53 protein-coding genes and 2 pseudogenes (1 of these 55 cut by a window edge) are annotated in these 57,671 nt (G+C 53.9%); 30 read left to right on the forward strand and 25 right to left on the reverse strand.

The window, feature by feature from the left end:
• The first annotated feature begins 388 nt into the window (after positions 1–388).
• The 6 genes from NAL19_RS00495 (at position 389) to NAL19_RS00520 (ending at position 6,647) form a co-directional block, all read left to right on the forward strand.
• Entirely contained in the window at positions 389–1,501 is a 1,113-nt protein-coding gene (locus NAL19_RS00495) for a branched-chain amino acid ABC transporter substrate-binding protein (protein WP_263058470.1), read from the forward strand.
• Positions 1,502–1,656: 155 nt separating this feature from the next.
• Complete coding sequence (gene livH, locus NAL19_RS00500; protein WP_263058471.1) at positions 1,657–2,583, forward strand: high-affinity branched-chain amino acid ABC transporter permease LivH; 927 nt, start codon at positions 1,657–1,659, stop codon at positions 2,581–2,583.
• Entirely contained in the window at positions 2,580–3,854 is a 1,275-nt protein-coding gene (locus NAL19_RS00505) for a high-affinity branched-chain amino acid ABC transporter permease LivM (protein ID WP_263058472.1), read from the forward strand. Before livH ends, NAL19_RS00505 begins: the two co-directional genes overlap by 4 nt.
• Positions 3,851–4,621 (forward strand): high-affinity branched-chain amino acid ABC transporter ATP-binding protein LivG, encoded by a 771-nt coding sequence (gene livG / locus NAL19_RS00510; RefSeq protein WP_263058473.1) that lies wholly within the window; start codon positions 3,851–3,853, stop codon positions 4,619–4,621. Before NAL19_RS00505 ends, livG begins: the two co-directional genes overlap by 4 nt.
• Before the next feature lie 5 nt (positions 4,622–4,626).
• A complete protein-coding gene (livF, locus tag NAL19_RS00515) occupies positions 4,627–5,328 on the forward strand; it encodes a high-affinity branched-chain amino acid ABC transporter ATP-binding protein LivF (RefSeq protein ID WP_012772851.1) in 702 nt (233 codons plus the stop codon).
• 128 nt (positions 5,329–5,456) lie between these two features.
• Positions 5,457–6,647 carry a PLP-dependent aminotransferase family protein gene (locus tag NAL19_RS00520; RefSeq protein WP_263058474.1) on the forward strand — a complete coding sequence of 397 codons (1,191 nt, stop codon included), beginning with the start codon at positions 5,457–5,459 and terminating at the stop codon, positions 6,645–6,647.
• An 87-nt stretch (positions 6,648–6,734) separates the two neighbouring features.
• Here NAL19_RS00520 and NAL19_RS00525 read toward each other — a convergent pair whose 3' ends face one another.
• The 8 genes from NAL19_RS00525 to ltnD all read right to left on the reverse strand — a co-directional run bounded on the left by NAL19_RS00525 (position 6,735) and on the right by ltnD (position 18,076).
• On the reverse strand, positions 6,735–8,381 hold the full coding sequence (locus NAL19_RS00525) for a methyl-accepting chemotaxis protein (RefSeq protein WP_263058475.1): 1,647 nt from the start codon (positions 8,379–8,381) through the stop codon (positions 6,735–6,737).
• 573 nt (positions 8,382–8,954) lie between these two features.
• Complete coding sequence (locus NAL19_RS00530; protein WP_225086454.1) at positions 8,955–10,625, reverse strand: methyl-accepting chemotaxis protein; 1,671 nt, start codon at positions 10,623–10,625, stop codon at positions 8,955–8,957.
• A 274-nt stretch (positions 10,626–10,899) separates the two neighbouring features.
• Positions 10,900–12,579, reverse strand: coding sequence for a methyl-accepting chemotaxis protein (locus tag NAL19_RS00535; RefSeq protein ID WP_263058476.1), 1,680 nt, complete (start codon positions 12,577–12,579; stop codon positions 10,900–10,902).
• Between the two features lie 303 nt (positions 12,580–12,882).
• On the reverse strand, positions 12,883–14,241 hold the full coding sequence (locus tag NAL19_RS00540; RefSeq protein ID WP_225086456.1) for a GntP family transporter: 1,359 nt from the start codon (positions 14,239–14,241) through the stop codon (positions 12,883–12,885).
• A gap of 183 nt (positions 14,242–14,424) precedes the next feature.
• Complete coding sequence (otnI, locus tag NAL19_RS00545; protein WP_263058477.1) at positions 14,425–15,213, reverse strand: 2-oxo-tetronate isomerase; 789 nt, start codon at positions 15,211–15,213, stop codon at positions 14,425–14,427.
• A 33-nt stretch (positions 15,214–15,246) separates the two neighbouring features.
• Positions 15,247–15,903, reverse strand: coding sequence for a 3-oxo-tetronate 4-phosphate decarboxylase (gene otnC, locus NAL19_RS00550; RefSeq protein ID WP_263058478.1), 657 nt, complete (start codon positions 15,901–15,903; stop codon positions 15,247–15,249).
• On the reverse strand, positions 15,900–17,165 hold the full coding sequence (gene otnK / locus NAL19_RS00555) for a 3-oxo-tetronate kinase (protein WP_263058479.1): 1,266 nt from the start codon (positions 17,163–17,165) through the stop codon (positions 15,900–15,902). Before otnK ends, otnC begins: the two co-directional genes overlap by 4 nt.
• The gene (ltnD, locus tag NAL19_RS00560; RefSeq protein ID WP_263058480.1) at positions 17,162–18,076 is read right to left on the reverse strand and encodes an L-threonate dehydrogenase; all 915 of its coding nucleotides are present in this window, start codon (positions 18,074–18,076) and stop codon (positions 17,162–17,164) included. The genes otnK and ltnD overlap by 4 nt, the downstream gene beginning before the upstream one ends.
• A 387-nt stretch (positions 18,077–18,463) precedes the next feature.
• On the opposite strand from ltnD, the gene ygbI reads away from it, so the two are divergent.
• Positions 18,464–19,225, forward strand: a complete 762-nt coding sequence (gene ygbI, locus NAL19_RS00565; RefSeq protein ID WP_225086460.1) for a DNA-binding transcriptional repressor YgbI — start codon at positions 18,464–18,466, stop codon at positions 19,223–19,225.
• A 3-nt stretch (positions 19,226–19,228) separates the two neighbouring features.
• Here ygbI and NAL19_RS00570 read toward each other — a convergent pair whose 3' ends face one another.
• Together NAL19_RS00570 and NAL19_RS00575 are read right to left on the reverse strand one after the other, a co-directional pair.
• Positions 19,229–19,579 (reverse strand): helix-turn-helix domain-containing protein, encoded by a 351-nt coding sequence (locus tag NAL19_RS00570; protein WP_225086461.1) that lies wholly within the window; start codon positions 19,577–19,579, stop codon positions 19,229–19,231.
• Positions 19,530–19,955 (reverse strand): type II toxin-antitoxin system RelE/ParE family toxin, encoded by a 426-nt coding sequence (locus NAL19_RS00575; protein WP_225086462.1) that lies wholly within the window; start codon positions 19,953–19,955, stop codon positions 19,530–19,532. Before NAL19_RS00575 ends, NAL19_RS00570 begins: the two co-directional genes overlap by 50 nt.
• 167 nt (positions 19,956–20,122) lie before the next feature.
• Between NAL19_RS00575 and NAL19_RS00580 the strand changes: the two genes are divergently transcribed.
• Positions 20,123–20,374 (forward strand): DUF1778 domain-containing protein, encoded by a 252-nt coding sequence (locus NAL19_RS00580; RefSeq protein ID WP_263059769.1) that lies wholly within the window; start codon positions 20,123–20,125, stop codon positions 20,372–20,374.
• 75 nt (positions 20,375–20,449) lie between these two features.
• On the opposite strand, the gene NAL19_RS00585 is transcribed toward NAL19_RS00580, so the two are convergent.
• Positions 20,450–20,743, reverse strand: coding sequence for a type II toxin-antitoxin system RelE/ParE family toxin (locus NAL19_RS00585; protein ID WP_225086463.1), 294 nt, complete (start codon positions 20,741–20,743; stop codon positions 20,450–20,452).
• Entirely contained in the window at positions 20,736–20,978 is a 243-nt protein-coding gene (locus NAL19_RS00590; protein ID WP_012772867.1) for a type II toxin-antitoxin system ParD family antitoxin, read from the reverse strand. Before NAL19_RS00590 ends, NAL19_RS00585 begins: the two co-directional genes overlap by 8 nt.
• Positions 20,979–21,173: 195 nt before the next feature.
• Here NAL19_RS00590 and ugpB point away from each other — a divergent pair, with 195 nt between their 5' ends.
• From ugpB to NAL19_RS00620, 6 genes are all read left to right on the forward strand, one after another.
• Positions 21,174–22,508, forward strand: a complete 1,335-nt coding sequence (ugpB, locus tag NAL19_RS00595) for a sn-glycerol-3-phosphate ABC transporter substrate-binding protein UgpB (protein WP_263058481.1) — start codon at positions 21,174–21,176, stop codon at positions 22,506–22,508.
• A gap of 72 nt (positions 22,509–22,580) precedes the next feature.
• Positions 22,581–23,468: a sn-glycerol-3-phosphate ABC transporter permease UgpA gene (ugpA, locus tag NAL19_RS00600; RefSeq protein ID WP_263058482.1), complete on the forward strand. Its 888-nt coding sequence runs from the start codon at positions 22,581–22,583 to the stop codon at positions 23,466–23,468.
• 27 nt (positions 23,469–23,495) lie between these two features.
• The gene (ugpE, locus tag NAL19_RS00605) at positions 23,496–24,341 is read left to right on the forward strand and encodes a sn-glycerol-3-phosphate ABC transporter permease UgpE (protein ID WP_225086466.1); all 846 of its coding nucleotides are present in this window, start codon (positions 23,496–23,498) and stop codon (positions 24,339–24,341) included.
• Between the two features lie 25 nt (positions 24,342–24,366).
• Entirely contained in the window at positions 24,367–25,440 is a 1,074-nt protein-coding gene (locus NAL19_RS00610) for a sn-glycerol-3-phosphate import ATP-binding protein UgpC (RefSeq protein WP_263058483.1), read from the forward strand.
• Positions 25,440–26,189, forward strand: a complete 750-nt coding sequence (gene ugpQ, locus NAL19_RS00615; RefSeq protein ID WP_263058484.1) for a glycerophosphodiester phosphodiesterase — start codon at positions 25,440–25,442, stop codon at positions 26,187–26,189. Before NAL19_RS00610 ends, ugpQ begins: the two co-directional genes overlap by 1 nt.
• Before the next feature lie 208 nt (positions 26,190–26,397).
• The gene (locus NAL19_RS00620) at positions 26,398–27,354 is read left to right on the forward strand and encodes an AEC family transporter (protein WP_137741539.1); all 957 of its coding nucleotides are present in this window, start codon (positions 26,398–26,400) and stop codon (positions 27,352–27,354) included.
• A 342-nt stretch (positions 27,355–27,696) separates the two neighbouring features.
• Here NAL19_RS00620 and NAL19_RS00625 read toward each other — a convergent pair whose 3' ends face one another.
• Complete coding sequence (locus tag NAL19_RS00625; RefSeq protein WP_263058485.1) at positions 27,697–27,993, reverse strand: hypothetical protein; 297 nt, start codon at positions 27,991–27,993, stop codon at positions 27,697–27,699.
• Between the two features lie 203 nt (positions 27,994–28,196).
• Here NAL19_RS00625 and NAL19_RS00630 point away from each other — a divergent pair, with 203 nt between their 5' ends.
• Complete coding sequence (locus tag NAL19_RS00630) at positions 28,197–28,661, forward strand: tRNA (cytidine(34)-2'-O)-methyltransferase (RefSeq protein ID WP_225086471.1); 465 nt, start codon at positions 28,197–28,199, stop codon at positions 28,659–28,661.
• 10 nt (positions 28,662–28,671) lie between these two features.
• Here NAL19_RS00630 and NAL19_RS00635 read toward each other — a convergent pair whose 3' ends face one another.
• The 4 genes from NAL19_RS00635 to cpxR form a co-directional block, all read right to left on the reverse strand.
• Positions 28,672–29,472, reverse strand: coding sequence for a DUF3142 domain-containing protein (locus tag NAL19_RS00635; RefSeq protein ID WP_263058486.1), 801 nt, complete (start codon positions 29,470–29,472; stop codon positions 28,672–28,674).
• Complete coding sequence (locus NAL19_RS00640) at positions 29,442–31,616, reverse strand: hypothetical protein (protein WP_225086473.1); 2,175 nt, start codon at positions 31,614–31,616, stop codon at positions 29,442–29,444. The genes NAL19_RS00635 and NAL19_RS00640 overlap by 31 nt, the downstream gene beginning before the upstream one ends.
• Positions 31,617–31,796: 180 nt before the next feature.
• The gene (cpxA, locus tag NAL19_RS00645) at positions 31,797–33,167 is read right to left on the reverse strand and encodes an envelope stress sensor histidine kinase CpxA (RefSeq protein ID WP_263058487.1); all 1,371 of its coding nucleotides are present in this window, start codon (positions 33,165–33,167) and stop codon (positions 31,797–31,799) included.
• A complete protein-coding gene (gene cpxR / locus NAL19_RS00650) occupies positions 33,164–33,862 on the reverse strand; it encodes an envelope stress response regulator transcription factor CpxR (protein WP_225086475.1) in 699 nt (232 codons plus the stop codon). Before cpxR ends, cpxA begins: the two co-directional genes overlap by 4 nt.
• A gap of 153 nt (positions 33,863–34,015) precedes the next feature.
• Here cpxR and cpxP point away from each other — a divergent pair, with 153 nt between their 5' ends.
• From cpxP to NAL19_RS00685, 7 genes and pseudogenes are all read left to right on the forward strand, one after another.
• The gene (cpxP, locus tag NAL19_RS00655; RefSeq protein WP_263058488.1) at positions 34,016–34,540 is read left to right on the forward strand and encodes a cell-envelope stress modulator CpxP; all 525 of its coding nucleotides are present in this window, start codon (positions 34,016–34,018) and stop codon (positions 34,538–34,540) included.
• Positions 34,541–34,767: 227 nt separating this feature from the next.
• Positions 34,768–35,043, forward strand: a pseudogene (locus NAL19_RS00660) (type II toxin-antitoxin system HicA family toxin).
• On the forward strand, positions 35,040–35,402 hold the full coding sequence (locus NAL19_RS00665; RefSeq protein ID WP_180743071.1) for a type II toxin-antitoxin system HicB family antitoxin: 363 nt from the start codon (positions 35,040–35,042) through the stop codon (positions 35,400–35,402). The pseudogene NAL19_RS00660 and the gene NAL19_RS00665 overlap by 4 nt, the downstream one beginning before the upstream one ends.
• Before the next feature lie 374 nt (positions 35,403–35,776).
• Complete coding sequence (locus tag NAL19_RS00670) at positions 35,777–36,964, forward strand: sugar transporter (RefSeq protein WP_225088252.1); 1,188 nt, start codon at positions 35,777–35,779, stop codon at positions 36,962–36,964.
• 156 nt (positions 36,965–37,120) lie between these two features.
• On the forward strand, positions 37,121–38,023 hold the full coding sequence (fieF, locus tag NAL19_RS00675; RefSeq protein WP_225088253.1) for a CDF family cation-efflux transporter FieF: 903 nt from the start codon (positions 37,121–37,123) through the stop codon (positions 38,021–38,023).
• 205 nt (positions 38,024–38,228) lie between these two features.
• Positions 38,229–39,191: a 6-phosphofructokinase gene (pfkA, locus tag NAL19_RS00680; protein ID WP_225086477.1), complete on the forward strand. Its 963-nt coding sequence runs from the start codon at positions 38,229–38,231 to the stop codon at positions 39,189–39,191.
• Positions 39,192–39,693: 502 nt separating this feature from the next.
• Positions 39,694–40,623 carry a LysR family transcriptional regulator gene (locus NAL19_RS00685; RefSeq protein ID WP_225086478.1) on the forward strand — a complete coding sequence of 310 codons (930 nt, stop codon included), beginning with the start codon at positions 39,694–39,696 and terminating at the stop codon, positions 40,621–40,623.
• Here the strand turns inward: NAL19_RS00685 and NAL19_RS00690 are convergent.
• The 4 genes and pseudogenes from NAL19_RS00690 to NAL19_RS00705 form a co-directional block, all read right to left on the reverse strand.
• Positions 40,610–41,338 (reverse strand): DUF6250 domain-containing protein, encoded by a 729-nt coding sequence (locus NAL19_RS00690; protein WP_263058489.1) that lies wholly within the window; start codon positions 41,336–41,338, stop codon positions 40,610–40,612. The two genes, NAL19_RS00685 and NAL19_RS00690, sit on opposite strands and share 14 nt — an antisense overlap.
• Positions 41,338–44,115 carry a Tat pathway signal sequence domain protein gene (locus tag NAL19_RS00695; protein WP_263058490.1) on the reverse strand — a complete coding sequence of 926 codons (2,778 nt, stop codon included), beginning with the start codon at positions 44,113–44,115 and terminating at the stop codon, positions 41,338–41,340. Before NAL19_RS00695 ends, NAL19_RS00690 begins: the two co-directional genes overlap by 1 nt.
• A 4-nt stretch (positions 44,116–44,119) precedes the next feature.
• Positions 44,120–46,390 (reverse strand): TonB-dependent receptor, encoded by a 2,271-nt coding sequence (locus NAL19_RS00700; protein WP_263058491.1) that lies wholly within the window; start codon positions 46,388–46,390, stop codon positions 44,120–44,122.
• A gap of 85 nt (positions 46,391–46,475) precedes the next feature.
• Positions 46,476–47,482 (reverse strand): annotated as a pseudogene (locus NAL19_RS00705) (ABC transporter substrate-binding protein).
• A 445-nt stretch (positions 47,483–47,927) separates the two neighbouring features.
• On the opposite strand from NAL19_RS00705, the gene NAL19_RS00710 reads away from it, so the two are divergent.
• The 7 genes from NAL19_RS00710 to aguA all read left to right on the forward strand — a co-directional run bounded on the left by NAL19_RS00710 (position 47,928) and on the right by aguA (position 54,752).
• Positions 47,928–48,785 carry an energy transducer TonB gene (locus tag NAL19_RS00710; RefSeq protein WP_263058492.1) on the forward strand — a complete coding sequence of 286 codons (858 nt, stop codon included), beginning with the start codon at positions 47,928–47,930 and terminating at the stop codon, positions 48,783–48,785.
• 10 nt (positions 48,786–48,795) lie between these two features.
• Positions 48,796–49,512, forward strand: a complete 717-nt coding sequence (locus NAL19_RS00715; protein ID WP_263058493.1) for a MotA/TolQ/ExbB proton channel family protein — start codon at positions 48,796–48,798, stop codon at positions 49,510–49,512.
• Between the two features lies 1 nt (position 49,513).
• Positions 49,514–49,915, forward strand: coding sequence for an ExbD/TolR family protein (locus tag NAL19_RS00720; protein WP_225086485.1), 402 nt, complete (start codon positions 49,514–49,516; stop codon positions 49,913–49,915).
• Between the two features lie 21 nt (positions 49,916–49,936).
• Positions 49,937–51,535: an ABC transporter permease gene (locus NAL19_RS00725; RefSeq protein WP_263058494.1), complete on the forward strand. Its 1,599-nt coding sequence runs from the start codon at positions 49,937–49,939 to the stop codon at positions 51,533–51,535.
• Positions 51,536–51,552: 17 nt separating this feature from the next.
• A complete protein-coding gene (locus tag NAL19_RS00730) occupies positions 51,553–52,311 on the forward strand; it encodes an ABC transporter ATP-binding protein (protein WP_225086487.1) in 759 nt (252 codons plus the stop codon).
• 449 nt (positions 52,312–52,760) lie between these two features.
• Complete coding sequence (gene aguB, locus NAL19_RS00735; protein ID WP_225086488.1) at positions 52,761–53,645, forward strand: N-carbamoylputrescine amidase; 885 nt, start codon at positions 52,761–52,763, stop codon at positions 53,643–53,645.
• Positions 53,646–53,648: 3 nt separating this feature from the next.
• Complete coding sequence (gene aguA / locus NAL19_RS00740; RefSeq protein WP_263058495.1) at positions 53,649–54,752, forward strand: agmatine deiminase; 1,104 nt, start codon at positions 53,649–53,651, stop codon at positions 54,750–54,752.
• A 119-nt stretch (positions 54,753–54,871) separates the two neighbouring features.
• Here the strand turns inward: aguA and NAL19_RS00745 are convergent, their stop codons facing one another.
• From NAL19_RS00745 to NAL19_RS00760, 4 genes are all read right to left on the reverse strand, one after another.
• Entirely contained in the window at positions 54,872–55,186 is a 315-nt protein-coding gene (locus tag NAL19_RS00745) for a BrnA antitoxin family protein (protein WP_102118154.1), read from the reverse strand.
• Positions 55,187–55,420: 234 nt separating this feature from the next.
• Positions 55,421–55,627, reverse strand: a complete 207-nt coding sequence (locus tag NAL19_RS00750; RefSeq protein WP_263058496.1) for a BrnT family toxin — start codon at positions 55,625–55,627, stop codon at positions 55,421–55,423.
• Positions 55,628–55,803: 176 nt separating this feature from the next.
• Positions 55,804–56,571: a triose-phosphate isomerase gene (gene tpiA / locus NAL19_RS00755; RefSeq protein WP_225086490.1), complete on the reverse strand. Its 768-nt coding sequence runs from the start codon at positions 56,569–56,571 to the stop codon at positions 55,804–55,806.
• 180 nt (positions 56,572–56,751) lie between these two features.
• On the reverse strand, positions 56,752–57,351 hold the full coding sequence (locus NAL19_RS00760) for a YiiQ family protein (RefSeq protein ID WP_225086491.1): 600 nt from the start codon (positions 57,349–57,351) through the stop codon (positions 56,752–56,754).
• Between the two features lie 257 nt (positions 57,352–57,608).
• On the opposite strand from NAL19_RS00760, the gene NAL19_RS00765 reads away from it, so the two are divergent.
• Positions 57,609–57,671, forward strand: the 5' portion of a protein-coding gene (locus tag NAL19_RS00765) for a DUF805 domain-containing protein (RefSeq protein ID WP_263058497.1). 360 nt of this gene lie beyond the right edge of the window; only the first 63 of its 423 coding nucleotides appear in the window; the start codon lies at positions 57,609–57,611; the stop codon falls past the right edge of the window.

Below are 57,671 nucleotides of genomic sequence, written 5' to 3' on the forward strand. Positions count from 1 at the left end.
TCATATGAGTGAAGAATAATGTAGTTGTTTTGTAGTAGATCAGTTGTGTAATTTGATCGTTATGGTTAATAGGGCAAATGTTTTTCTTGTTCTTTGTTTTTCGAGTAATCCATCAACAATTAATGCATAAAGTAGAATATCTGACTATATATAAATTAAATGCTGGATTTTGCATCTGGTGTTTTGTGCTGTTTGCTCCGCTTGTTTCTGACAATGTGAGTTGATTTGCAGCATAATATTCCTGTTTAATAATATGAAAAATAAAGCCTTATTAGAAATCATTACTAATAATAACCTAAGCCTTTCTTACTTATAAGAAAATAGCGGGTTATGGCAGAAGGCGGTCAGGTTTTCGGCAATATCCATAATGACAGATGGGGTAAAAAGAATGAAATTCAGTAAAGGTAAAGTATTGCTGATGGGTTGTATGGCTGCGGCGTTTAGCCATGCGGTCAATGCTGCCGATATTAAGGTTGCGGTTGTTGGCGCGATGTCTGGCCCGGTTGCTCAGTATGGCGACATGGAATTTATTGGCGCGCGTCAGGCGATTGCTGATATCAACGCAAAAGGCGGCATAAACGGTAACAAACTGGTTGGCGTTGAATATGATGACGCGTGCGACCCTAAGCAGGCGGTTGCCGTAGCGAACAAGGTCATCAATGACGGTATCCGTTATGTGATTGGCCATCTGTGTTCCTCCTCTACGCAGCCCGCGTCTGATATTTATGAAGAAGAAGGCGTGATCATGATTACGCCTGCGGCAACCAACGCCGACCTGACCACGCGTGGTTACAAAATGGTGCTGCGTACGACGGGGCTGGATTCCGATCAGGGGCCAACCGCGGCCAAGTACATCGTCGAAACCATCAAACCTCAGCGCATCGCTGTCGTGCATGACAAGCAGCAATATGGCGAAGGTTTGGCTCGCTCTGTTCAGGATAGCCTGAAAAAAGCCGGTGCGAATGTCGTACTGTTTGAAGGTGTGACGGCGGGTGACAAAGATTTCTCTACGCTGGTTGCTCGTCTGAAGAAAGAGAACGTCGATTTCGTCTATTTCGGCGGCTATTACCCGGAAATGGGGCAGATTCTGCGCCAATCGCGTCAGGCTGGCATGACAACCAAGTTCATGGGGCCGGAAGGCGTGGGTAACTCTTCGCTGTCCAACATCGCGGGCGATGCGTCTGAAGGCATGTTGGTCACGCTGCCGAAGCGTTACGATCAGGTGCCTGCTAACCAACCGATTGTGGATGCGCTGAAAGCCAAGAAACTGGACCCGACTGGCCCGTTCGTCTGGACGACCTATGCCGCGCTGCAATCGCTGACCACCGCGATGACGCGTACGGGTAGCGATGAGCCGGAAAAACTGGTTGCGGATCTGAAAGCGAAATCCGTGGATACCGTAATGGGACCATTAAGCTGGGATGCAAAAGGCGACCTGAAAGGGTTTGAATTTGGCGTATTTGAGTGGCACAAAGACGGTACGTCCAGCGCAGTGAAATAATCACCATGCCGTAGGCGGATAGCGGATGAATTTACCGTTGTCTGCCTCTGCGGTGTGAGGAGCATTCTCCGCCCTCTGCGTGTGTACCACTACTAATCCCTCAATACCGAGCCCCCGTTGCCGCAAGGCGCGGGGGCAGCATTTAAGGTTAAGGTATGTCCGAGCAGTTCCTTTACTTTTTTCAGCAGATGTTCAACGGCCTGACGTTGGGCAGCACCTATGCGCTGATCGCCATTGGCTACACCATGGTTTACGGCATTATCGGCATGATTAACTTCGCACACGGCGAAGTGTACATGATCGGTAGCTATGTCTCCTTTATTGTGATTGCGGCCCTGATGATGATGGGCATTGATGCTGGCTGGCTGCTGATTGGCGCCGCTTTCATTGCCGCCGTGGTCATTTCCAGCGCTTACGGCTGGAGTATCGAACGGGTGGCCTACCGGCCGGTTCGAACGTCAAAGCGCCTGATCGCGCTGATTTCCGCCATCGGGATGTCCATCTTCCTGCAAAACTACGTCAGCCTGAATCAGGGCTCACGTGATGTGGCGCTGCCGAGTCTGGTGACCGGCCAGTGGGTGTTGGGCGAAAGCAATGGCTTTGCCGCAACCATTAGCGCCATGCAGCTGATCATCTGGATTGTTACGTTCCTCGCCATGTTGGCGCTGACGTTGTTCATTCGCTATTCTCGTATGGGACGCGCCTGCCGCGCTTGCGCGGAAGACCTGAAAATGGCGAGCCTGCTGGGTATTAGCACCGATCGCGTCATTTCCCTGACCTTCGTCATCGGCGCGCTCATGGCTGCCGTTGCTGGCGTGCTGTTGGGGCAGTTTTACGGCGTCATCAATCCCTATATTGGCTTTATGGCTGGGATGAAAGCCTTTACCGCTGCGGTACTGGGCGGAATCGGCAGTATTCCTGGCGCGATGATTGGTGGGCTGATTCTGGGCGTAGCCGAAGCGCTGACGTCCGCGTACTTGAGCACGGAATACAAAGATGCGGTGTCATTTGCGCTGCTGATTGTGGTGCTGCTGGTGATGCCGACCGGCATTCTGGGTCGCCCGGAGGTTGAGAAAGTATGAAACAGCTCAACCTATTTAACGCACTGGTTTCCGCGTTCATGTTGCTGGTGCTGGCCTCGTTCTTAATGGGCATGCAGTTGGCGCTGGATGGCACCAAACTGGTGGTGCGCGGTGCCGATGAAGTGCGCTGGTACTGGATTGGCGCAGGCTGCATCGTGGTGTTCTTCTTCCAACTGATTCGCCCGTTCTTCCAGCAAAGCATCAAGAAATTTTCTGTGCCGTCGCTGGTGCTACCGAGCTTTGATGGCAGTACGCCGCGGCAGAAAGTATTGGCTGCGGCCTTGATTATTGCGGCGATCGCCTGGCCGTTTCTGGTGTCGCGCGGTACGGTGGATATCGCCACCCTCACGCTGATTTACGTGATGCTGGGCCTGGGTTTGAACGTGGTGGTTGGCTTGTCCGGCCTGCTGGTATTGGGCTACGGCGGGTTTTACGCCATTGGCGCGTATACCTATGCGCTGCTGAACCACTATTACGGATTGGGCTTCTGGGAAAGTCTGCCGCTGGCGGGCATGGCGGCGGCGCTGTCTGGCTTCCTGCTCGGTTTCCCGGTGCTGCGTTTGCGCGGCGACTATCTGGCGATTGTGACGCTTGGGTTCGGCGAGATTGTCCGTATCCTGTTGCTGAATAATACCGAAATTACCGGTGGCCCGAACGGCATCAGCCAGATCCCTAAACCGACGTTCTTTGGTCTGGAATTCAGCCGCAGCGCGCGCGATGGCGGTTGGGATACGTTCCACAATTTCTTCGGTCTGCAATACGACCCCAGCGACCGTATTATCTTCCTGTATCTGGTTGCGCTGCTGCTGGTCGTACTGACCCTGTTTGTGATTAACCGCCTGCTGCGGATGCCATTGGGGCGTGCGTGGGAAGCGCTGCGTGACGATGAGATCGCCTGTCGTTCTCTGGGGCTGAGCCCAACGCGCATCAAGCTGACGGCCTTTACTATCAGCGCCGCGTTCGCAGGGTTTGCCGGTACGCTGTTTGCCGCACGTCAGGGCTTCGTCAGCCCGGAATCGTTCACGTTCGCCGAGTCTGCCTTTGTGCTGGCCATCGTCGTGCTGGGCGGAATGGGATCGCAGTTTGCGGTCATTCTCGCGGCAATCCTGCTGGTGGTATCTCGCGAGCTGATGCGCGATCTGAATGAATACAGCATGCTGTTGCTGGGTGCACTGATGGTTCTGATGATGATTTGGCGTCCGCAAGGTCTGCTGCCGATGAAGCGTCCTGAGATGAAGTTGAAAGTCGCGAAGAAGGAAGAGCAAGCATGAGCACGCAGCCACTATTATCAGTCAGAGGTCTGATGATGCGTTTTGGCGGCCTGCTGGCGGTCAACAACGTTGAAATGGATATTCATGCTGGCGAAATCGTCTCGCTGATCGGCCCGAATGGGGCGGGAAAAACCACAGTCTTCAACTGCCTGACTGGTTTTTATCGCCCGAGCGGCGGCACCATCATGCTGCGCGATCGTCATTTGGAAGGGTTACCCGGGCAGGCGATTGCCCGTATGGGTGTGGTGCGCACGTTCCAGCACGTTCGCCTGTTCCGTGAAATGACGGTGGTGGAGAACCTGCTGGTGGCGCAGCATCAACACCTGAAAAGCGGCGTGTTTGCCGGGCTGTTGAAAACGCCGGGCTTTCGTCGTGCGGAAGCCGATGCGCAGGCGCGCGCCGCGGTGTGGCTGGAGCGCATCGGTCTGCTGGATTTAGCGAACCGTCAGGCGGGGAATCTGGCTTATGGCCAGCAGCGCCGTCTGGAAATTGCCCGCTGTATGGTGACGCGGCCTGAATTGCTGATGCTGGACGAGCCTGCGGCCGGTCTGAACCCGAAAGAAACTGACGAGTTAAATCAGCTGATTGCGGAACTGCGCGATAGCCATGAGGTATCGGTGCTGTTGATTGAACACGATATGAAGCTGGTCATGGGGATTTCCGACCGGATTTATGTTGTCAATCAGGGCACGCCGCTGGCACAGGGTACTCCAGCTGAAATTCGTAACAACCCGGATGTCATTCGTGCCTATCTGGGTGAAGGATAACGTTTATGCTGTCATTACATCAGGTTTCCGCCCATTACGGAAAAATTCAGGCGCTGCACCAGGTTAGCCTGCATATTAATCAGGGCGAGATTGTTACGCTTATCGGCGCGAACGGCGCCGGTAAAACCACGCTGCTGGGCACGCTGTGTGGCGACCCGCGCGCGACGGAAGGCACCATCACGTTTGACGGTAAGGACATCACGAACTGGCAGACCGCGCAGATTATGCGTGAAGCGATCGCGATTGTACCGGAAGGCCGCCGCGTCTTTTCCCGCATGACGGTAGAAGAAAATCTGGCGATGGGAGGGTTCTTTGCCGATCGCGAGCAGTATCAGGAACGCATTGCGCGCGTCTACGATCTGTTCCCGCGCCTGTATGAGCGCCGCGCTCAGCGTTCCGGCACCATGTCTGGCGGTGAGCAGCAGATGCTGGCGATTGGCCGTGCGCTGATGAGTCAGCCGCGTCTACTGCTGCTGGACGAGCCGTCGCTGGGGCTGGCACCGATTATCATCCTGCAAATTTTCGATACCATCCAGCAACTGCGTGAAGAGGGTATGACCATCTTCCTGGTGGAGCAGAATGCCAATCAGGCGCTGAAACTGGCTGACCGAGGTTATGTGCTTGAAAACGGCCATGTCGTGTTGGAAGATACCGGTGCGGCATTGTTAGCTAATGAAGCGGTACGTTCGGCCTATCTGGGCGGATAATTTTTAGAGCAGATCTACCCTAAATCATTCAGGTTGCGGAAAGCCAACGGGCATGCAGCCTGAAGAGTGACAGGGGAATCGCTACCGGGCCGGTTTACCGGCCTGTTTCGTAGAAGGGTTAAGAAGAAATGGCCATTGAAGGGTTGTTAGCGCACCGCATCGCTCAGTTAAAAAGTTCCGCCATCCGTGAACTGCTGAAACACAGCAAGATGGAAAACATTATTTCGCTGGCTGGCGGGATTCCGTCAGATGCCTTGTTTGATTTTGAAGGGTTAAACCAGGCTACACAGTTAGCAATTACCGAACAGCCGAAAACGGCATTCCAGTATGGCTTAACCGAAGGCAGTAGCGTGCTGCGTGAACGTATTGCCGATCTGTGTGCTGTGCGCGGTGTAAAAACACGCGGCGACGATATTGTGGTGACGGCAGGTTCGCAGCAGGCGCTGGATCTGATTATGCGCTCGATGGTCGATCCGGGCGATGTGTTCGTCGTTGAACGCCCGACTTATCTGGCAGCGCTGCAAACGCTGGAGCTGGCGCAGGCGCAGGTGATGTCTGTGTCATCTGATGCTAACGGCATGGTCGTCGACGAGCTGGAAGAACTGCTGACGAAACAGCGCATTAAAGGCGTTTATATCGTTCCGAACTTCGGTAACCCGAGCGGCGTGACGCTGAGCTATGAACGTCGTCTGCAATTGATTCAACTGGCAGAACGCTACGGTTTTGTCATTATTGAAGACGATCCCTATGGCGAGTTGCGCTTCACCGAAGAGCGTAACCCTACGCTGTTCCAACTGGCGCAGGAGAAGCTGGGTAGCACGGAATACGTGCTGTATACCTCGACGTTCTCGAAAGTGCTGGCACCGGGGCTGCGTCTTGGCTGGGCGATTCTGCCGGACTGGCTGTTGCACAAAGTGGCGATTATCAAACAGGCCGCCGACCTGCACGCCAGCGCGCTGTCGCAGACCGTCGCGGAATGCTATTTGGGGCTAGGTCGTCTGGATTCGCAGATCGAAAAAATTCGTCACGCTTATAAGCACAAAGGCGAGCTGCTGGCGCAACTGGTCGAGAAGGAACTGGGGGATGTGATCACCTTCAACCAGCCGAAAGGCGGGATGTTCCTGTGGGCGAAATTCCGTCAGGACGATTTCAACACGACGGAATGGCTGAAGAAGACGCTGGAGCAGGGCGTTGTCTTCGTACCGGGCGAGTTCTTCTTCCCAGATAGTCTTGATTACTCAACGCTGCGTCTGTCCTTCGCGACGGCAACGGATGAGCAAATGCATGAAGCAGTAGCACGCCTGCGTCGCGCGCTGTAAGCGCCAATAACTGCCTGCCTGTTAATGTGAAAACCGCTGATATTTCAGCGGTTTTTCTTTATGAGGCCGTATTACCAGACTGAGAAGTTAAAAGGTTTCCCAGTTTTGCTTCGTTGAATTGCCCGCTAACGCCAATTGTGGCTTTTGCTGTGTAGCGACAGGGGTGTTGACTTGCTGTGGCTGGATACCGTCGATTTTGAACACACCCATTAATTCAACCAAATTTCTGGCCTGCTGGCTTAAACTCTCTGCGGCAGATGCTGACTCTTCAACCAGCGCCGCATTTTGCTGAGTGACCTGATCGAGCTGATTGACCGCATCATTCACCTGAGAAACGCCCTGCTCCTGCTCGTGGGTGGTCAAGCCTATCTCATTGATAAGATCAGCAACACGCTGAGACTGCTCCACAATTTCTCCTATAGTTATCCCAGCTTCGTTGACGAGCAGCCCACCGGCTTGCACTTTCTCTACGCTGATGCCAATCAGATCTTTGATCTCGCGTGCCGCCGAGGCAGAACGCTGAGCGAGCGAGCGCACTTCTCCGGCAACCACGGCGAACCCACGCCCCTGCTCTCCTGCGCGGGCTGCTTCGACGGCGGCGTTGAGTGCCAGAATGTTGGTCTGGAAGGCAATGCCGTCAATCACACCAATAATATCGCCAATTTTACGCGAACTCGTCGTGATCTCTTCCATTGTCCGCACAACATTACTAACGACATCACCGCCTTTGCGCGCAGAGGTGCTGGCGGCGTTAGCGAGTTGAGTCGCTGTTCTTACGGTGTCAGCATTCTGCTTCACGGTGATGTTCATTTCTTCCATAGAGGCAGCAGTTTCCTGTAGGTTCGCGGCCTGTTCTTCCGTGCGCTGGCTTAGGTCGGTATTGCCGATGGCAATCTGGCTGGCGCCGGTGGCGATAGACTCGCTGCTTTGATGGACTTGCCCGACAATGTTGCTCAGGCTTTGGCGCATTTCTTCCATTGCAGCCAGGATGCTAGTGGTGTCTCCGGTACGCCGTTCAATGGAAATGGCAAGATTCCCCTGCGCGACCTGACGGGTAATCTCCAGCGTATAAGCCGGTTCACCGCCCAACTGACGTTTGATTTTCCGGGTGATCCACCAGGCTATCACGCCCCCAAGCAAGGAAGAACAGAGTGCTAAAATTAGCATCAAGGAACCCGCATTTATCGCTTCTTGCTCGGACTTTTCGGCCATGGTGACTGTGAGTTGCTTCTGTCTCTCAATCATTTTGTCCAGTATATCGAATATGCTGGTTTGTGTGGTACGCACTTCTGTCAGCAGTAAATTACGAAAGGCGTCGTCTTGGTTGGACATGACCAGTTCGACGGATTTTTTCACGCTATTCGTATACGCAGGCTGCGCTTGTTCAAGCATAGCGAGATACGTTTTCGCCTCGTTATCCACGGTACTCTTACCTAATTGTATGAGTAAGTCACTATTATGTGAGAAGGCTTTCTGAATGCGATCATTCTCGGCTTTCATTTGTTGTGGATCGCTGAGAAACGCAATATTTCTCATAGAGCGGGCGATAATGTTAACGCTATCTTTTATTTCCTGCATTAACAAAAGATTGGTTATTCGCACTTGCGATAAAACCTGAATATTTCCTCCAAGTCGGTCTAACTGAATACGACCTAGTGTGGCGACTAAAAAACCAATGATGATAATGAGTGTAAAGCCTGTACCTAACATTTTTCCCAAACTTACATTTTTCATTATGTGCTCTTTTATTGAGGTTATACACGACAGGTGTAGTTATTTTTTGTTAAGGGAGATAATGCTACAAATGCGATTGGTCAACTAACGCTACCTTTGATCATCCCACGCTCTCTTGACATTTGTCTGATACAAAAAGCCCAACGGTGTTGATAACCCCCGTAACGGTATTGGTAAAGGGGGGCCACTTTCATGTGCGTAGGAATTCCAATTGTGGGTGTGTACAAGTTAAGGGAATGACAAATGGAGTGTATACACTATTGTAGTATGTTGATGGAAGGATAATGTAATAAAACTGCCATTTTTTATGAATTAATAAAACTTTAATATTATTTAATTATAGTTTTTAGGGTAAGTTATAAATATTAATATATGACTTTGAGCTCAATCTGGTTGATGTTTTTTATTATCTTTCATTGGGTTGCGTTTTTTACTCCTGATTCTGATTTTTATTAATTTATGTGTTCATTAATCTTATTATTTACTCCATTGATCTGAAAGTAAAAAGCCGCTGAAAACTCAGCGGCTTTATTTGGTTTGCTACAAGGCGAGATTTTACAAACGACGCATTCGTTAAAAGGTTTCCCAGTTTTGCTTATCGCTTCCCGCGTTACTTTTGGGATTGGCAAGTGAGAGTTTTGCACTGTCAGGTCTTTTCAGCTGCGGAGCAAGGCGTTGCGCCGATCCGCCTTCAACGATGAAGACTTTCATCAACTCGACCAGATGGGCGGCCTGTTCGCTCAGGCTATCGGCGGCGGACGCAGACTGCTCAACGAGCGCGGCGTTCTGCTGGGTCACCTGATCGAGTTGGTTCACTGCCTCATGAATCTGCGACACGCCGGATTCCTGTTCCTGCGTGGTAATACCAATTTCGTTAATCAGATCGGCAACGTGGCGCGCCTGACGAACCAGCTCTTCGATTGTCGTTCCTGCATCGCTGACCAGCGCGGAGCCTGTCTCCACCTTCTCGACGCTGTGGCCGATCAGCTCTTTAATCTCTTTGGCTGCGGTGGCGGAGCGCTGCGCCAGTGAGCGAACTTCACCGGCTACGACGGCAAAGCCACGGCCTTGCTCACCGGCTCGGGCGGCTTCTACCGCCGCATTGAGCGCCAGAATGTTGGTCTGGAAAGCGATGCCGTCAATCACGCTGATGATGTCGTTAATCTTGTGCGAGCTGTCGGTAATTTCTTTCATGGTGACCACGATATTGCCGACGGCTTCACCACCTTTAGCCGCAGTGTTACTGGCGGCCTGTGCCAGTTGTGCGGCATTACGCACCGTATCGGTATTTTGACGCACCGTTTGGCTCATTTCTTCCGTAGAGGCGGCGGTTTGTTGCAGATTGGCCGCCTGTTCTTCCGTACGTTGGCTAAGGTCCGCGCTGCCAGCCGCAATCTGTTTGGCTCCGGTGGCGATAGATTCACTGCTCTCACGCACTTGTTCAACAATGCTGCTTAGGCTTTTGCGCATGTGATTCATCGCGAACAGCAAACTGGTATTGTCACCTGATGCCAGAGCGACCGGTATTGCCAGATTACCTTGTGCGATTTCCTGTGTGACCTGTGTGGCATAAGCCGGTTCACCACCCAGTTGCTTCTTGATATGGCGGGTAATCAGCCAGGCGATGCCTGCGCCGAAGAATGAGGCGATGAGTGCCAGAATCAACAATGAATTACCATCGTAGTAGGACTCTTCAATCGCGTTGGTTGCCGTTTGTGTGGTGTAGTCTCTCTGCAACTGAATCATGGTGTTCAGATTGTTAAAAAGCTTGGTTTGGATAGGTTCAAGCTGGGTTTTAACTAACTCGATAGCTTCAGCCTGTCTATTGCTGAGTGACAGTGCGACGGCCTGGCGGCCTACTCTGGCAAATTCAGTGCGATTTTGCTGAAGTTCACCCAAAATATTGCGGACCTCGGTTGCCCGTAAATTGGCTTCCAACTGAGCGACGAGCGTCGTGTTTTTGGCACTCGTGGTTTCAATCAGCTTTTGATTGTCTTCCAGAACCTTTTGTTCGGTAGCGATGAGCATACGCAACGTGGTTTTGATCGTGACGTTAAGGTTATCTTTCAGTTCTTGTAGCACGATGAGGTTGGCAAGGTGGTGTTTAGCCAGTCTGTCCGTAGTATTACCGAGGCCAACCAGATGCATTCTGCCGAAGATGGCCACTAACAGGCCAATAATAATCACAAAGGCAAAGCCTGAACCGACCTGAGTACCCAGTTTCATTTTTTTTGTACGCTGCATGTTATCCTCATGACTTATTTACAGTATTTATTGTTATTAAGCAGATTTTCCTTTGCACGTGGGAAGCAATGCTCTCCTAAGGCTTCGCGTCCTTTTAATGAATAAGCACTTCACCCTAGAATATCGGCATGAGCAGAGAAAACATTGATTTTAATTGTCGCCGATGTTGCCTGCTGATGAGGACAAACCAGAAAATGTAGAGGATGGCGGGTACGGGTGGTGCAATGGTGAGAAAGTGAAGAGGGGGATGCGCGATCCATCCCCCTGTGTAGCATCAGAACTGTTCCCAGTTTTGATTATCGCTTCCCGTGCTGCTTCTGGGATGGGCAAGGGAGAGCGTTGCGCTGTCAGGTCTTTTCAACTGCGGGGCAGAGCGCTGTGACGTTCCACCTTCCACAACGAAGACTTTCATCAGCTCGACCAGACGGGCTGCCTGATCGCTCAGGCTATCGGCGGCGGACGCGGATTGCTCAACGAGCGCGGCGTTCTGCTGCGTAACCTGATCGAGTTGGTTCACGGCATCATGAATCTGTGACACGCCGGATTCCTGTTCCTGCGTGGTGACGCCAATTTCGTTAATCAGATCGGCAACGTGGCGCGCCTGACGAACCAGCTCTTCAATTGTCGTTCCTGCATCGCTAACCAACGCGGATCCCGTCTCCACTTTCTCGACGCTGTGGCCGATCAGCTCTTTAATCTCTTTGGCTGCGGTGGCGGAGCGCTGCGCCAGCGAGCGCACTTCACCTGCCACGACGGCAAAGCCACGGCCTTGTTCACCGGCTCGGGCGGCTTCTACCGCCGCGTTGAGCGCCAGAATGTTGGTCTGGAAAGCGATGCCGTCAATGACGCTGATGATGTCGCCAATTTTATGCGAGCTGTCGGTAATTTCTTTCATGGTAACCACGATATTGCCGACGGCTTCACCACCTTTAGCCGCAGTGTTACTGGCGGCCTGTGCCAACTGAGCGGCATTACGCACCGTGTCTGAGTTCTGGCGTACGGTTTGGCTCATCTCTTCCATTGAGGCGGCGGTTTGTTGCAGGTTGGCCGCCTGCTCTTCCGTACGCTGGCTGAGATCGGTACTGCCTGCGGCGATCTGGCTGGCGCCGGTGGCGATAGATTCACTGCTCTCACGTACCTGCCCAACAATGCTGCTCAGGCTTTTACGCATCGCATTCATGGCGGCGAGCATGCTGTGGTTATCGCCGGGGCGCAGATTGATCGCGACGGCCAGATTTCCTTGCGCAATGGCCTGTGCGATCTGAGCGGCATAAACCACTTCTCCACCCAATAACCCTGTAATCGTGCGGGTAATCAGCACGGAAACCAAAATACCAACCAGCCCCGCAATCGCGGCGAAGATAATCAGCATATTGCCGTCGCCACGTGCTTCCTGTATGGCACTTGTCGTCATGTCCTGCGTCCGCTTTTTCTGGAATTGCGCCATGCTATCCAGTGCGGCGAAAACCGGTGCCTGCGTCACCTGCATCTCATTGACCATGATCTGCATGGCACGCGCTCTTTCTTCTGCGTTTTCGGACAGGCCGAGTTCAACCGCTTTATTCACGGCATCCCGATAAGCCGGACGAGCCTGCGTCAGGTTCTCCAGCGAGTCGCGGGTTTCTGGTTCGGACAGGTGCGCATACAGTTTGGTCAGCATTTCAGTATTGCGTGCAATTTGCTGATCGATCAGGTGCTTTTCTTCCTGAATACGGTTCCTGTCATCGGTCAGGCCAATGTTACGCACGGAACGTGCTACGGCATCAAAGCCGCTCTTGGCATCTTGTATCAGGATGAGGCTGGCCAGATTTTTTTCGGATAGCGATTCAATATCTTCACCCAGATCGACCAAATGGAAGCGCCCCAGAACGGCGACCATCAGACCGATGATGATGACAGAGGCGAAACCGGTACCGAGCATGGTGCCGAGCTTCATTTTTGCGAGAAAATTCATAATGTTCCTTTATTATTTTTTATCGATGATGCAGGTTCTGCTTGGTGGATTGGATCTCTTCTGCGACAGGTCAGGAATAGTGTGTACTTCTGATGACGTCATGGTTTGGTATGCAGACTTGCTGAGCGGTGGCAAGGAAACGCACGGTTCTTTACCCCAGCCACAGTATAAAGACAGGTGTGGATAGGCATATGCCGAATATCGAAGTAAAACAGGTGCATTTTCCAGCATAAGAGAAAAACCGCTGAGTATCAGCGGTTTTTCCTTTAGTGAAATGTCGTAAGGGGTGAAACGTTAAGGGATTTACATCACCAGCCACAACGCCCAGGTGAAGAGGAATCCAGCCAGTCCGAGAATGGTCGTCAGTACCGTCCAGGTACGCAGGCCATCGGCGACGGACAGCCCCAGATATTTGGTGACGATCCAGAAACCGGAGTCATTAACGTGGGACAGTCCCAATCCGCCAAAGCAGGCAGAAAGCGTCACCAGCACAAGTTGCATCTGGTTCAGGCCGCTAACGGCTTCGCTCAGCAGGCCGCAGGTGGTGAGGATGGCGACGGTGGCCGAACCTTGCGAGGCACGCAGCGCCAGCGACAGAATAAAGGCGGCAGGCACCAGCGGCAGGTGAATGCTGGTCAGCGTATCTGCCAGCGCTTTACCGATGCCTGATTCCACCAGCACTTTGCCGAATACGCCACCCGCACCGGTCACCATGATGACCATCGCCGCGGCAGGCATGGCATCGCCCATCACACCGCTGGCTTTCTCCAGCGACCAGCCACGACGCAATGCAATCAGCCAGAACGCTAAGGCCAGAGCAATTAGCAGCGCGACAGCGGGAGAGCCGACCAGCGACATCACGTTACGTACCGGGTGTCCGGCAGGCAGAATGGTCGCAGACACGGTGCCGAGCATAATGATGGCGATGGGAATCGCAATCAGCGCAGCGATCAGCCCAGCCGAGGGAGCCGATACAGGCGCGGTATCTGGCGTCGCATCTTCCGGCTTCGCCAGCTGTAACTGCTCTAATACTTCAACGGAAAGCGCATACTTACGGCGATTCATGGCCTTGGCAGCCCAATAGCTGATGATGCCGACAGGAATCGATACCAGCAGGCCAATGATGGTCAGCCAGCCGATATCCGCATTTAACAGGCCAGCGGCGGCGACCGGACCGGGATGCGGCGGCAGCGCGACGTGCACTGTCAGCATCACGCCCGCGACGGGCAAACCGAATTTAATCGGAGAGACCTTCGCGACTTTTGCAAAGCCGTAAATAATCGGGGCGAGGATAATAAAGCCGACATCGAAAAAGACCGGAATACCCAGAATAAAAGCGGCGATGGTTAATGCCGCCACCATTAACCCCGGCCCCATTAATTGGGCAAAGCGATGCGCCAGAGATTCTGCGCCGCCAGAGACTTCGATCATTCTACCCAGCATGGCACCGAGGCCGATAATAATCGCCACCGAACCGAGAATACCGCCCATGCCGGAAGTAATCACTTTCATGACTTCGCCAGTAGGAATACCCGTTGCCAATGCGACGAGTAAGCTGACAACCAGCAGAGCGACAAAAGGCTGAATCTTAAATTTAATGACCATCAGCAGCAGGAGTAATACCCCGGCGATAGCGATGCAGAGTAAGAGCGAGGTGGCCATATTCTTATCCTCATTGACCCCGTCTTTTCAATTCAGAGGCTGAAAGAGATGGGATAGTCGTTTGTTATTTGTATAAGGGTGCCTCGATTCCCGTAATGAATACGGGAATCTGACCTATTATTTTTATTTATTCGTGTGTAACGAATATGTCTCTGGTGTTGGTTTGTTTCTTGGATAAGTGAATTAGTATTTTTTCTCCAGCCAAGGTTTAGCCCATCCCAATCCGTCTTCGGTTTTACCGCGCGGGTTATATTCACAGCCAACCCAGCCGGAATAATTCACGCGATCTAATTCGGCAAAGATGAATGGATAATTAATTTCCCCTTCATCGGGTTCATGTCGCGCAGGGACAGACGCAATTTGAATATGTCCGATGCGGCCAGATAAATCGTGAATAATTTGTGTCAGGTTGCCATCGACAATTTGTGCATGGAAGAAATCCAGCTGGATATACACATTAGGTCGGTCGATCAAATTGGCTAATTCCAGCGCCTGATACTGGCTGGCGAACAGATAATTGGGTTTCACCTTCGCGCTCAGTGCTTCAATCATGATATTGATGCCGTGTGGTGCAAATTTATCGGCGGCGTAGCGTAGGTTATCGATGAAGGTTTGCTGATAGGCCGCGCGGTCTTCACCGGGCGGGACGACGCCGCCCATCACCAGCACCGAAGGGCAGTTCAGCGCCAGCGCATATTCCAGCGCGTTATCAATATCACGGCGAGCATCCTCAATGCGGTCGGGCAGCGCTGAGACGCCCCATTCGCCTGCGGCAACATTGCCGGGTGCGGTATTGAACAACACCTGCTTTAAGCCATTTTCCCGCAGTTTTTCCGCCAGCAGCGGTGCCGGATACTCATAAGGAAACAGGTACTCGACCGAGGTGAAACCCGCATCGGCAGCGGCTTTAAACCGATCGAGAAACGGCACGTCAGTAAACAGCATAGAAAGATTGGCAGCAAACTTAGGCATGGTTAACTCCATCGCTCAGTAAAAAGTGGCTCATCAAGAGAGCTCGGTAATTTCGTCAGCGGTGAGGTAGCGAATTTTTCGGTCACCGAGAATAAAAATCAGCTTGGCAGTTTCTTCCAGCTCTTCCATGTTGTCCGCCGCCGCACGCAGATCTTTACCGGTGACGACGGGGCCGTGGTTAGCCAATAAAAACGCCTTGTAACGCGAAGCCAGCTTCGCGAGATCCTCGCCTAGCCGCGCATCGCCAGGGCGGTAATAAGGGACGACGGGCACTTTACCGACGCGCATCACCACATAGGGTGTGAACGGCTTGATGGCATCCTGCGTATCCAGCCCTTCCAGACAGGAGAGCGCGGTCAGATAGGTGCTGTGCAGGTGTACGATCGCCTTGCACTCGGGATCGTTACGGTAAATCGACAGGTGAAAACTGACCTCTTTCGATGGTTTATCCCCGGAGATCCACTCGCCGCTCATGCTGACTTTGGATAGCCGCTCGGCATCCAGTTCACCGAGGCAAGAGCCGGTCGGTGTTGCCAGCAGCGTACCGTCATCCAGTAGCAGCGAGAGGTTTCCGGCTGAACCGGTGGCGTAACCGCGCTGGAAAAAGGACGCGCCCAGCTTAACCATCTCCGCGCGTGCGCGCTGCTCGTTGTTCAGTGCGGTTTCGGTGCTGTGGTGTTTTTCACTCATACGGCAAACTCCTTTTGGGCGCGGGCAAAAAAGTCTTCATCACCAAAATTGCCGGATTTCAGCGCCAGAGAGAGCGGGTGATTGGTAGAACGCACCCACGGTACGCCGGGAGAAATGGACGGCCCGATATGGAACGCGTGAATACCCAGCGTCTGTACCACGATGCTGGAGGTTTCACCGCCCGCAATAATGAAGCGCTGAAAGCCTTCCTGCTGAAGCTGGCGAGCGACGGCAGCAAACAGTTTCTCCACCGCCTGACTGCTGGCTTCTGCGCCCCAACGCTGCTGAATCTGTGCCAGTTCGTCAGGTGATGACGTGGCGTACAGCAGTGGCGCGAGCGCGTCGTCACTGTGGGATTTCACCCAATCAACCAATTCCTGCACGTAGGATTCATCGCCTTGCAGGCTGCGAGCAACGTCAATAGCGCGACCCGCCGCCTGTTTCAGGTACTGGGCGACCTGCTTATTGGTCATGACCGAACAGGAGCCGGACAGCACAACGCCCGCGCCGGACTGCGGCTTGCCTGCCTCTGTGGCGGAACCGGTTTGTGTCGCGGGTTCTGCCCACTGACGTGCCAGACCAATCGCCAGGCCGGAACCGCCAGTAACCAGCTTCATGTCGCGTAGCGCTTCTCCCTGCGTTAACAGGTGCTGTTCATTCAACGTATCCAGTACCACATAGCGCACACCTTGTTCTTTCAGCTGGGTTAGCCGCTGTTTAACGGCTTCCGCCCCTTGATCCATCACGGCATACGGCACCAGTCCGCAGCGCCCGGCTGCCTGCTGTTCCATGACGCGTATCAGGTTGCTGTCCGTCATCGGCGTAACCGGATGGTGACGCATCCCGGATTCGGACAGCAGTTGATCCATCACGAACAGGTGACCCTGATAGACGGTTCTGCCGTTCACCGGCAGCGCCGGAGAGATGATGGTCTGCGTTTCGCCGAGCTGTTCCAACAGCGCATCGGTCACCGGACCGATGTTGCCTTTCGCGGTGCTGTCGAAGGTGGAGCAATACTTAAAGTAGAACTGCTGGCAGCCCTGTTGTTGTAGCCACGTCAGCGCCTTGAGGGAATCCGCCACCGCTTGCTCCGCCGGGCAGGAGCGTGATTTTAGGCTAATGACCACGGCCTGCGTGTCGACCTTAAAATCGGACGGCGGTACGCCGTTGAGTTGTACGGTCGGCAGCCCGTTGTTGACCAGAAAACTGGCGATATCCGTCGCACCGGTAAAATCGTCGGCAATCACACCTAGCTTGATCATGGTGCCTCCTTCTTTTCCGGCAGCGTAATGCCGTTAAAAATCTTAATGACCGCGCTGTCGTCTTCTTTACCGAATCCGGCGTTGCTGGCGGCGGTAAACATGTTGAATGCCGTGGAGGCCAGCGGCAGCGGGAAGTGCAGCGATTTAGCGGTGTCGGTAACCAGTCCCAGATCTTTCACGAAGATATCGACGGCGGATTTTGGCGTGTAGTCGCCGTCTACCACGTGGCGCATGCGGTTCTCAAACATCCAGGAGTTCCCAGCAGCGTTGGTCACCACGTCGTACATGATATCCAGCGGGATATCGGCGCGAGCGGCCAGCGCCATCGCTTCTGCGCCAGCGGCGATGTGTACGCCGGCCAACAGCTGATGGATAATTTTAACGGTCGCACCCAGCCCGATCTCTTCACCGACGCGGTAGACCTTGCCTGCGACGGCATCGAGTACCGGTTTCAGTTTCTCAAAGGCCAGGTCGGAGCCGGATGCCATTACCGTCATGTCGCCAGCGGCGGCTTTCACCGCACCGCCAGATACCGGTGCATCCAGCATAATCAACTGATGTTCTGCCAGGCGCTGTTCAATGTTTTTGGCATCCTGCGCGGAGATCGTGGAAGACACCATGACCACCGTACCGGGCTTGAGCTTCGCTGCAACCTGTGGTTCACCGAACAGAATCCCATTCACCTGTGCGGCGTTTACCACCAGCAGCACGACGGCATCCAGCTTGTCTGCAAAGGCATCAATACGCGTATCGGCCTGCGCTGCTCCTGCCTGACGTAATCTTTCCTGTGCCTGCGGGTTGATATCGACACCGTATGTCGTCAGGCCTGCGTTGATGCAGGACGCCGCAGCGCCAAATCCCATGGAACCCAGACCGATAACGGCGACAGCATAATCAGAAGTCTTTTTCATCGTGGTTGCCTTGTTAAAATTAGTGATTTTTTGTTCTCTGGTGTTAAATATAAGGACTATCAGAACAAATTATGGTGATTTTTATCACATAAATTAACATTGAGATCGTGATGATTCAGTGTAGCTGAACACTGCGTGGGAAGAGATACCCATAATTACCTTTGTATATCATATGATTATGGTGGTTTCTGGTGTTGTATGACGATGAGCGCAGTCATGTCTGGTGTAGTTTATAACGTGAATTTATGATAATTATCGTCATTAAATGGGCTGTTTCTCACAATATTTATCAGACTCGGTCTTTATCAAACACGGTCTTTATCAAACACGGTCTTTATCAAACCGAATGTCTATCAAACCAGCATTATCAAATAGGGAACGGGCAGCGTGATTCCAGTAGAACGTCATCAACAGATTCTGGCGCTGATCGCCGAGCGTGGCGCGGTTAGCATTAACGAGCTGACCGAACGGCTGGGTGTGTCACACATGACGGTGCGGCGTGATGTGCAAAAGCTGGAGCAGGATGGCCTGCTGCTGAGCGTCTCTGGTGGCGTGCGCTCGCCTGAACGGTTGGCGATCGAGCCGTCGCATCAGGACAAATCCGTGATGTTCAGCCAGCAGAAAGCGGCGATGGGGAAACTGGCGGCGCAGCACATTCCGCTGAATAGCTGCATTTATCTGGATGCGGGCACGACCACGCTATCGCTGGCGCGCGAGCTGGCTGAACGCGACGATCTCGTGATTGTCACTAACGATTTTGCGATTGCCGCTTTTCTGATTGAGTCCAGCCAGTGCCGCATGATCCACACGGGCGGCACGCTGTGCCGGGAAAACCGCTCCTGCGTTGGAGAAGCCGTCGCGCAGGCGCTGCGCAACCTGTTTATTGATATCGCCTTTATCTCCGCCTCTTCGTGGAGCCTGCGCGGGCTGTCCACGCCGAATGAAGACAAAGTGGTCGTGAAACGCGCGGCGGTAGAAGCCAGCAGCAAGTGCGTACTGCTGTGCGACACCTCAAAATACGGCCGCATCGCCACCCACCTCGCCACGCCGCTCAGCGTATTCGATAGCATCATCACCGACGACGGCCTGCCCGCCGCCGCCAAAGAAGCCTTGAGCAAAATGGGTGTTGAGGTGCTGGTGGCGGGGTGAGGGCTATTTCTGTTTGTTGATATCTAACTGGCAAAAAATATCCAGACCTTTCTCGCTGATTATATTGAGAAGACGTAGTGCAGCCCCAGAGGGTTTTTTCTCATTACGTTCCCATTTTGAGACGCTCTCAACGGACATATTGAGAGCGTAAGCTAAAGAAGATTGCGACATTTTATAACGGGAACGCATGTTCTGAATTTCTGCCCCGCTCATTGCGTGAGCTTGCTCGATGCGTTCACGGAATTCCCGTGCGGCAACCCGATTATTGATGCGTTCCATCGTAGTATCAGTGATACCCCCGTGTTCATGCAGGTTTTGCGCCATTTCCTGCAGCTCTTTCATCTTTGCAGCCATCGCATTCCACCTCTCGTAGTTCTTTCACTTTTACCAATTGAGCTATTTGTTGAACGGTGAGTTGAAGTAGGTCACCAGCAATGTCTTTATAAACAGCCAGCTCATCATCCTGAATTTCTTTAACGCCTTTCCTGACCTGATTTTTTTTCCATCCATCGGCAAAAAATAGATTAGAGCCTAGTTTGAAAAAGATGATAGTTCTGGCTCCTGCACTCTTTCCGGCATTCAATGCAATTCGTTTTTTAAGCACACCACCGCCAAGGTCAGCCTCAACACGGCCATTCATCACTTCATGAGCAATCTCACAAAGATAACTATCAGAAAGCATTTCGCTTTTTAGTTTTTTATCGAAGAGCTTCGTTGTGTATACCGCCACGGTTCATCCTTAAACATGACTAGTAACAATAACTATAGTCTAAATTACGGGTTTTCTACAATGTTCGTGGTGTTTCAGTGTGTAGCATTTTTGTACACGTCATGTAGGGGTGTAGAGAGATTCACTACACAGGCATGATGATGAAACCTGAAACTAAAGAAGCATGAATCACTATTCGGGCCAAAGCCTCCCAGCGGGATTGGATCGATATGGCTGCAAACCTTGTGTCAAAATCACGTACCGACTTTATGCTTGAAGCAGCTTGCCGCGAGGCGCAGGACATATTGTTGGATCAACGTTTGTTTATTTTGGACAACGAGCAGTTTGACGAATTTTTGGCCGAGTTGGATGCGCCTATTACCGCAGAGCGTCAGGCTCGCATTAACGATCTTATGTGTCGTCAATCGCCATGGGAATAACAGCACCAGAGCCATTACTGATAATTGTTCTTGGTGGCATGCTATTGATTGAATAGATCCTTATTTAGTCACTTTTTAAATATCAAAAAAGTGGCACATAGGTTCCATTTGCTGATGCAGGATTCGGATGATAAGAAGATCTTCTTCTCGTATGCGGTAGAAAATAGCGTGTTGCCTATGATCGAATCGGCGCACACCCTGGCTAATTTCAGGGTACTCTTGGCCTATATAAGGGGATTCTGCTAGCAGAATCAGCGTATTCTCTAGCGACTCTGTATAATTGTCAGCCTGACTGATGCCGTAGTTGATCAATGTGTACTCAAAGATGCTTGCGAAATCTTCTGCTGCAAGATTAGAGAGTTTATACATTCCGTTCGCGCTTCTTTTTTGCTGCAATTTCACGCAGCGTCAACGAACTTTCTCCACTTTGCTCCCCTGCATAAATCGCTTTTTTCAGAGCCTCTGTTTTGGATTCTTGTTGTTCAAGAAGACGAAGTGCTGACCTGATGACTTCACTGGTAGAACTATAGCGACCGCTATCTATTAATTTGGAGACAAAATCATCCAGTTGTTCGCCGATCGTAATACTTGTCGTTCTAGGCATAAAACCTCCTGTGTTATCTATTAACACAGATGGTAGCACAGAACAGCCTACTTAGTAGCCAATAAGAAGACCTTCTTCCTTTGTCACTCTCCTGTCATCTTCCAGTTATTTTTCTGTCATGCGCTCATGTCATGTTTACCTTCGCATAAAAAACGCCGTAATGATGGCGCATTTAATTGATTGCAGGAGACAGGCATGTTCAACAACACAATTCGTAAAACACATGCTATTCGCACCGCAGCGGCGTGTGTGGCATTCGCGCTGATGAGCGCCAGTGCGCAGGCCGCGACAGAAATTCCTTTTTGGCATTCCATGGAAGGCGAATTAGGGAAAGAAGTGAATTCTCTGGCTGACCGTTTTAACCAAGCACATAGCGATGTAAAAATTGTGCCGGTCTATAAAGGCAACTACGAGCAGAACCTCGCAGCTGGGATTGCGGCTTACCGCGCGGGGAATGCGCCAGCCATTTTGCAGGTCTACGAAGTGGGTACGGCTACCATGATGGCAAGTAAAGCCATCAAGCCTGTTTATGAAGTCTTCAAAGAGTCAGGCATTAATTTCGATGAGTCGGTGTTTGTGCCGACTGTCTCCGGTTATTACACCGATGCGAAGAGCGGTCACCTGCTGTCGCAGCCGTTTAACAGCTCCACGCCGGTGCTGTACTACAACAAAGATGCCTTCAAGAAGGCGGGTTTAGATCCTGAACAGCCACCGAAAACCTGGCAGCAAATGGCGGAGTACACCGCCAAACTGCGTGCCGCCGGGATGAAGTGCGGCTACGCCAGCGGTTGGCAGGGCTGGATTCAGATTGAAAACTTCAGCGCCTGGCACGGTCTGCCAGTTGCGAGCAAAAACAACGGCTTTGACGGCACCGATGCGGTACTGGAGTTCAACAAGCCAACGCAGGTTAAGCACATCCAGCTGTTGCAGGACATGAACAAGAAGGGTGATTTCACCTATTTCGGGCGTAAGGATGAGCCGACCGAGAAATTCTATAACGGCGACTGCGCTATCACGACCGCTTCTTCCGGTTCGCTGGCGAACATCCGCGAACACGCCAAGTTTAACTATGGCGTCGGCATGATGCCGTATGACGCCGATGCGAAAGGCGCGCCGCAGAACGCCATTATCGGCGGAGCCAGCCTGTGGGTGATGGGCGGCAAAGATGCTGCGACCTACAAAGGCGTCGCTGAGTTTATGAAGTTCCTGGCCGAGCCGGAAAATGCCGCTGAATGGCACCAGAAAACCGGTTATCTGCCCATCACGACTGCGGCATATGAGTTGACGCAGAAGCAGGGCTTCTACGAGAAAAACCCAGGTGCGGATATCGCCACGCGTCAGATGCTGAACAAGCCACCGTTGCCGTTCACCAAAGGTCTGCGTTTGGGCAACATGCCGCAAATTCGTACCGTTGTGGATGAAGAATTAGAAAGCGTATGGACAGGTAAGAAGACGCCGCAACAGGCGTTGGATAGCGCAGTAGAACGCGGTAACGCGCTGCTGCGTCGCTTTGAGCAATCGACGAAGTAAGACGTTTTTGCTGAGTAATACCGGGCCGAAGGGAATCGGCCTGTTTCTTTTCTGTTTGCAATGAGTTACCGCATGACATCATCCCGCCCCGTTTTTCGTAGCAGCTGGTTGCCCTATGTGTTGGTGTTGCCTCAACTGCTGATTACCGTGATTTTCTTTATCTGGCCAGCCGGTCAGGCGCTGTGGTATTCGGTGCAGAATCTCGATCCGTTTGGGTTATCCAGCGAATTTGTCGGCATGGAAAACTTCAGGCAGTTGTTCAATAACCCTTACTACCTCGATTCGTTTTACACCACGCTGATATTCAGCTTTCTGGTAGCCGGGTTTGGCATGCTGATTTCACTCTTTCTGGCCGCGCTGGTGGACTATGTGATCCGTCCCAGCCGCCTGTACCAGACGTTGATCATTCTGCCCTATGCTGTGGCTCCCGCCGTTGCTGCCGTGCTGTGGATGTTCCTGTTTAACCCCGGTCTGGGGCTGATTACCCATTTTCTCGGGCTGATGGGTTATACGTGGAACCACGCACAGAACAGCGGTCAGGCGATGTTTCTGGTGGTACTGGCGTCGGTCTGGAAGCAGATTAGCTATAACTTCCTGTTCTTCCTTGCGGCGCTGCAATCTATTCCCCGTTCATTAGTCGAAGCGGGCGCGATTGATGGTGCAGGCCCCGTGCGGCGCTTCTTCAATCTGGTGCTGCCGATGATCTCGCCAGTGAGCTTCTTCCTGCTGGTGGTCAATCTGGTATACGCCTTTTTTGATACCTTCCCGATTATCGATGCCGCGACAGCCGGTGGGCCGGTGCAGTCGACGACTACGCTGATCTACAAAATTTATCGTGAGGGCTTTGCGGGGCTGGATCTGTCCAGTTCGGCAGCGCAGTCGGTGGTACTGATGATATTGGTTATCGGGCTGACCATTATTCAGTTCCGTTTTGTTGAACGGAAGGTGAACTATCAATGAAGGTGAATCTACTAAGGTCAACGGCCAATGATTGAGAATCGTCGCGGGTTAGATATTTTCAGCCACGTCATGCTGATCGTCGGCATCCTCGCCGTACTGTTTCCGCTGTATGTGGGGTTTGTGGCTGCCACGCTGGATAACCAGGAAGTCTTTCAGGCGCCGATGACGCTCATCCCCGGTACTCACCTGTGGGAAAACCTGCGTTATATCTGGCTGCATGGTGCAGGCAACAACACCACGCCGTTCGGACTGATGCTGCTTAACAGCTTTGTGATGGCACTGGCGATTACGGTGGGCAAAATCACCGTCTCGATCCTGTCCGCTTACGCCATCGTCTATTTTCGTTTCCCGCTGCGCAACCTGTTCTTCTGGATGATTTTCCTGACGCTGATGCTGCCGGTGGAAGTGCGTATTTTCCCGACGGTGGAAGTGATCGCGCGGCTGGACATGATGGACAGCTACACCGGTTTAACGCTGCCGCTGATGGCCTCGGCGACCGCGACCTTCCTGTTCCGCCAGTTCTTTATGACGCTGCCGGATGAGCTGATGGAAGCGGCGCGTATCGACGGTGCCAGCCCGATGCGTTTCTTCTTCGACATGGTGTTACCGCTGTCGAAGACCAACCTGGCGGCGCTGTTTGTGATCACGTTCATCTACGGCTGGAACCAGTATCTGTGGCCGCTGCTGATTGTCAGCGATGCCAATCTGGGTACTGCGGTCGCCGGGATTAAAAGCATGATTGCCTCCGGTGATGGGGCGACCCAGTGGAATCAGGTAATGGCTGCCATGCTGTTGACCATGCTGCCGCCGCTGTTGGTGGTGCTACTGATGCAGCGCTGGTTCGTTCGCGGTCTGGTCGACAGCGAAAAATAAATCAAGACGAATTTCGGAAACGCTTATGGCATGTTTAAAACTTCAGGCCGTCACCAAGTCTTATGATGGCAAAACACAGATTATCCAACCCATCGATCTGGATGTCGCGGATGGCGAATTCGTGGTGATGGTCGGGCCGTCAGGCTGTGGTAAATCGACACTGCTGCGTATGGTGGCAGGCCTCGAACGCACCACCAGTGGTGACATCTATATTGATAACCAGCGGGTCACCGATCTGGAACCGAAAGATCGCGGCATTGCGATGGTGTTCCAGAACTATGCGCTTTATCCCCACATGAACGTGTTCGACAACATGGCTTACGGCCTGAAAATTCGCGGCTTTGGTAAGGCACAGATTCGTGAGTGTGTAGAAGACGCGGCGCGAATTCTTGAGCTGATGCCGCTGTTGCAACGCAAACCGCGTGAACTATCAGGCGGTCAGCGTCAGCGCGTGGCGATGGGGCGGGCGATTGTCCGTGAACCGGCGGTGTTCCTGTTCGACGAACCGTTGTCGAATCTGGATGCCAAACTGCGCGTACAAATGCGGCTGGAATTGCAGCAACTGCACCAGCGCCTGAAAACCACCAGCCTGTACGTCACACACGATCAGGTTGAAGCCATGACGCTGGCACAGCGCGTCATCGTGATGAACAAAGGGATTGCCGAGCAAATCGGCGCGCCGGCTGAAATTTATCGCCGTCCTGCCTCGCTGTTTGTGGCCAGCTTTATTGGTTCACCCGCGATGAACCTGTGGTCGGGCCGCATTAGCGATGACAGCTGCCGCTTTGAAATCGGTGGCGACATCGCTCTGGCGCTGCCTGAGCCGAAGCCGCAGTGGAGCGGTAAAGCATTGACGCTGGGGGTACGACCAGAGCATATTCAGCTGGCGACGCGCGAAACCGGCGGTATCCCGTTGCAGATTTCAACACTCGAACTGCTGGGTGCGGACAACTTAGCGCACGGCAAGTGGGGCGGACAAAACGTCATCGCGCGGCTCTCTTACGAACACTGTCCCGCCATCGGTTCGACGCTTTGGCTGCATTTACCGACGTCATCATGGCACCTGTTTGATTCGCAAAGCGGATTACGGATGGAATAATGGAAACACTCTGGCCTTACCCGAGCATTGTCGCCCATCGCGGCGGTGGTTCACTGGCACCGGAAAACACGCTGGCGGCGATTGATGTCGGCGCCAGCCTCGGTCACAAGATGATCGAATTTGACGCCAAGCTGTCGCAGGACGGCCAGATTTTCCTCCTACACGACGATACGCTTGAGCGCACCAGCAACGGTTGGGGCATTGCAGGCGAACTGCCGTGGGACAAGCTGGTCGGGCTGGATGTCGGCGGCTGGTACGGTCATAAATTTGTCGGTGAACGCCTGCCTTTGCTGTCGGAAGTGGCAAAACGCTGCGCGCAGTATGGTATGGCGGCCAATATCGAGATTAAACCCACCACCGGATATGAAACCGAAACCGGGCGGGTGATTGCGCTGGCGGCGCGTCAGCTGTGGGCCGATCATCCGGTTGCACCGCTGCTGTCATCGTTCTCTATCGACGCTCTGGAAGCCGCGCAGCAGGCTGTACCGGAACTCCCGCGTGGGTTGCTGCTGGATGAGTGGGAAGAGGACTGGCTGGCGTTAACGCAGCGTTTGGGATGCGTGTCCATCCACCTGAATCACAAACTGCTGACGGCAGAACGCGTCGCGGCGCTGAAAGCCGCAGGTTTACGCATTCTGGTTTATACCGTCAACCAACCTGATCGCGCGCAAACTTTGCTGGATTGGGGCGTTGACTGCATCTGCACTGACCGGATAGATTTAATTGGGGCTAACTTCGCGACCGGCTGAGGTCTGCTCATCGCCGAATGTCGATCGTTTAAGGATCGAGATACCGGGGCTACCACGGTGTGAGGCATCCCTGCGGGAACCTCATCACCGTGTTTCCCCTAAATCCATACTTATGATTAAGTGACCAGCATTCGCCTATTGCCGTATTATCTTTGATTGCGGCGGATCCCCTTTCTGACTCGGTGCCGGTAAATAAGGAAGTGGCTTCATGCCTGCATTTATTGTTTCGCTTTGGCACCAGATTTTTCTGTCGTTACCCCTCTTTGTTCTCATCGCACTCGGCTATAGCCTGATTCGCTATGGTAAATGGCCAACCACCGTGACCGACGGTATGACGCGTTTTGTCTTCTCCGTCGCCATGCCCGCGATGCTGTTCCGCCTGATGTCGGATTTTTCCAAACGTCCGGTGGTGGATGCCCGACTGCTGATCGCTTTTTTTGGCGGCTGCTTGCTGGTGTTTGTCTTAGGGCGGATCGTGGCGCGCAAGATCTTCCATCTTGATGGTGTCTCCGGCTCGTTGTTTGCGCTGAGTGGCATCTTCTCCAACAACGTGATGCTGGGGCTGCCGATTGCGACGCTGATGCTGGGCGAAGAGGCGATCCCATCGGTCGCGCTGGTCGTGGTGTTTAACGGGCTTATTTTGTGGACGCTGGTGACGGTGTCGGTGGAATGGGCACGTAACGGGGCGCTGTCGCTACAGGGCTTTACCAAAACCGCGCTGGGCGTGCTGAAGAACCCGCTGATTATCGGCATTCTGTCCGGTACGGCGTTCAGTCTGACCGGCCTGCCGCTGCCATCGTATGTCGATCAGCCGCTTTCCATGCTGGGGCAGATTGCCGCGCCGCTGTCGCTGGTGGCGTTGGGAATGGGGCTGGCGGAATACCGCGTGCGCGATGGTTGGCAGATTAGCACGGCGATTTGCACGATCAAGCTGCTGGTGCAGCCGCTGGTGATCTGGGGGATTGCGATCGCACTCGGTCTGCCGGAAATGGAAACGCGTGCGGTTGTGTTGCTGGGGTCGATGGCGGTGGGCGTCAACGTCTATCTGATGTCTCGCCAGTTCGATGTGCTGGGCGGCCCGGTGGCATCCAGCCTGCTGTTATCAACGGCGATGGCGGCATTAACCACGCCGTTGATTTTAACGCTGATGGGTGTGCGGTTATAGTCAGCCACGCTTGGCTAGGAAGCCTGTGGTTAGGCATTCTGTTAGTGTTATGTAATGTTTCGTGCGCGTTTGCTCTCGTGGTTTTCTGCAACCGTTGTCGTATGCGCCCGACACGGTGCGGCTCAATCGCCGCCGCCCCGTGACCCCCGGCTTTTCGCGGGGAATCACGCCGCTTTGCGGTACCTTCGGTGTTCATGCCCGCTACTCGGACCGCCTGTGACGCGCTCCCGGCGCGGCACAGGCTTTCGCGGCGTCCATGCCGCTCATCCGGCGGTCACGTCCACCTCAGCGTAATTCTTTACGCGCGTAAGATAATAAAAATCAAAAGAGCAGACCCGTTGATCAGGGGTTCTGTTTAATCGGCTGCGTTGGTGTGGTTCTCTGCGACCGCTCCAAATCTTTCTGTAGCTGCTGCTGACGTTGTTGATTCAACTGTTGATTACGCTGCTGGAGCTGCTGATTCAGTTGCTGTTGCTGCAATTTCTGGTTCTGCTGCATAGTCTGCTGTAGCTGTTTCTGGCTGCTGATGCCATTTTCAAACTGCTGTTGAGGTGTGGGCGCTTGTGTCGTGTTGGCGCTTGCCACAAGCGGCAGGCCGAGCAGGGCGGCACAGGCCAATAATGTCTTAGGGTGTTTCATTAAACCTCCACACAAGCTTTCGGCCTGTCGATAAGCCACTTGTGATACGAAAATGGAATGCCTTTATCTGTAAGATCAAGTGTAATCGCTGTGGGTGAAAACGTCGTGCAGAGTAATCCGCATTCCGGCGTACAGGTTTTGGGTTGCCCTGTGGGAATGCGCTATACTGCGGCGGAATTTTCCTTCGTGGTTGACGTTATCTCATGTTCCATATCGCGCTCTATGAGCCTCAAATTGCACCAAACACTGGCAATATCATCCGACTGGCGGCCAATAACGGCTGTACGCTTCATTTAATTGAACCGCTGGGGTTTGATTTTGAAGAGAAAAAGCTGCGCCGTGCGGGGCTGGATTATCACGATCTGGCGAACGTCAGCCGTCATCAAAACTATCAGGATTTTCTGGCCGCAGTACCGGGTAAGCGCATCTTCGCTTGTACCACCAAAGGCAGCCGTCCTTATGACCAACCGAGCTACCAGCCCGGCGATGTATTGCTGTTTGGATCGGAAACGTCCGGTCTGCCGGATGAGATTCGCAATGGCTTCGAACCAGATTTTCGTATCCGCATTCCCATGCAGTCTAATAACCGTAGCCTGAATCTGTCCAATGCGGTGGCGATCATCAGCTATGAAGCCTGGCGGCAAAATGGCTTCGGCGGTTGCCTGTAGCCACGGTTTGCTACAGCTTGCCGGTGGCGGATTTTTTCAGCGGCGGATTCACCAGAAAAACCACTTCCCCGCGATAATACGGTGAAGTGGCAAGGCGCTGCTGCCACTGTGGTTCCCACTTGCCGTTTTGTACCAGCCCTACTCGGAAAGGCAGAGCCAGTTTCAGCAGTGCGGGCAGGTACTCGGCGTAGTTGGTAATGGTGCTGCGCCCCTGATAGGTTTGCACCACCACTTCATCCAGCTTGCCCTGTAAACGGTTCAACGCCGACACATCCCCGGTTTTCGACCAGTCGAGCAGCCCGGTAATGCTGAGCTGACAATCTTCGGGTAGACGCTCGCGCAGCTGTGTCAGAAACGCGACATAACCTGATAACTGATAGCTTTTCGCGTCAAAATCAATCTGAATCCCGACTGACTGATTACCGTGGCGCTGCCACTTTTCCCGCAGTTTTAGCATCCGGTTCAAATGGCGATCGGAAAGCTCCAGCGTGGTCATGCGGAAAGCCAGCCAGACACGGTTAACGCGCAGTTGGCTGGGCGGGATCCCCTGACGCAGGAAAACGACTTTGCCCTGACGGCGAGCCACTTCTCCCTGATGCAAGTACAGCGTCTGTGCCTGATGCAGGATGGGCTGCGGTCTTACCGCCGCCCACAGCCAGAAATCCTGATAGCGCGTAGCATCAACGATGGTAGGTGCCGCGTGGGTGGTTAACGGTGCTGCGTTAGCGGAAGCGGCCTGCGTAAAGAATGCAAGCAGGCCGATCAGCACGGTTGACGGCGTTACCAGTAATAATCGAGCTTGTCTGCCCACACGCTGCCTTTGTACTTGGTTTTCAGTTGGGTAAACCAGGCTTTGCGAGTGGCTTTGCTGATTTCCTGTGGGCCACAGTCGTTATAGCCGCTCGGCGCATAGCAGTAGACCGCGCGATATAGGGCATAGGTTTTGTCTTCCGGCGGCGCTTTCGGATCGGCAATCACCCGCATATAACCATCCAGACGATTATATTCGGTGCCGACGAATTGCGTTGGCGCGTTGGTGAGCCCACTCAACATGCTACCTTCACCCCAGTCGAAGCCCACGCTGTTATTGGTACGCAGGAAAAATTCGCCGAGGCAGTTAATCGCTCGGGCGTCATTGGGGCGTTGGTTCAGCGTCGTGACCACGTCATTCAGCGCCGGACATTGATAGTCTTCTTCGGTGTCGCTGCCATCCCAATCAAACGCCGTCAGATCTTCCTGATTCCAGCTTTGATTTTCGCTGCTGACCAGCGGTGCGATGTCTTTTCGCAACTGAACATCTTTGAGATAGCTGGCGTAATCGCCATGAGTCAGCGACTTGGTTAACAATGTATGCAGCGCGATAGCCCGCTCCTCATGGCTCTGTTGCGGACCTGTTTGCTGACGGAGCAAATCGGCGTTGGCGCTAATCTTCAGCACGGCGGAACGGAAACGCAGGTTTTTCACCGGGCTGTCGGCGGTAAAGATCCGCTCGGGGTGACCCGCCTTGACCAGCGTTTCCGCCAGTGCCAGTTGCAGGAACTGATTTTGCGTGTACCCCATATTACGCGTTAACAGCTGGCGCCAGTGTGTTTCCGCCTCATCCCAGCGCTCCAGACGCACCAGCGCCCGGCCGCGCAGCACTTGCAAACTAAAACGCACGGTATCGGTGAGATCGTTGGCTTGTGTCGCGGGAACGCTGTTAACCACGGCAGCGTAATCTTTTTGACCATAAAACAGCTGGGCGGCTTGAAGGTAGCTAAACGCGTCCTGCATGTTGTTTTGCTCAAACAGCGGTTTCTGTACGGCCAGTTCGTCAGCGGATAAGGCGGGTAATGCCAGCCAGCCTTCATCTGAACGCAAGCGCTTGAGGTCTTGCACCATCGTCAACGGCGCGCTGTCTGGCGCACTGGTAAACTGACTATTTTCCAGCAGCTTATTGTCGATCTCATCGTTCAATTCAAGGAGGTCTTCGACGTCGGTGGTGCCGTCCAGTTCGTGTTGGTACGTTTTCGCCAGGGCATTCGTATCATTCATGATCCAGTAGGCGCGACGATACAGTCCGTTAGCGGAATCGACGTATTGTCCCTCGGGATACTGCTTCAGGTAGTCATCAATATGCTGAACGGCCAGTTGAGCGGCGGCCTTATCGGCTTTACTGGCATCGAACATGTTGTATTCATCAAGCGCGTTTTCCATGGCTTTATTGATTGCCACGCGAATCAGCATGTAGCGTGAGGTTTCGGCCACCCACGGCTGTGGTGAGGAGATTAACGCCTGAAAACCGCTTTCCGCCTCATCAAAATGGCCCTGATAAAACGCCAGAACCGCAAACAGGTAGTGCATGAGTGCGCCAGCATGCCCTTCGTCCGGCAAGCTGACCAGACCCTCATTCAGCGCCTCTTTGGTATACAACGGGTTGAGGAGATTTACCCGTTGATGAGCCAGCAGCGTGCGCTGTTCCTCGGTGAGTTGCTTGTCTGCCAGTAGAACGTCGAAAAACGCTTCCAGCGTGGAGAGCGCATTGGAAATATGCCGTCCTTCGTTATCATCAGGTGAAAACGTGGAGATGGTGCTCTGAACAGATAAAGGAAGATTCAGCTGCTTTGCTTTATTGAGCGTGGAGAGATAAGGCGCATCCGCCGTGACATCTTCTCCTGCCTCTGACGTCTGATGCGTTTCCGTCGCCGCGATCCCCATGACTCGGTAGGCCGTAAAAGGGTCGATACGTGAACGCGTTTGATCGGGTAAAGGATGGGGTAACGGAAGCGAAATTCCGTGGAGGCGGCTTTGCAGCAACATCAGATTCGTACGTGTGTCATTACCCGGTTGCAGGTAAGGCAAGGCGGACATGCCGCATTCTGAGTCGGAAAAGCCGCACACTCCATCGCTGGAACTGAATGCCTGACTGCTCATTAACGCGGTCAGTACGCCAGCCAGCAGCGTTACTCCTTTCATGGTTGGTATCCTTCATTTAACACGGGTCTTGCCTGTTTTCGGCATGAGTGGGGATCACTCTACGCAATCGCGTAAAAAACGCAATCCAGTGTAACTTTGAGAAGGTAAACAGAACATGACAGGTGCCCTATCGGGCACCTGAATGTGAAAACGTCGGCGGCGAGGAAGAAGCTGTCCGATTTACCGTTGATGCAACGGCAGCCAGATGATTAAGCGCAATCCACCCAGCGTGCTGTCTTCCGCTTTTACCCAGCCTTTATGCTGCGTAATGGCGGTTTCCACGATGGCAAGCCCCAAACCGCTGCCGCCGGATTCACGGTCACGCGCTTCATCCGTGCGGTAGAAGGGGCGGAAAATCTGTTCGCGATCTTCCGGGCTCACTCCGGGGCCGTCATCATCCACTTTGATGGTGATACCCTGATTATCCACTGAAAAGGCCACTTCGATGTGGTTGTGAGAATAGCGCAGCGCGTTGCGCACGATATTTTCCAGCGCACTGTCGAGCGAGGCAGGGTTGCCAAAGAGCGTCCACGGCCCCGGTGGATAAGGTACTTCCAGCGTTTTCCCCATCTGCTCGGCTTCAAAGGCGGCATCGTCCAGCACATTGCCCCATAGCTCATCGGCGCGTAGGAATTCACGGGTCAGCTCGTTCTTGTGCTGATTGCGTGAGAGCACCAGCAGATCGTTAATCATGCTATCGAGCCGCTGCGTTTCCGTCTCGATGCGGTTCAGCTCATTGCCTTCCCCCTGACGTCGACGCAGTAGCGCCGTTGCCAACTGCAAGCGCGTCAGCGGCGTGCGCAGCTCATGAGAGATATCCGACAGCAGACGTTGCTGTGCGGTAACCATCCGTTCCAGCGCGCTGACCATCTGGTTAAAGCTGACGCCCGTCGCCTGAAACTCCTGCGGGCCGGATTCCAGCTCAGGATGCTGGCGTAAGTTGCCTTTGGCGACTTCATCGGCAGCATGTTTGAGTTTACGCGCGGGTTTCGCCAGACTCCAGGCAAGCCAGAGCAGCAGCGGTGAACTGATCAACATGGTGAAGATCAGCAGCAGTAAAGGGCGGTCAAACAGCAGGCTGATAAAATCCGACTGCGGACTGCTGGCAGGGCGAATCAGGTAGAGTTGGTAGTTGTCATCACCATCGCGGATCGCAAAAGGACCGAGCAGCTCAATGCGGCCGTAATTTTTCTTTTGCGGGTGGTCGGCGTTATCCGATAGCCCGATAAAATTACGCACAATCGGGGTTTCATGTTTTTCTACGCCAAAGATCCGGCCTTCACTGGTGACCAGAAAAAGGCGCTGTCCCGGCGGAGCCCACTTCTCCAACACCCAGAACAGCCGTAGCCACCAGCGCAGATCGTTGGCGGGCGTGTTGGCAAGGTCTGCTTCAATGTGCTGTTCCAGCATGGTGCCCTGTCGCTGCTCGTTTTCCAGCAAGGCGGTAAGCTGGCGCGAGTCCAGCTTGGGCACCATCAGAACCAACATGAGTACCAGCGCCAGCGTTAACCAAAAAATGGCAAAAATACGGGCGGTCAAACTATTGATCATGCAGCGGATACCATCAGATAGCCTCGTCCACGCAGCGTTTTAAACCAGGGCAAACCGTCCTTGCGTTCTGGCAATTTACGGCGCAGGTTCGAGATATGCATATCGATCGCGCGGTCAAATGGCGTCAGGCGTTTCCCCAGCACTTCCTGGCTTAAATGCTCGCGGGAAACCACCTGTCCCAGCCGCTGGGCTAACAGATAGAGTAGCGTAAATTCGGTGCCTGTCAGATCCAGCACAACATCGTCAAAGCTGGCTTCCTGCCGTCCGGGGTTCAGACGCAGGCCGTCGACTTCCAGCGTCGGCGCGCTGTTATCGCCCGCCTGCTGTTGATCGGTCCAGTTCGAACGGCGGAGAATCGCGCGAATACGCGCCACCAGTTCCCGGTCATTAAACGGCTTCGGCAGGTAATCATCGGCACCCAGTTCCAGACCTAGAACGCGGTCTAATTCGCTGCCGCGAGCGGTCAGCATAATGACTGGTGTTTGATGCTGCTGTCGTAGTTCTTTTAATGTATCGATACCGTTTTTCTTCGGCATCATTACGTCCAGTAATAACAGGTCAATCGTGCTATCTAATACCTGTAACGCCTGCTCGCCGTCGTAGGCGACAACGACGTTAAAACCTTCCATTTCGAGCAACTCTTTCAATAAAGCCGTTAGCTCTCTATCGTCATCAACCAGCAGAATTTTATTCATGTTTTCTCTACCTCCAAGGGCAAAATACGACATAGATTAGCGCTATTCCATGACTTTACGTAGTTTTACATCCTCTGACGGATGTTTGCAGCAAGATGCGTAGACTCATGCTCATTGATTCACAAAATGACGTACCGCTCTGGAGAGTTATTGATGCAACAGTTCGCAACCTTATCTCTTGCTTCACTGCTTATGTTAGGCACGTTTACCGCCTTTGCAGCAGAAAATGGAGACGCCTCGGCGAGCGGCTGGCACATCGATGATTCCGCCATAAAAGGCGTATCCGGTCAGCAAGGTATGTTCGATGGCGTGAGGTTGACTGAGCAACAGCGCCAGCAAATGCGTGATTTGATGCACCAGAGCCGTCAAGACAAACCGGCGTTTAACACTGAAGATGTTAAAGCCATGCACAAGCTGGTGACGGCGGAAACGTTTGATGAAGCAGCGGTGCGAGCGCAGATAACCCGAATGATGACTGTGCAGATTGAGCGTCAGATTAAGATGACCCGAGTACGCAACCAAATGTACAACCTGCTGACGCCAGCGCAGAAAGAAATATTAGAGCTGAAGCATAAGCAACGCATGAAAGAGATGCAGCAGCAGGTATCCATGTTTAACCAGATGTCCGCGCCATCACCAGGCACGACAAACGATGTTGAGACAGATAGTCCCGAGTAGTAGCGCTAGTGTAGTAAGCAGTAAACGTAGTGCAGTCCGAGTAGTAATGTGTAGTAGGTACACACCCTGTTTTTCCTTGCCATAGACACCATCCCTGTCTTTTTGCCCTCCATGATGGAGGGTTTTTTTTGCCTTTTTAAAAGCAGCAACATATTTTGACTTCACTATTTGACTTCAAATGAATGGGTTCTATAATGACTTCAAAAAATGACATCATGGAATCGGCAATGCAGGGAAAACTAGCCAGTCTACGAAAAAAGCAGCGAGAAACGCTGAGCCAAATTTTCAAAACACCCGTGCTTTCAGGTGTTAAATGATCAAATGTTGAGTCACTCATCACTGCGTTAGGTGGTGAAATTAAGGAAGGTAGCGGGTCACGGGTGCGATTTTTATTGAATGGGAGTATTGCCCGATTCCATCGTCCTCACCCGTCACCAGATACCGATAAAGGCGCACTGGTTAGCCTGCGCGAATGGCTGGAAAGTATAGGAGTAAAACCATGACTAAAGCACTTAACACACCAAATACGATGGTGGTTTCCGGCCAGCCGGCCATTATCAGTTACGTACCGGAAATCGGTATGTTTCGCGGCAAGTTTATTGGCTTATCTGGCTACTGTGATTTTGTCGCCGACAGTATTAATGGCTTGAGGAGTGAGGGTGAAATTTCGCTACGTGAATATCTGGAAGATTGTCAGGAAAACGGCATTGAACCTTACGAGCGTGAAGAGAAAGTGAAAACGTTCACTCTTCGTTATCCTGAATCATTCGGGGAACGGCTGACCATTGCGGCAGCTGAGCGCCAAATTTCAGTGAATGCGTTTATTGTCGAAACACTTAACGAACATATGAAACAGGTATAACTGGCTGCCGCTTTGGCGGTTTTATTGCATAAAAACAACAGTGCAAACGCGTATTACACCGCAACATCTCTTGGTGCCGCTACGCTTTACCGATAGAAACCGGATACAAAGCAGTGCTAGAAAGGCACGAAAAAAGACAGCATAAGGAAGTGGTAACGCGTAGAATATGAGCACCAAAAATGATGCTCATGAATGTTCCCTTACCTGTTTTCAGGCTTTTGGCTGACATCCTCATAAAAGCACGCTGAAACACCCTTGACCGCTCGCCGATTACACGGCGATGTCATACTTTCCCTGTACCATTGCTCCATCGCGTTAGCCTCTGCCACGACAGGGGGGCGCATTCTTTTATGTTAACTTTTGATATCAATACCATGACCCGTTCTTCCCGTTCGACCGCCTGGTTACGCGTCGTCAGCCTTTCTCTGGCGGCATTCATTTTTAACACCGCGGAATTTGCCCCTGTTGCGTTACTGTCAGACATTGCCGCCAGCTTTTCCATGAGCGCCGCGCAGGTTGGGCTGATCATCACGATTTATGCCTGGGTGGTCGGGCTGATGTCGTTGCCCTGCATGCTACTGTCCAGTGATATGGAACGACGCAGCCTGCTGATCAAAATCTTTATCCTGTTTGTCGTCAGCAATGTGCTGTCTGGTCTGGCCTGGAATTATTGGGTGCTGGTCATTGCCCGTATCGGTGTGGCGCTGGCTCACGCGGTGTTTTGGTCAATTACGGCATCGCTGGTGGTACGGTTGGCGCCTGCGGACAAAAAGGCGCAGGCATTAAGTTTGCTGGCGACCGGCACGGCGTTGGCGCTGGTGCTGGGGTTACCGCTGGGGCGTGTGGTCGGGCAGTATTTGGGCTGGCGTGTAACGTTTGTCCTTATTGGCCTGATCGCCGCAGCGATTATGCTGGGTCTGATGAAACTGTTGCCCGTGTTGCCGAGCAGCAATTCCGGTTCGTTGAAGAGTTTGCCTCTCCTGCTTAAGCGTCCGGCCTTGCTGTGCGTGTACGGCCTGACGGTGATGATCGTAACGGCGCACTTTACCGCCTACAGTTATATTGAGCCGTTTATCCAGAAAGTGGCGTTGCTGAGTGAGAATTTCACTACTATCTTGCTGTTGATTTTTGGCGGTGCCGGCATCATTGGCAGTATGTTGTTTAGCCGCTACAGCAGCAAATACCCAGCGGGATTCCTGATTGTTTCCTTCGCGTTTTTGGCGGTGTGTTTGCTGTTACTGCTGCCGTTGTCATTCAGCGGCTGGAGCCTGTCGACGTTGTGTATCGTCTGGGGCATCGCCATTATGGCGCTCAGCCTGGGCATGCAGGTTAAGGTGCTAACGCTGGCATCGGATGCGACCGACGTGGCAATGGCGCTCTATTCGGGGATTTATAACATTGGGATCGGCGGCGGTGCGCTGCTGGGCAATCAGGTTATTATCCATTTGGGCCTGCCTGACATCGGTTTCATCGGTGCGGCGATGGCGATGTTAGCGACGGCATGCTGTATTTTTACGTTTGTTCGCTATTCCCGTGTGTTAAAAACGCCATTAACGAGCTGAATGCAGGGCATTATCAGGCTAATGCCAATCGTTGAAGCATTGAGATACACGGGGCGACCACAGGGGTGAGGCCTCCTGCGGGAACCTCCCCCTGTGTTTCCCCTAATAACGGGCTTAAGTGACCAGTAGCGGCTTTTGCCATTACGTGAGGGCATGATGAATCCACACTATGCACGTCTGGTGACGCTAGCCGCTGTGAGCGCGACGGCTGTGGCGCTGGTGCTGTTCATAATGAAAGTGTTTGCCTGGTGGCACACCGGTTCGGTGAGCCTGCTGGCATCGCTGGTTGATTCGCTGGTGGATATCGCCGCGTCGCTGGTGAACCTGCTGGTGGTGCGCTATTCGTTGCAGCCGGCGGATACCGAACATGCGTTTGGCCACGGTAAGGCGGAATCGCTGGCGGCGCTGGCGCAGAGCATGTTTATCTCCGGTTCGGCACTGTTCCTGATTCTGACGGGGTTGCAACACTCGCTGGAACCGCAGACGCTGCACGCGCCGGAAGTGGGCGTGTGGGTGACGCTCATTGCGCTCGTGGCCACGCTGCTGCTGGTATCGTTCCAGCGTTGGGTCGTGAAGCGTACGCACAGTCAGGCGGTACGGGCGGATATGCTGCATTATCAGTCCGATCTGTTGATGAACGGCGCGATTCTGGTGGCGTTGGCACTCAGTTGGAAAGGTGTTACGCGCGCCGACTCGCTGTTTGCATTGGGTATCGGTGTCTATATTTTATACAGCGCGTTGCGCATGGGGTATGACGCCGTGCAGTCGCTGCTGGATCGGGCGCTGCCGGAGGACGAGCATCGCGCCATTGCTGAGGTTATCGTAAACTGGCCGGGGATTCGCGGCGCCCATGCGTTGCGTACCCGACGTTCCGGTCCAACGCGCTTTATTCAGCTGCATCTGGAAATGGATGATGCCCTGCCGCTGGTTCAGGCTCATCAAATTGCAGATGAACTGGAGCAGGCATTACTTAAACAGTTTCCGGGTGCCGATATTATTATCCATCAGGATCCGATTTCCGTCGTGCCGGAAAATCAGCGTGGCAGGCTGGCGGTATAGTCGGCCATGTTTCGCATTTTATGTTAAAAACGTGATACGCCATGAAAATTTATGCACAATTGAGCCTGACCTGAATCAATTCAGCTTCGGGTGTTTGTTATAATATGCTAATAAAAGAATAAGGCGTTGCTGCCTGTTTTACGGCAGCGGTGAATTTACGATAGAAGAATCCTGCAAAATTACATCTACAAGTCCAGAGGTTGTCATGATTAGAAGAATCGGAGTGTTGACGAGCGGTGGCGATGCACCAGGTATGAATGCGGCAATTCGTGGTGTGGTTCGTGCTGCACTCACAGAAGGGCTGGAAGTTTACGGCATTTATGATGGCTATCAGGGCTTGTATGAAGATCGCATGGAGCAGTTGGATCGCTACAGCGTATCGGATGTGATTAACCGTGGCGGTACGTTTCTGGGATCCGCTCGTTTCCCGCAGTTCCGTGATGAAGCGGTGCGTCAGGTTTGCGTAGAAAATATGAAAAGACGCGGTCTGGATGCGCTGGTGGTTATCGGCGGTGACGGTTCCTATATGGGGGCGAAACGTCTGACCGAAATGGGTTTCCCTTGTATCGGCTTACCGGGCACGATCGATAACGACGTGGCGGGTACGGACTACACTATCGGCTACTTTACCGCGCTGGAAACCGTGCTGGAAGCGATTGACCGCCTGCGCGACACCTCCTCTTCCCACCAGCGTATTTCTATTGTGGAAGTGATGGGGCGCCACTGTGGTGACCTGACGCTGGCGGCGGCGATTGCCGGTGGTTGTGAATTCATTGTTCTGCCGGAAGTGCCGTTCAGCCCGGAAGATCTGGTCTGCGAAATCAAAGCAGGCATCGAGAAAGGCAAGAAACACGCGATTGTGGCGATCACTGAACTGGTGTGCGACGTCGACGAACTGGCGAAATACATTGAAAAAGAAACGGGGCGCGAAACCCGTGCGACCGTGCTCGGCCACATTCAGCGCGGTGGTTCACCAGTGGCGTATGACCGTATTCTGGCTTCGCGTATGGGCGCTTATTCTATCGAACTGTTGCAGCAGGGCTACGGCGGCCGCTGTGTCGGTATCCAGAATGAAAAAATGGTGCACCACGACATCATCGACGCCATTGAGAACATGAAACGTCCTTTCAAAGGCGACTGGCTGGATACAGCGAAAAAACTGTTCTGATCCACGAATTGATGCGCTCGCTAAGTGACGGCGACACCAATCTTGCAGGTTTTGCTGTTATCCGGCGTAAAAAATTATGCTGAGGAGATAGCAGGCTTAGGATGAGCCGCAGGGATGCGGCGAAAGCTTGCGCCACGCATGGAGCGTGTCGCAAGCGGTCCGTTAAGCTGGATATCGACGAAGGCACTGCGTCAGCGGCATAATTTCCGCCGAAAGCCTGGGGTCACGGGGCGAGCGGCGTTTGAGCCGTCCCGTGTCGGGCGCGTGCTACGAGGTAGCATGAAAATAACGTCATTACCGCGCACGAAACTATCTCCTGGATTACATAAAATCTAGAAGATGGCATTAAGTGGAAATGCTCTCTCCGTTATTCCCCTCATCACGCCAGCTGCTACGCATATAACCGACGAGCATATAAAAATCGGTTTTATTATTTTTTCTGCACGTTCAGACCTGCTAGCCTGCCCGTTACTTCCGTCCTGATGACACGCTGATTGCTGCTATGAACATCGATCTTCGCCAACTGCGGCACTTTATTGCTCTGATTGAACATCGAAATTTTACGTCGGCAGCACAGGCGATGAAGCTTTCTCAATCCGCTTTCAGCCGCAGCATCCAGTCGTTGGAGCAGACCATCGGTACACGTTTGATCGATCGTATGAACCAACTGGAGCCGACGCCGAAAGGGCTGGTGGTGTTGGAACACGCGCGCCGCCTGATTAATCAGACGCACGATCTGTTTAACGATATCCAGCAGTTCAATGAGAAAGAGGCGGGTGAAGTGAATTTTGGCTGCGGCCCAGCCCCCGCCGCCTGGTTGATGCCGCAGGTGATCGGGGCGTTCTCCCGACATTACCCGAAGGTGCGGATGGTTTTTCGTGTCGATAACTGGCAGGCGCTGGGCCATCGGCTGATGGCCGAAGAGCTGGATTTTATCGTGGCGGATATGCGCAATTTTGAATTTGATACCCGCTATCGTGTTCAGCCGCTGAGCCAGCACCGTTGGGGCTTCTGCTGCCGTAGCGGACACCCATTGGCGGTACAGGAAGAAATTACCGTTGAGCAGTTCTTTTCCTATCCGCTGGCGGCAACGATCCGCCCGCCCAATCTGCACCGTGCGCTGGTGCAACTGAGCGGTAAACTGGATATTCGTACCAGCATTGAGTGTGAGAATGGCTACAGTCTGCTAGACGTGGTGCGCCATTCGGATGCCATCGGGACGACCAACCATTTCAACGAGCCCGATCGGCACGGGATTCATATGTTGAAGATTGCGGGTCTGGACGACAACACCGACGAATTTTATACCCACTACGGCATTATTTATCTGGCGGACGCCCGTCTGTCCCTGCTGGCACGCAAGTTGATTGAAACCTTCGTGCAGGTCGATGGCGACCTGCACGGCACGCCTGCGGCGCTTACAGCGGAGTGATGCTGAAATCACTGATTTCCTGACGTGAAAAAACGGTCCGAAAGCCGAAATAGCCTGAGGCTGGCGTATTTGGATAGCTGGCGTGGAAATAAAGCACATTATCGACCCAAAAACGCGTTTCCCGCCGATCCACTTCAATCACGATGCGATAGCGATGATGAGGGCGCAGCAGATGCGCAGCATCGGTATATTCGCCAAGCAGCAGGCGCTCGCCGTGACCATCGTAATACCGAAAGCGCGTGGTGCTGTTCCAGTTACCGCCCATGCCGACATAGTACAAATTCAGGCTGTCATATTCGTTGAGCTTGCCGTACCGGGTAAACAGGTTCGGGTGATGCAGGTCGCGCGCGGCCCAGAACTGGTTCACGTCGGACACGCGGTCGTAAGGGCGATCCGCGACTAAAACCTCGCGCGTGAAGGCGATACGGTAGGTGCCCGAGAGTGGGGCGTCTAGCCAGATCGTCAGCCCGGCGGCGCTTTCCAGCCTCAGATGTTCCGGCGTGGTCTGGATCGCCGTGCGGTCAGGGTCTTCCTGCTCCACCTGCCAGCGTAGCGGCTGACCGGCTGAATCCGTGGACCAGATAAACGTTGAACGGTGTGGCGAATCGATAATGTCATGTGTGCCGCCTGCCTGTGGCGACAGGAGGAGCGTGTTTTCAGTACAGCCTGGGTCAGTCATGGTGATGTCCTGTAGCGTGCCGCCGGGTGGCGGCATTAAGAAGAGGGAATGTCATCCAGCAAGGCCAGCAGGGCGATGGCCGTTAATCCCCACTGCGCGACGGCATTGGTCGCCAGATTGGTGGCCGCGGTGCTGCCGGAATATTTATCAATGGTGGAATCGATCACGGGTTCATTGATCGCATAGAGCACGGTCGGAGGTGTTAAGCGCCGCTGTTCGAGAGTTGGATGAGCGATGCCGCCGCTGCCAGTGGTGAACTCTGTCCAGGCGCGTTGCGCCAGCGCACGATCGTTCAACCGTCGTGCGGCAAATGCAGTCAGCCGGGCATGCCCTTGAGCCAGATTGAGCTTTTTCACCGTCTTACCCACGGCCACGCTTAGCGTGACGGGGTCGTTATACAGTCGGCAGTAGTCGAGCCACGCGCGGGTAAACGCGGGGTCGGGCAGCGCTTCGACCAGCTCACTACAGATTTCTGTTAGACCAAAAACCGCGCTCAGATGTGAAATCTCCACTTGATCCGGCGGTGCCAGCACGATGCGCCCGGTATCGGGATCGATAGCTGACCCGCCAGTGAAAAAGCCGTGTGGCTGTGCCGCGATGGTCTGCATACTGGTGAGCAGGCGCGCGCGTATCGCTGGATCGCCGTGCCGTTCCCAGGCGGTCAGCCAGGCGGCGGCTACCGCGCCCCAGTCCGTCCCGAAGCTCAGGCTGACGTGATGCGGATCGGCGGGCGATGTTTGTCCGATCTTGCGGCCGGGCAGGACGGTGCCGAGCGTACGTAGCGCCTCGACCTGTTCGTCCATCAGTTCACCGATGCGCTCATCGGCGGTGAGGTAGTACAGAAAACGACGGTTGGCGACGGTAGAAATACGCAACTGTTTGGCGCTGTCGCCCCAGTGGCGAACATTGTGCCGTGACCCTAGTGGACTGAAGCGTCCCAGATGGTGTACGTCCACTTCGCCCGTGTGGCGCGTCATGGCTTCCGCCATGCGAAATACCTCGGCGCGCCCGCTGTGCAGAAAGTAATACCAGAGCCACAGATCGGTGCTGAGCTCCGAGTTATCCCACGCGTAGCCACCTACATCGTAGCGCCAGACGTGACGGTCGCTGTCATACGTGTGCATCACGTCGCCGAAATCCCAGAAGCCGTACCATTTCCGCTGTTCGACCTCCTGCTGATAGACATTGAAATATGCCTCCAGCTGTTTCTCCAGCCGGACGCGGGCTGGCGTAGTGGCAGAGGAAGAAGAGGCGGGTGCCCACAGTGGGCCAAACGCCTGCGCGCGGTGCAAGTCCTGAGCGTCCGCCACCAGCAGCGGCGGTTGTTGCATGCGCAGTGCCCGATTCACCAGATCGTCCGCATCGGGCGTCGCGGGCAGCACATCAATAAACAGTTCGCTGGTGCGAGCCACGCCAACTGCCGAACCGAAGCCCGGTTCGTAATCTTCGTAGGTGATCGCCAGCCCTTCGCGCTGTTTGTCATGGGTATCCTGACCCAACCCGTCATGATAAAAGCGCATATCCATCGGTTCCGCCCACGGTGACCACAGCCAGAGCGTGACGGTCGCCGTGTCGGTATGGGCACTCTCGATTTCCAGACAGGCCGGGTAGCTCTGCCAGAAATGGCGAATTCCGAACGCCACGCCGCCGGTTGGCGTGCCCAGATAGCCAACGCCCGCCGCTCGTTCTCCGGTGGCGGAAAGCAGCCAGCCCTGTCCGGCCGCGGTGCGTTTATGTATCTGGAAGCCGTCGGGATGGTGTTGGGTCAGGCGGTAGCTGCCAAACGCGGGAATATAATCCAGCCGTTTGCCGACCTCCGGTGAAAAGTCCGCGATCGGCGGTGTGGCTTGCCCAGCCAGCTGTGCCGCGATAACGGCCGCGCCAGGATCGCGGCGTAGCCCGCTCAGGCCGCGTACCGCCTCACGAAAGAGTCCACCTTGATCGGAAACGAAACGGACGTGACGATCGTGCAGTTCTCCCTGAAGCGGAACATCGAACGCCAGCCCAAGTCCTTTCAGGTTAACGAGGTCGTCGTCGTTGTCATAAATCAGGGTATGTATAACGCGCAGTGAATCGGTGTTCGCATAGCTATAAAACCGGATAATAAAGGGGATAGACGTCCGCTCCTGCTGCTGGGCGTGATGCGTACCGCGTAGTGCAATTACTGTCCGCTGTGGCCCGTTTTGCTCCACCGTTACCGTATCAATCACGCCCTGATACGCGTCCTGCGTCAGTGTGCTATCCGTCTCCGCCCCTCTCTGCATGCGCAACACCAGCCTGCCGTTGGTTAACGCCAGCCGATTATCCCGCCAGATTTCTTCGATCAACCGCGAGCCAGAGCGTGGAATCACATAGCGAATGCGGCCCGTCTCCACCGTCCAGCCGTGCTCATGCTCGCTGACCATGCCAGTCTTCGTTGGCTCTTCCGCTTTGGCTGTCGGTTTCAGCGTAAGTTTATCTTCGGGCAGCGTGGTGCCGCCCAGCGCGTGTGCCGACCATTTAATCGAACCGTCCGGCCAGTGAGCCAGCGGCCAGCTTTGCAGGTCGTAAGCACGCTGTTGCGCATCGTGCAGTTGGAAGCCGCTGTCGTTACGCACCGCGCCCTGCGGCCAGGCGGCCCCCCAGGTCACGCCAGTGAACGCGCGGGGCTGTTGTCCGTCCAGCCAGCGCAGGCTGACCTGTGGTGCAGATTCGCCTGCGTAGGCAGAGGCTTGAGGCGCGGTGGCGTGCGCCGATGTCCAGAACGGTGCCGATAGCGCCAGCAGCGTGCTGTCGCGCAGGAAGCGTCGGCGTGAGTAAGCCATCTTGTCCATGACGTTAGCCCTTGAAGTCGTAGCCGACCGAGATCCCGACCATGCGCGGTTCGCCAATCACACCCGTTGTGGCGCTGGAGCCTCTGACGGAGCGGTAGTAGTCTTTATCCAGCGCATTTTTCACCCACAGCGAGACGTTCCAGCGGTTGTCGCCTTGCTTGCCGCTCAGTCCGCTAGACAGGTTCAGAACGCCATACGCTGGAATGCGGTTGTATTCGGAATCGTCGAGCGTGCCGTAGGCCCAACTCCGCCATGACCATTGACCGGAAACCGAGGCTTGCAGATTGTTTGGTGTATCCCATTGATAACGCACGCGTGTGTTGTAGCTCAGCGTCGGGGACTTAAAGACGCGCTTTCCTGACATATCGCACGAGACAGCGGAGATTTCTGCCGGGCAGCGGGCGTTAGGGAAGTTCAGGTAGCGGGCATCCAGAACCGTACCGGCCAGACTGATACTCAACCCGTCAATGGGGCGCAGCGTCAGCTGGGTTTCGCCGCCGCGTGAGCGGAATTTCCCGGCGTTAATCAGGTAGCTGGTATCCGTTTCCTCGTCATAGGCGTTGTTCTGGAAATCTTCGACAACGCTCCAGAACAGTGCGGTATTCCATTCCACTTTGCGCTGTAACCAGTGGGTTTTGACCCCCAACTCCGCCGAACGGGTTTTTTCTGGATCGACGTACAGCGAATCGATTCCGAGCTGCCTTGCTGCCCCGGATGAAACGTTCAGACCACCGGATTTTTCCCCGTAGCCCAGTGTGACGTAAGGGGTGACGTTCGGTGCTGCGAACCAGTTCAGGCTGATGGAACCCGAAGGCAGGCGGTTGGTTTGCGAAAGCGGGCCAGAGTCAAAGGTTGCGCGATTTTTGCGTACAAACGTCCCCTCCTTTTTCTCATAGGTCTGGCGCAGGCCGACAATCACATCCAGTTTATCGGCGGCATGCCAGGTTCCGCGGCCATAGACGGAATAAACGGTGTCATCCAGCGTGCCAAAGCGCTGAACGTTAATGCCCTGATAGCCATTTCCTACCCATGTCCGCACGCGGTTGTCGTTGTAGTAGCGACTGTTTGCCTCGGTATCGAGGTTCTCTCCCCAGTAATCGACGCCCAGTGAATAATCGAACGTGTTGCCTTTGGGCGAATCCAGCCAAAAACTTTGTGACCAGACGCGATCGCGTACGTCAGCGCCGCTATCGTGATAGAGCGGAATATTCCAGTTATCTGCCGTGCTGGGTAATACGCGGAAATAGCGCAGTGACGATAGCGAATTGACGCTATAGCCGTTTTTCAGCCTCCAATTGGCCTCTACCGATCCACCGCCTTGCGCAACACGAATAACATTCTCGTCGTCCATGGCGACCTGGCGGCCACCGACGACCTTAAGGCCAGTCTGTTGGGCGCGATTACGAAAATCGTCGGTTGCGCTCACGAGTACCGAGACTGGACGCTGCGTGGAGTCGCTGTAGTCGCCGGTAATTCTGAGGCTAAAACTGTCATTAGGCTGATAAAGCAGTTGGCCGCGCACGCCGTTATTGCTGCTGCCTCCTAGCTTATGGCCGTTTTCTATATTCGTGACGTTTCCACCGCGTTCCGTGCGCGACAGGTTGATGCGTCCCGCCCAGTGGTCGCTGAGTGGCCCGGATGCCATCAGTTTGGATTGCAGGTAACCGCGCTGCCCGAAAGATTGTTCCAGTGAATATTCCGGTGTGAAGGTTGGCTTGCGGGTGCGAATATCAATAGCGCCGCCAGTGGTGTTAAAGCCGTAGGCTGCCCCCTGTGGGCCTTTCAATACGCGGGTGCTGTCGATATCCAGCAAATCATTAGAGATGACGCCGGGGCGGGATAAGTAAACGCCATCGACAAACAGCCCTACGCTGCCCGGCATACCGATATTCGTACCGCTCTCGCCGCCGTCGCCAATCCCACGAATGGTCACGGTGGTGTCCATCACATCGACGGTATCGACATCCAGCCCTGTTACCAGTTGCGACAGTTCTTCAAAGCGATACACCCGTTCTTCTTCGAGCGTTTTGCCATCGATCACCGATGCCAGCGTGGTCGGCGGTTGAACAGGCGTACGCTGAGCATTCACTTTCACACGCTTTAGTTGAACGGGGGCGGCGGTTGTTGCCTCGGTTCGTGGAACGTTATCCGTTGTGATTTGCGGATCGGCTGCTCGCGCCATAGCAGGAAGCGTTAAGACGCAGCTCATTAAAATACCCGATGTTATTTTTCGCTGGTGTTCTTTTAAATACTGCTGGTGTTTTTTTAAATACATAGCTTCGTCCGAATCTCGTCAATAGGCTGCCGATTGCCGTGAATGTCACGGCAATACGTGGGTTATAATTTTTGGGGGGAATAAATTATTGAGTTGCTTTTAGATAAGAATCATCCAGCCATTTATCGACATCAAAAGGTTGCCGAATAAGACGTGATTCATAGGCCAATGTGACGGCGCGTTTTAATTTTTCCACAAAGGCTGGATCCAATTCGGGTGAAAGACGCTCGGTTAATGGCGGCAATGTATCCCATTCGACGCGTAATATATTTTCCGGATAACCTGATTGGGTGGCTAAGAGTCGAATAAATTCATCTTTATTTTCTCATCGCTCGCCCAGTTTGCCGCTTCTCGTTGAACTTTAACCAGGCGGCGCAGAATATCCTCGTTGCCTTTGGCAAATTTCTCATCCACCAGCAGGAAGCCGCTGAGCTGGCCTGCGCCATTCAGGTCACGGCTAGACAGTGGGATGTCCGCCAGCCCTTTATCTCGCAGCGAAAGCGTATTGCTGCCGCCCCATGTCGCATCAATCTGTCCGGCCGCTAACGCCGCGCTGGCCGCCGCGAAGTCGAGATTAATCAGCTTCACGTCAGAAGGCTTTAGGCCCTGCGAATCAAGCGCGCTGACGAACGAAAGCTCCCCTGCTGTTCCACGGAAGATCCCGATGCGTTTACCTTTCAGATCGGCGATTTTCTCAATACCGGAACCTTTCGCCACCGCCAGATAGTGATTGATGCCGCGTGATGCCACGGCGATCACGCGCGTATCCAGCCCGCGCGCGCGGCCGATAATGCTGGCTAAATCCCCCAGATAGGCCACGTCAACCTGATGGTTGCCAAACGCTTCATTAATAACGGGGCCTGCGCCTTTAATAAACGTCCAACGGACGCTGATCCCGTCTTTGCCAAACTCGCGCTCCAGCAGCTTCTGGCTGTGAATGACGTCAAGCAGGCCGCCGCCGCTGGGTTTTGTGCCTGCGCCGATGTCTGGCGCGGCAATACGAATTTCAGTAATCGCCGATGCAATGCCTGACCAGGCCATTCCCATTGCCAATAAACTGGTCACTAACCATTTTCGTCCTGATGTTTTCATTTGTCGCCCGCCAGTGATGAGGTGTTTGAATGTGAGTGTGCAAATATTTCTGTTGTTATTGCGCCGGTTTAGCGCGGCGTCATCTTGTTGCAGAAACACATTTAAAGGCTTGGCAATAAACTGACTAATACAAAAAAAGCATTATGATTTTTAGTAAATAGCTAAATCAGCATTCATCGCTTATTTCATCGTTATGCAGCGAACGAAAAAAAACTATTCCAACTATGCATTAGCCTGTTTGGGTTTATTACCTTTAGTTTGTCGTTAAACCATGGATGCGATGATCTTTCCGATGAAATAGATATCGATATACAGATACATACGTTGACTTTATTTCGCATGCAGAAAGAATCGATTATTCCAACGCTATTTTAGGTTACCTCTCAATGTTGCCTGCGAGTTGAAGTATGAGGGGTATCAATAAACACGGTCAGGAGCACTAACCATGACGGAATTACTCTATGCGGGAGCGGTGTCAGGATCCCGGTCTTATTCACCGGAGCCGACTCCGCACGCCAGCCGGGTGAGCGGCGTCGTGCAGTCGCGCGTACCGACGTTGAATACGACGGTTTCGTCCCGGCCGGAGCGCTGGTTGGCCGTCATCGCGACGTTGCTATTGCACGCGGCGGTGCTGGCGTTGTTCAACGCAGCATCGGCGCCGCCGGTTACCGTGCCTGCCCGACCACAGCCTGTCAGCGTTGAACTGGTTGCGGCGGTGGCGGAGCCAGAGCTGTCAACTGAACCTATTGAGCCTGAAGCGGTGACGCCGCCGCCGGAGATCGCGCCTCCCTCGGTGGACACCCCCGTCGATGACAACGCGCTGTTGCCGCCAGCGCCTGAGAAAACAGAACCTGAGAAAAAGGTTCCAGAGAAAAGGCCAGAGCCGACACCAAAAAAGGTCGCGGTGAAAAAGAACCCGCCAGCACCGAAACCCCAGGCGGAAGGCAAATCAGCTGTCGCGCCAATAACGCCTGCTCCGGTAACGCCACAGGCCGCCGCGCAACCCGTTGATGCGCCGCTGACGCCGCCGCTGGCGAATGCGGACTACCTGCATAATCCCGCTCCGTCTTATCCCGACGTGGCGATTAGCCGTGGTTATGAAGGCACCGTACTCCTGAATGTACAGGTACGTGCTGATGGCAAGGTGCAAACCATTCGGATTCATCAATCAAGCGGCTACCCCTCGTTGGACGAGGCGGCCAGAGACACGGTGCTGCGCTGGTCTTTCGTTCCGGCGCGCCGCGGCAACCAGCCGGTGAGCGGCTGGGTGGTTGTTCCCGTCGATTTTTCGCTGAACTCATGAGGTATTGGTTATGACGCTCGGACACATTGAACTCTTTTCTGCGGAAGGCGCAGTGATTCTGTTATTGCTGCTGTTTTCCCTCGTCACCTGGGGGCTGGGATTACTGAAATTCGTCCAGTACGGGCGGGCACAGCGGCGCGATCGGCGTTTCCGCGCGGCCTTCTGGCAGCAGGATGATGTCAACCAGACGCCGGAAACTAGCGCCAGATTGCCCGGTTCGCTTGCCAATCTGGCGCTGGCGGCGGTCAAAGCGCCGGAGCGAATTAGCGGGCAGCTTGCGCTGAATAGTCATCTTCCCGATCGGGTTGAACGTGCGCTGCAACAGCAGATTCAGCGTGAGCGCCGTTTGCTGGAAAGCGGGCTAGCGATTCTGGCGAGTATCGGCAGTACGTCACCGTTTATCGGCCTGTTTGGCACCGTTTGGGGCATTATGGCGGCGTTACAGGAAATTGGGCTATCGGGTTCAGCCAGTCTTGACACTGTCGCAGGGCCGATTGGTAATGCGCTGATTGCCACCGGAATCGGGATTGCTGTCGCGGTGCCTGCGGTGCTGATCTACAACTACTTTTTACGTCGCCTCAAGCTGGTCGTCGCGGACATGGATGACTTCGCCCATGATGTCTACAGCGTGATGCAGGCGAACGATTTTCATGTCAGCACGTTTCATACCAGCGCGGAGTCCTCGTCCGCCGCTTTCTCCGTGAAGAACCTGAGAGAGGTGGTCTGATATGGCATTTACCTCGCGTAATGATGAAGATGTCATGAGTGAAATGAATATCACACCGCTCGTGGACGTCATGCTGGTGTTGCTGGTGGTGTTTATTGTGACTGCGCCGATGTTGACCAACGCCATTCCGATTCAGCTCCCGAAAACGTCGGCGGTGGCACCCGCTGACCGCGCCGATCCGGTGGTGATTAGTATTGATGGCGAGCAGCGCGTGTTCATCAATAAAGAGAATCTGGCGCGCGAGCAACTAGTGCCGCGCCTGCAACAGGCTAAAACGAGTAATGCGGATCTGGTGGTGCAAGTACAGGCGGATAAAGACGCGAGTTACGGCGCGGTCGCTGCGCTACTGGCCGATGTCGAGCAGGCAGGGATTACCCGTCTTTCCCTGCTGACGCAAAAATAACGCCGCCGGATATCGACAATCATGATGCCCAAATACCCGCTGCGGATACGCTCCGCCCCCGATGCTTCGCTGACGGCTACCGCGCTGTCGGCGGGGTACTCTGCGTTAGTCGTGTCTCTGGTTGTGCCGCTATTGGTGCTTGTCGGCTGGTGGCTTGCCAGCCGACACGGGTGGATGTCTGAACAGATCCTGCCGTCACCGCTGGCGGTGATTGATAGCGCACGGGCTTTTATCCCCGAGGAGCTGATTCACCAGTTGCCTATCAGTCTGCTGCGGCTGGTGATTGGTTTTAGCGGGGGGATCGCGCTGGGTCTGGTGCTGGGTAGCCTGTTTGGTCTGAATCGACGGCTGAATGCGCTGTTTATGCCGCTCTTTACCGTCATTGCGCAGATCCCGACGCTGGCCTGGATTCCGCTCTTGATGCTGTCACTGGGTATCGGTGAAGCGCTGAAACTGGTGGTACTGGTGAAATCGGTGACGGTGCCAGTGACGCTCTACACCTGTGCCGGGATTCAACAGACGCCACAAAAGCTGCATGAAATGGCACGTAGCCTGCGTTTGCCACCTGCCGCCTTCCTGCGTTACCTGATTCTGCCTGCGATGCTGCCGTATGTGATGACGGGCGTTAGGCTGGCGTTTTCTACCGGATGGGTCGCCCTGATTGCGGTCGAACTGTTGGCATCCAGCGAAGGGCTGGGCTATCTGCTGGTACAAAGTCGCCAGTTGTTCATGCTGGATCTGGTATTCGTCTGCATTCTGATCATTGGCATACTGGGGTTTGCTGGAGAACGCGTGCTGCTGGCGCTGGAACGCCGCTGGATTCACTGGCCTGCGCCGGTGCTGGGGCGTGATAGCCTGAGCACGGCGTTGCCGAGTTTGTCGCTGACGCCTTGGTTAGCCCCGTTGATACTGGTTGCGCTGTGGCAGGTTAGTAGCACCCATGAGTGGGTGAATGCGGCTTTTCTTCCTGCACCGAGTCGCGTGATCGACGCGCTATCGACGGGACTGGTTCAGGGCGGGCTGCTCATCGATCTCAATGCCAGCCTGCTGCGGGCGCTACAGGGGTTTATGCTGGGGAGTGCGATCGGCGTGCTGGTAGGCGCGGTGCTCGGCGGCTGGCGTATCGCTGACAAGCTGTTTAATCCGGCGTTGTCCGCGCTGCGCTGCGTGGCACTATTCGCCTGGCTGCCGCTGATTACGGCCTGGTTCGGGTTAGGAGAGAGCGCCAAAATCGTGTTTATCGCCGTGGCGGCGTTCTTTCCCGTGATGCTGGCAACCCGTCAGGGGATTGCCCAGCTTCCGCCCGCCTTGTTGGAAGTGGCACTGGTGCTGCGTTTGACGCCCGTGCAGACGCTCCGCACACTGATACTGCCCAGCGTGTTGCCGCCGCTGTTTTCCGGTCTGCGGCTGGCGCTGATGCATGCGTGGACGGGAGCGATTGGCGCAGAGTATTTCATGCCGTCGGGGGAAGGGCTGGGTGGCATGATGATTCGCGCACAGCAGTTGCTTGAATCCGATCGCATCATGGCGGGCGTGGTGCTGATTGCCACCGTCGCCGCGCTCTTTTCCCGGCTGATTACTTTGTCTGAGCGGCGGTTGACCCGCTGGCGCTTTGCATGACCGTTAACGGAGAAGCTATGTCCCTGCATTTTCAGCACATTACCAAACACTTTACCGTCAATGGCACCCCGCTGACGGTGTTGCAGGACGTCGACCTGTCGCTGCATGCGGGTGAACTGGTTGCCATCATCGGTGCCAGTGGCTGTGGCAAATCGACGCTGCTGCGTTTGGCGGCTGGGATTGATACCACTGAACGTGGACGCATTCTGATTGGCGAGCGGCCTGTGCGCGGTATTCCCGACGATGTCAGTCTGGTGTTTCAGGAACCGCGCCTGTTTCCGTGGCTCACCGTGACGGACAATATCCGCCTCGGTATGCTCAACCTTAACCTTTCTCCTGCTGAAGTGACGCGTCGTATTGCGCACTCTCTTCAGATGATGGGGCTGGAAGGCTTTGCCGACGCATGGCCGCATCAGCTATCAGGGGGAATGGCGCAGCGTGTCGCGATCGCCCGAGGGCTGGTATCGACGCCGCGCATTCTCCTGCTGGATGAACCTTTTGGTGCGCTGGATGCGCTGACCAAACAGCAGTTGCAGACGCGCTTGGCCGAAATACGTCAGCAAACGGATTTGACGATATTACTGGTGACGCACGATGTGGAAGAGGCGGTTTTTCTGGCGGACAGAGTGGTGGTAATGTCGCCCCGGCCCGGCCGAATCAGCGCAATCTTACCGATCAATCTGGCTTATCCCCGTGACCGTACCAGCGCAACGCTTCTGGAACAGCGGCAAGCGGTCAGTCAGGCCTTACATCAGGCGGATACCGTTGCGGCCTGATGTAAGGCCTGCCGCTTTCTCTCACTCTTCATTATTGATAGAAACCGCCGTGAAAAAGGCGGTTTTTCTTTTCTGCCCGTCACGCGAAATCCATGCATTTTCAGCATAGTGAAGTGCTGTGATTAACTGGCATAATGCGCATGTCATTTTCGGTCAATACCTTAACAGGATATTCCTATTGGGTATGCGCAGGTGTGTTGGCCTATACTCGTCATACTTCAAGTTGCATGTACGTTGGCTGCGTTCACTCACCCGAATCACTTACTTGAGTAAGCTCATCGGGATTCCTTCTCTTGCCGCCTGCCTGAAACTTGAATTATTTAGAGTAGACACTCGTTAAGGCCGCGCGGGTTAGCGTCGATGCATAATCGTGACCGAGAGAAACACTTATTGCCGATACTCGCCGGTGAAAAAGGGCGGGTATATATCGTTATTATTGAGGTTTTCGCATGAAAAAAGTTACCGTTGCCGCAACACAAATGGCGTGTTCCTGGGATCTGCCTAAGAACATTGAAAACGCCGAAAAACTGGTGCGACAAGCGCATGCAAAAGGTGCGCAGGTTATCCTGATTCAGGAACTGTTTGCCGCACCGTATTTCTGTATCGATCAAAGCCCAGAGCACTATGCGCTGGCGCAGGAGCTGGAAACCAGCCCGCTGATTAAGCATTTTTCCGCACTGGCGGCGGAACTGAACGTAGTGCTGCCGTTGAGCTTCTTTGAACGCGCCAATAACGCCTATTACAATTCGCTGGTGATGATTGACGCGGACGGCACCGTGCTGGACGTTTATCGTAAAACGCATATTCCGAACGGCCCGGCGTATCAGGAGAAGCAATTCTTCATTCCGGGCGACACCGGCTTTAAAGTCTGGCAGACACGCTACGCAAAAATCGGCGTGGGTATTTGTTGGGATCAGTGGTTCCCGGAAACCGCACGCAGCTTGGCGTTGCAGGGTGCTGAGCTGATTTTCTATCCGACCGCGATTGGTTCCGAACCGGCTTACCCAGACATCGACAGCCAACCGCACTGGACCCGCGTTCAGCAAGGTCACGCTGCCGCGAATCTGGTGCCAGTGATCGCATCCAACCGTATTGGTACGGAAGCCAGCAAATACATCGACGGTCTGGAAATGACGTTCTACGGTTCGTCATTCATTGCTGACCAAACTGGTGCGTTGCTGGCACAGGCCAATAAGACGGATGAAGCGATTCTGGTGCATGAGTTTGATTTAGACGCCATTGCTGCGCAGCGTGCGTCATGGGGGCTGTTCCGCGACCGTCGCCCGGACATGTATGGCACGATTGCCACCTCTGACGGCAAGACCTGGAGATAAGTGATGTCACAGTTAGCGACGCCTCCGCTCACCACGCCGCATCAGGATGGGTTTGCGATGCCCGCCGAATGGGCACCGCATGATGCCGTGTGGATGATTTGGCCGTATCGTACCGACAACTGGCGTGAACAGGGCGTTCCGGCGCAGAAAACGTTCGCGCGCGTGGCGGAAGCCATCGCCCAGAAAACACCGGTTATCATGGGCGTGCCTGCACGCTACATGGCGAATGCGCAACAAGTGATGCCGGTGAATGTCACGCTGGTAGAAATGGAAAGCGACGACGCCTGGATGCGCGACACCGGCCCGACCATTGTGCTGAATGCGGCGGGGGAACGTCGGGGGATCGACTGGCAGTTCAATGCCTGGGGTGGCGAGCTGGGCGGTCTTTATGAAGACTGGCGTCAGGATGAGAACGTCGCGGCACAGGTGCTGGACTATCATCAGGCTGCACGCTATGCCGCGCCGCTGATTCTGGAAGGCGGCTCGATCCATGTCGATGGTGAAGGTACTTTGCTGACCACGGCGGAGTGCCTGCTCAATCCGAATCGCAACCCGCACCTGAACAAAGCGGAAATCGAGCAGTTGATGCGTGATTACCTCAGCATCTCGACGATTATCTGGCTGGAAGAGGGCGTGTACAACGACGAAACTGACGGGCATATCGATAACATGTGCTGTTTCGTGCGCCCCGGTGAAGTCGCACTGCACTGGACGGATGATGAAAACGATCCACAGTATGCTCGCTCTGTTGCGGCCTATGACGTGCTGTCTGCGGCGCGGGATGCGCAAGGCCGTGGGCTGAAAATCTGGAAATTGCCTGCCCCCGGTCCGCTATATGCAACCAAAGAGGAAGCGCAGGGCGTGGACAGCGGTGATGCGATTGAGCGCCTTGCCGGTTCGCGTTTGGCGGGTTCTTATGTGAATTTCCTGATCAGCAACCAGCAAATCATTTTCCCGCTGCTGGATGAGAAGACGGATGACGTTGCACGCGATCTACTACAACAGATGTTCCCTGACTATTTGATTAGCGGCGTGCCTGCGCGGGAAATCCTGCTGGGCGGGGGAAATATTCACTGCATTACGCAGCAAATCCCTGCGGCGAAGTAACGTTTCCTATTCTCTGACGGTTGGCGATCACGCTAGCCGTGATTATTCCCCCTGTTAGCATGCTGCTCACAGGGATCATCTCATCAGGATTAGCGTAAAGGCTGGTTTTAGACGTTGCATCAAATTTTGATGTCGCTTGGGGAATGGTTTTTAAGCCAATCCGCCATCGCTGCATCCATGCGGGTTTGCCAACCGCGACCCGTCGCTTTGAAGGCTGCGATAACTTCCGGTGAGTATCGAATACTGACTTGTACTTTTGGTGCAGGTTTAACGGGGCGTCCCTGTTTGCGCATTGCTTTCAATTTACTGAAAGGCATAAGCTGCACGTTCTCACCTTCAAGCGAGCGTGTATCAGGATCTTGTGCAATAGCTTCCTGAATTTTACGGTCTTCCTCATCCGTAGGGAGGATAGTACCCTGCTTAAGTTTTGGCATATTTTTCCACCTCCGCTTTAGTGGCTTTCCGCAAACTGATGATGCGGTAAATTTCTTCGTCGTCTCCATCGCTGTAAGTAAATACTAGGCTGTGTCCCGTAACTGTTTTTTGTACAACTCAACAGTGCAAAAAACGCGTTTAAGCGATAAAAGTCGCCCCAGAAGTGTTCAATATTCAACCAAAAATCACATTTTGGGAAGTATTCTTACAGTACTTTTTGGTATGTAGGGAGGTTAAGGGACACAGCCTACGACATAAATTCGGTTGTTGAGATAAGCAAGGCCGTAAGTGATACCGATGTAACGGTCTTCGCTGTAGTTACCAAGAGAGTCAGATGCGGCAACCATTCGGTCCCAATCAAGATATTTAGCGTCGGCCAAGTAAACGCCGTGTTTTTGCTTATTACTCTGATTCTTAATCGGGTCGAATATAATTTTCATTTATTTATTGTAGCTACAATAAATATGAAGTCAAACGTATAGAAATAGCCAGACAAGCTGACAGTGAATCTAGTGGTGCTGACAGTTGAATGAGATTAAAAAAAGCCGGTTGGCGCAACAGCGCGAACCGGCTTTTGAATTGGACGAACAGATGTCCGTCCGTTTTCTGTCAATGCTTAGCCACGTTTCGCGTCGGCGGCGGCCTTCACGATGACAGCAAAGGCGTCGGCTTTGAGTGATGCACCGCCAACCAGCGCGCCGTCGATGTCCGGCTGGGTGAACAGCTCTGCGGCATTTGCTGCATTCACAGAACCGCCGTACTGGATGATAACTTGTTCAGCAACTGCGGCATCTTGCTTGGCGATATGATCGCGGATGAATTTGTGAACGGCCTGCGCTTGCGCAGGGGTCGCAGATTTGCCGGTACCGATAGCCCATACTGGCTCGTAGGCGATAACGGTGTTTTCAAATGCTTTCGCGCCCAGCGTGTTCAGCACGGCATCCAACTGACGTGCACAGACAGCTTCCGTCTGGCCTGCTTCGTTTTCTGCTTCGGTTTCGCCAATACACAGCACCGGAATCAGGCCCGCGTCTTTCAGCACGCCAAATTTCTTCGCAATAAATTCGTCGCTTTCTTTGTGGTAGGTGCGGCGCTCAGAGTGGCCGATGATGATGTATTTTGCGCCGATGTCTTTCAGCATGTCGGCGGAGGTTTCACCGGTGAAGGCACCAGAAAGGTTTACGTCTACGTTCTGCGCGCCCAGCGCAATGCGGCTGCCAGCCAGTTGGTGATTAGCCTGATCGAGGTAGAGAGCAGGTGGTGCAATCGCTACGCCACAGCCGTCAACGGTGCTGAGTTCTTTACGCAGACCCGCGATCAGTTCGTTGACCATGTGAGTGCTGCCGTTCAGCTTCCAGTTACCCATAACTAATGGATGTCGCATCTTTTTTCCTCCAGCCGGAATCGCGAATGAATCAAGGCATTAATAAATAAAAGTTTAATAAATCAATGCGTTAGTGAATGGACGCATAAATTTCACTGCCGTCAGGCAATATGACCTGCCCACAGTATAGAGACGAAATGTGACCGTGGCTCTGTTTTTCGTCATGAATTACCGTGTTGATCACGGTTCAGATAGCGTTAGCTTAATCGGTTCAACAGCAAAAGTTAGCCCTTTTTCGCCATCATCTGCAACAACATAACGCAAGGCGCCTTCCGTTTGCGGATAAAAGCGTTTTCCTTTGCCTTTTTCCAGCAGTTCGGTGACTTTTTTCACGCTCTGTTCTTCCGTCAGCGATGGGGCGAACGTGCGTGCCAGCGCAGCCATATAGTCGATGGCCTGCTTACGGCGTGCCGCGCTTTCTTGCTCGCTCTGCGGCTGCGGTAGCCAGGTGATTTGCAGCGTTTTGATTTTCCCAGTGCCTTTTTCCAGCGCGGTTGAGGCATAGAGATGGTCGTTGATTCGGCTGGCGGCACGGGTCAGCATACTGGTGATATTACCGGTGTCGACAACCCGAAATTCACCGATCGGCAGCGTTGGGTTGCTCAGGTTATAGCGGGAACGGAACTGCGTGATGGTTTGATCGAAGGTTGGAGCACCGGCCAGCAGGTACGGCGCATTGGCTGAGGTTTTGGGTGGGAACGTCGGATCTGCTCCCGCGTGGGTCTGGTACAACACCAGCGATGATAAAACCAAAAGTGAAGCGATGCGTTTTCGTGTCATAGGGATTCGGGTCAGCCACTTCAGAAGATGTCCAGGCCAATAACGGCGGAATACGTTTGATTAAAGCGGCATTTGTACGTCGTTGTCAAAACAAGTACGTCGTTGTCAAAATAAGTACGTCGTTGTGAGAAATCGCACGTGGCTGGCAAAAATTGCGTAAAGGTTGCGGGTAAACATGTCGGTTGAGGTAAAATCAGTCAGAACAAAATACCGATTCATTCGGCCAAACAGGCCGACAATTCAGGGCGTTATCGTTAATGACATTACAGCAATGGTGCTTCTCGTTTAAGGGCCGCATTGGCCGTCGTGATTTCTGGCTT

The organism is Pectobacterium sp. F1-1 (assembly GCF_025643735.1).
Taxonomy (GTDB): domain Bacteria; phylum Pseudomonadota; class Gammaproteobacteria; order Enterobacterales; family Enterobacteriaceae; genus Pectobacterium; species Pectobacterium colocasium.

Coding starts and splice junctions, on each gene's coding strand:
- NAL19_RS00730 (WP_225086487.1), top strand. CDS start 51,553: ATGTCCCTGCATTTTCAGCACATTACCAAACACTTTACCGTCAATGGC.
- otnI (WP_263058477.1), bottom strand. CDS start 15,213: ATGCCTAAGTTTGCTGCCAATCTTTCTATGCTGTTTACTGACGTGCCG.
- NAL19_RS00760 (WP_225086491.1), bottom strand. CDS start 57,351: ATGACACGAAAACGCATCGCTTCACTTTTGGTTTTATCATCGCTGGTG.
- NAL19_RS00495 (WP_263058470.1), top strand. CDS start 389: ATGAAATTCAGTAAAGGTAAAGTATTGCTGATGGGTTGTATGGCTGCG.
- NAL19_RS00630 (WP_225086471.1), top strand. CDS start 28,197: ATGTTCCATATCGCGCTCTATGAGCCTCAAATTGCACCAAACACTGGC.
- NAL19_RS00590 (WP_012772867.1), bottom strand. CDS start 20,978: ATGCCTAGAACGACAAGTATTACGATCGGCGAACAACTGGATGATTTT.
- NAL19_RS00610 (WP_263058483.1), top strand. CDS start 24,367: ATGGCATGTTTAAAACTTCAGGCCGTCACCAAGTCTTATGATGGCAAA.
- NAL19_RS00585 (WP_225086463.1), bottom strand. CDS start 20,743: ATGTATAAACTCTCTAATCTTGCAGCAGAAGATTTCGCAAGCATCTTT.
- ugpA (WP_263058482.1), top strand. CDS start 22,581: ATGACATCATCCCGCCCCGTTTTTCGTAGCAGCTGGTTGCCCTATGTG.
- ugpQ (WP_263058484.1), top strand. CDS start 25,440: ATGGAAACACTCTGGCCTTACCCGAGCATTGTCGCCCATCGCGGCGGT.
- NAL19_RS00625 (WP_263058485.1), bottom strand. CDS start 27,993: ATGAAACACCCTAAGACATTATTGGCCTGTGCCGCCCTGCTCGGCCTG.
- ugpB (WP_263058481.1), top strand. CDS start 21,174: ATGTTCAACAACACAATTCGTAAAACACATGCTATTCGCACCGCAGCG.
- NAL19_RS00690 (WP_263058489.1), bottom strand. CDS start 41,338: ATGCCGCCACCCGGCGGCACGCTACAGGACATCACCATGACTGACCCA.
- ugpE (WP_225086466.1), top strand. CDS start 23,496: ATGATTGAGAATCGTCGCGGGTTAGATATTTTCAGCCACGTCATGCTG.
- NAL19_RS00540 (WP_225086456.1), bottom strand. CDS start 14,241: ATGGCCACCTCGCTCTTACTCTGCATCGCTATCGCCGGGGTATTACTC.
- NAL19_RS00670 (WP_225088252.1), top strand. CDS start 35,777: ATGACCCGTTCTTCCCGTTCGACCGCCTGGTTACGCGTCGTCAGCCTT.
- NAL19_RS00700 (WP_263058491.1), bottom strand. CDS start 46,390: ATGTATTTAAAAAAACACCAGCAGTATTTAAAAGAACACCAGCGAAAA.
- NAL19_RS00720 (WP_225086485.1), top strand. CDS start 49,514: ATGGCATTTACCTCGCGTAATGATGAAGATGTCATGAGTGAAATGAAT.
- pfkA (WP_225086477.1), top strand. CDS start 38,229: ATGATTAGAAGAATCGGAGTGTTGACGAGCGGTGGCGATGCACCAGGT.
- NAL19_RS00535 (WP_263058476.1), bottom strand. CDS start 12,579: ATGAATTTTCTCGCAAAAATGAAGCTCGGCACCATGCTCGGTACCGGT.
- NAL19_RS00520 (WP_263058474.1), top strand. CDS start 5,457: ATGGCCATTGAAGGGTTGTTAGCGCACCGCATCGCTCAGTTAAAAAGT.
- cpxP (WP_263058488.1), top strand. CDS start 34,016: ATGCAACAGTTCGCAACCTTATCTCTTGCTTCACTGCTTATGTTAGGC.
- NAL19_RS00525 (WP_263058475.1), bottom strand. CDS start 8,381: ATGAAAAATGTAAGTTTGGGAAAAATGTTAGGTACAGGCTTTACACTC.
- NAL19_RS00620 (WP_137741539.1), top strand. CDS start 26,398: ATGCCTGCATTTATTGTTTCGCTTTGGCACCAGATTTTTCTGTCGTTA.
- NAL19_RS00570 (WP_225086461.1), bottom strand. CDS start 19,579: ATGGCTGCAAAGATGAAAGAGCTGCAGGAAATGGCGCAAAACCTGCAT.
- cpxR (WP_225086475.1), bottom strand. CDS start 33,862: ATGAATAAAATTCTGCTGGTTGATGACGATAGAGAGCTAACGGCTTTA.
- NAL19_RS00505 (WP_263058472.1), top strand. CDS start 2,580: ATGAAACAGCTCAACCTATTTAACGCACTGGTTTCCGCGTTCATGTTG.
- livF (WP_012772851.1), top strand. CDS start 4,627: ATGCTGTCATTACATCAGGTTTCCGCCCATTACGGAAAAATTCAGGCG.
- livG (WP_263058473.1), top strand. CDS start 3,851: ATGAGCACGCAGCCACTATTATCAGTCAGAGGTCTGATGATGCGTTTT.
- NAL19_RS00725 (WP_263058494.1), top strand. CDS start 49,937: ATGATGCCCAAATACCCGCTGCGGATACGCTCCGCCCCCGATGCTTCG.
- ltnD (WP_263058480.1), bottom strand. CDS start 18,076: ATGAAAAAGACTTCTGATTATGCTGTCGCCGTTATCGGTCTGGGTTCC.
- NAL19_RS00685 (WP_225086478.1), top strand. CDS start 39,694: ATGAACATCGATCTTCGCCAACTGCGGCACTTTATTGCTCTGATTGAA.
- NAL19_RS00665 (WP_180743071.1), top strand. CDS start 35,040: ATGACTAAAGCACTTAACACACCAAATACGATGGTGGTTTCCGGCCAG.
- livH (WP_263058471.1), top strand. CDS start 1,657: ATGTCCGAGCAGTTCCTTTACTTTTTTCAGCAGATGTTCAACGGCCTG.
- tpiA (WP_225086490.1), bottom strand. CDS start 56,571: ATGCGACATCCATTAGTTATGGGTAACTGGAAGCTGAACGGCAGCACT.
- cpxA (WP_263058487.1), bottom strand. CDS start 33,167: ATGATCAATAGTTTGACCGCCCGTATTTTTGCCATTTTTTGGTTAACG.
- aguA (WP_263058495.1), top strand. CDS start 53,649: ATGTCACAGTTAGCGACGCCTCCGCTCACCACGCCGCATCAGGATGGG.
- NAL19_RS00710 (WP_263058492.1), top strand. CDS start 47,928: ATGACGGAATTACTCTATGCGGGAGCGGTGTCAGGATCCCGGTCTTAT.
- otnK (WP_263058479.1), bottom strand. CDS start 17,165: ATGATCAAGCTAGGTGTGATTGCCGACGATTTTACCGGTGCGACGGAT.
- aguB (WP_225086488.1), top strand. CDS start 52,761: ATGAAAAAAGTTACCGTTGCCGCAACACAAATGGCGTGTTCCTGGGAT.
- fieF (WP_225088253.1), top strand. CDS start 37,121: ATGAATCCACACTATGCACGTCTGGTGACGCTAGCCGCTGTGAGCGCG.
- NAL19_RS00745 (WP_102118154.1), bottom strand. CDS start 55,186: ATGCCAAAACTTAAGCAGGGTACTATCCTCCCTACGGATGAGGAAGAC.
- NAL19_RS00715 (WP_263058493.1), top strand. CDS start 48,796: ATGACGCTCGGACACATTGAACTCTTTTCTGCGGAAGGCGCAGTGATT.
- NAL19_RS00695 (WP_263058490.1), bottom strand. CDS start 44,115: ATGGACAAGATGGCTTACTCACGCCGACGCTTCCTGCGCGACAGCACG.
- NAL19_RS00750 (WP_263058496.1), bottom strand. CDS start 55,627: ATGAAAATTATATTCGACCCGATTAAGAATCAGAGTAATAAGCAAAAA.
- otnC (WP_263058478.1), bottom strand. CDS start 15,903: ATGAGTGAAAAACACCACAGCACCGAAACCGCACTGAACAACGAGCAG.
- NAL19_RS00530 (WP_225086454.1), bottom strand. CDS start 10,625: ATGCAGCGTACAAAAAAAATGAAACTGGGTACTCAGGTCGGTTCAGGC.
- NAL19_RS00640 (WP_225086473.1), bottom strand. CDS start 31,616: ATGAAAGGAGTAACGCTGCTGGCTGGCGTACTGACCGCGTTAATGAGC.